The sequence below is a fragment of the Pseudomonas maioricensis genome (assembly GCF_022790535.1).
Lineage (GTDB): Bacteria > Pseudomonadota > Gammaproteobacteria > Pseudomonadales > Pseudomonadaceae > Aquipseudomonas > Aquipseudomonas maioricensis.
Genome location: NZ_LOHG01000004.1, coordinates 338,617 through 383,105 on the forward strand (window position 1 = coordinate 338,617; position 44,489 = coordinate 383,105).

Annotated in this window: 42 protein-coding genes and 1 pseudogene; 20 read left to right on the forward strand and 23 right to left on the reverse strand. The window is 55.8% G+C overall.

Going from position 1 to position 44,489, the window contains the following annotated elements:
• Positions 1-51 precede the first annotated feature (51 nt).
• On the reverse strand, positions 52-2,544 hold the full coding sequence (locus AUC61_RS08895; RefSeq protein WP_243245569.1) for a TonB-dependent siderophore receptor: 2,493 nt from the start codon (positions 2,542-2,544) through the stop codon (positions 52-54).
• A 249-nt stretch (positions 2,545-2,793) separates the two neighbouring features.
• Between AUC61_RS08895 and AUC61_RS08900 the strand changes: the two genes are divergently transcribed.
• Positions 2,794-3,222, forward strand: coding sequence for an HPF/RaiA family ribosome-associated protein (locus AUC61_RS08900; protein WP_122662180.1), 429 nt, complete (start codon positions 2,794-2,796; stop codon positions 3,220-3,222).
• A 100-nt stretch (positions 3,223-3,322) separates the two neighbouring features.
• On the opposite strand, the gene AUC61_RS08905 is transcribed toward AUC61_RS08900, so the two are convergent.
• A complete protein-coding gene (locus tag AUC61_RS08905; protein WP_243245570.1) occupies positions 3,323-4,285 on the reverse strand; it encodes a FecR domain-containing protein in 963 nt (320 codons plus the stop codon).
• Entirely contained in the window at positions 4,282-4,827 is a 546-nt protein-coding gene (locus AUC61_RS08910; RefSeq protein ID WP_122662184.1) for a sigma-70 family RNA polymerase sigma factor, read from the reverse strand. The genes AUC61_RS08905 and AUC61_RS08910 overlap by 4 nt, the downstream gene beginning before the upstream one ends.
• Before the next feature lie 167 nt (positions 4,828-4,994).
• On the opposite strand from AUC61_RS08910, the gene AUC61_RS08915 reads away from it, so the two are divergent.
• Positions 4,995-5,330 (forward strand): DUF3509 domain-containing protein, encoded by a 336-nt coding sequence (locus AUC61_RS08915; protein WP_340163288.1) that lies wholly within the window; start codon positions 4,995-4,997, stop codon positions 5,328-5,330.
• 225 nt (positions 5,331-5,555) lie between these two features.
• Here AUC61_RS08915 and AUC61_RS08920 read toward each other — a convergent pair whose 3' ends face one another.
• A complete protein-coding gene (locus AUC61_RS08920) occupies positions 5,556-6,005 on the reverse strand; it encodes a phosphate-starvation-inducible protein PsiE (RefSeq protein WP_243245571.1) in 450 nt (149 codons plus the stop codon).
• Between the two features lie 341 nt (positions 6,006-6,346).
• Between AUC61_RS08920 and AUC61_RS08925 the strand changes: the two genes are divergently transcribed.
• The 3 genes from AUC61_RS08925 to AUC61_RS08935 all read left to right on the forward strand — a co-directional run bounded on the left by AUC61_RS08925 (position 6,347) and on the right by AUC61_RS08935 (position 8,393).
• Entirely contained in the window at positions 6,347-6,601 is a 255-nt protein-coding gene (locus AUC61_RS08925) for a YebG family protein (protein WP_243245572.1), read from the forward strand.
• 291 nt (positions 6,602-6,892) lie between these two features.
• Positions 6,893-7,468, forward strand: a complete 576-nt coding sequence (locus AUC61_RS08930) for a sigma-70 family RNA polymerase sigma factor (RefSeq protein ID WP_243245573.1) — start codon at positions 6,893-6,895, stop codon at positions 7,466-7,468.
• Complete coding sequence (locus AUC61_RS08935; RefSeq protein WP_243245574.1) at positions 7,461-8,393, forward strand: FecR family protein; 933 nt, start codon at positions 7,461-7,463, stop codon at positions 8,391-8,393. Before AUC61_RS08930 ends, AUC61_RS08935 begins: the two co-directional genes overlap by 8 nt.
• Positions 8,394-8,644: 251 nt before the next feature.
• Here the strand turns inward: AUC61_RS08935 and AUC61_RS08940 are convergent, their stop codons facing one another.
• On the reverse strand, positions 8,645-9,676 hold the full coding sequence (locus AUC61_RS08940; RefSeq protein WP_243245575.1) for a Leu/Phe/Val dehydrogenase: 1,032 nt from the start codon (positions 9,674-9,676) through the stop codon (positions 8,645-8,647).
• A 173-nt stretch (positions 9,677-9,849) separates the two neighbouring features.
• Between AUC61_RS08940 and AUC61_RS08945 the strand changes: the two genes are divergently transcribed.
• Complete coding sequence (locus AUC61_RS08945) at positions 9,850-10,653, forward strand: SirB1 family protein (protein WP_243245576.1); 804 nt, start codon at positions 9,850-9,852, stop codon at positions 10,651-10,653.
• Here the strand turns inward: AUC61_RS08945 and AUC61_RS08950 are convergent.
• The 5 genes from AUC61_RS08950 to AUC61_RS08970 all read right to left on the reverse strand — a co-directional run bounded on the left by AUC61_RS08950 (position 10,650) and on the right by AUC61_RS08970 (position 17,901).
• Positions 10,650-14,096 (reverse strand): dermonecrotic toxin domain-containing protein, encoded by a 3,447-nt coding sequence (locus AUC61_RS08950; RefSeq protein ID WP_243245577.1) that lies wholly within the window; start codon positions 14,094-14,096, stop codon positions 10,650-10,652. The two genes, AUC61_RS08945 and AUC61_RS08950, sit on opposite strands and share 4 nt — an antisense overlap.
• A 352-nt stretch (positions 14,097-14,448) precedes the next feature.
• Complete coding sequence (locus AUC61_RS08955) at positions 14,449-15,006, reverse strand: hypothetical protein (RefSeq protein WP_243245578.1); 558 nt, start codon at positions 15,004-15,006, stop codon at positions 14,449-14,451.
• 654 nt (positions 15,007-15,660) lie between these two features.
• Positions 15,661-16,194, reverse strand: a complete 534-nt coding sequence (locus AUC61_RS08960) for a hypothetical protein (RefSeq protein WP_243245579.1) — start codon at positions 16,192-16,194, stop codon at positions 15,661-15,663.
• A 189-nt stretch (positions 16,195-16,383) separates the two neighbouring features.
• On the reverse strand, positions 16,384-17,295 hold the full coding sequence (locus AUC61_RS08965; RefSeq protein ID WP_243245580.1) for an SDR family oxidoreductase: 912 nt from the start codon (positions 17,293-17,295) through the stop codon (positions 16,384-16,386).
• Between the two features lie 150 nt (positions 17,296-17,445).
• Entirely contained in the window at positions 17,446-17,901 is a 456-nt protein-coding gene (locus tag AUC61_RS08970; protein WP_243245581.1) for a flavodoxin, read from the reverse strand.
• A 99-nt stretch (positions 17,902-18,000) separates the two neighbouring features.
• On the opposite strand from AUC61_RS08970, the gene AUC61_RS08975 reads away from it, so the two are divergent.
• The gene (locus AUC61_RS08975) at positions 18,001-18,447 is read left to right on the forward strand and encodes a PAS domain-containing protein (protein ID WP_243245582.1); all 447 of its coding nucleotides are present in this window, start codon (positions 18,001-18,003) and stop codon (positions 18,445-18,447) included.
• 69 nt (positions 18,448-18,516) lie between these two features.
• Entirely contained in the window at positions 18,517-19,122 is a 606-nt protein-coding gene (locus AUC61_RS08980) for a hypothetical protein (protein ID WP_243245583.1), read from the forward strand.
• Positions 19,123-19,133: 11 nt separating this feature from the next.
• On the opposite strand, the gene AUC61_RS08985 is transcribed toward AUC61_RS08980, so the two are convergent.
• The gene (locus AUC61_RS08985; protein ID WP_243245584.1) at positions 19,134-20,084 is read right to left on the reverse strand and encodes a MerR family transcriptional regulator; all 951 of its coding nucleotides are present in this window, start codon (positions 20,082-20,084) and stop codon (positions 19,134-19,136) included.
• Positions 20,085-20,323: 239 nt separating this feature from the next.
• Between AUC61_RS08985 and AUC61_RS08990 the strand changes: the two genes are divergently transcribed.
• The 4 genes from AUC61_RS08990 to AUC61_RS09005 all read left to right on the forward strand — a co-directional run bounded on the left by AUC61_RS08990 (position 20,324) and on the right by AUC61_RS09005 (position 22,408).
• Positions 20,324-20,893, forward strand: coding sequence for a putative antibiotic biosynthesis monooxygenase (locus AUC61_RS08990; protein WP_243245585.1), 570 nt, complete (start codon positions 20,324-20,326; stop codon positions 20,891-20,893).
• Positions 20,894-21,024: 131 nt separating this feature from the next.
• Positions 21,025-21,714: a dihydromonapterin reductase gene (gene folM, locus AUC61_RS08995; RefSeq protein ID WP_243245586.1), complete on the forward strand. Its 690-nt coding sequence runs from the start codon at positions 21,025-21,027 to the stop codon at positions 21,712-21,714.
• Between the two features lie 63 nt (positions 21,715-21,777).
• A complete protein-coding gene (locus AUC61_RS09000; RefSeq protein ID WP_243245587.1) occupies positions 21,778-22,074 on the forward strand; it encodes a DUF1244 domain-containing protein in 297 nt (98 codons plus the stop codon).
• Entirely contained in the window at positions 22,067-22,408 is a 342-nt protein-coding gene (locus AUC61_RS09005) for a HopJ type III effector protein (protein ID WP_243245588.1), read from the forward strand. The genes AUC61_RS09000 and AUC61_RS09005 overlap by 8 nt, the downstream gene beginning before the upstream one ends.
• A 141-nt stretch (positions 22,409-22,549) precedes the next feature.
• On the opposite strand, the gene trxB is transcribed toward AUC61_RS09005, so the two are convergent.
• Both trxB and AUC61_RS09015 read right to left on the reverse strand, forming a co-directional pair.
• Positions 22,550-23,512: a thioredoxin-disulfide reductase gene (gene trxB / locus AUC61_RS09010; protein WP_243245589.1), complete on the reverse strand. Its 963-nt coding sequence runs from the start codon at positions 23,510-23,512 to the stop codon at positions 22,550-22,552.
• Positions 23,513-23,653: 141 nt separating this feature from the next.
• A complete protein-coding gene (locus AUC61_RS09015; protein WP_243245590.1) occupies positions 23,654-24,253 on the reverse strand; it encodes a peroxiredoxin in 600 nt (199 codons plus the stop codon).
• A 460-nt stretch (positions 24,254-24,713) separates the two neighbouring features.
• Here AUC61_RS09015 and cysZ point away from each other — a divergent pair, with 460 nt between their 5' ends.
• From cysZ to AUC61_RS09030, 3 genes are all read left to right on the forward strand, one after another.
• Positions 24,714-25,469: a sulfate transporter CysZ gene (gene cysZ / locus AUC61_RS09020; protein WP_243245591.1), complete on the forward strand. Its 756-nt coding sequence runs from the start codon at positions 24,714-24,716 to the stop codon at positions 25,467-25,469.
• Positions 25,470-25,816: 347 nt separating this feature from the next.
• Positions 25,817-26,107, forward strand: coding sequence for a hypothetical protein (locus AUC61_RS09025; RefSeq protein WP_243245592.1), 291 nt, complete (start codon positions 25,817-25,819; stop codon positions 26,105-26,107).
• A gap of 11 nt (positions 26,108-26,118) precedes the next feature.
• A complete protein-coding gene (locus tag AUC61_RS09030; RefSeq protein ID WP_243245593.1) occupies positions 26,119-26,634 on the forward strand; it encodes a hypothetical protein in 516 nt (171 codons plus the stop codon).
• A gap of 42 nt (positions 26,635-26,676) precedes the next feature.
• Here the strand turns inward: AUC61_RS09030 and AUC61_RS09035 are convergent, their stop codons facing one another.
• Positions 26,677-27,135 (reverse strand): flagellar protein FlhE, encoded by a 459-nt coding sequence (locus AUC61_RS09035; protein WP_340163289.1) that lies wholly within the window; start codon positions 27,133-27,135, stop codon positions 26,677-26,679.
• A 314-nt stretch (positions 27,136-27,449) separates the two neighbouring features.
• On the opposite strand from AUC61_RS09035, the gene AUC61_RS09040 reads away from it, so the two are divergent.
• Positions 27,450-28,643 (forward strand): glycosyltransferase family 4 protein, encoded by a 1,194-nt coding sequence (locus AUC61_RS09040; protein ID WP_243245594.1) that lies wholly within the window; start codon positions 27,450-27,452, stop codon positions 28,641-28,643.
• Here the strand turns inward: AUC61_RS09040 and AUC61_RS09045 are convergent.
• The 3 genes from AUC61_RS09045 to AUC61_RS09055 form a co-directional block, all read right to left on the reverse strand.
• Entirely contained in the window at positions 28,640-29,743 is a 1,104-nt protein-coding gene (locus AUC61_RS09045) for an NADH:flavin oxidoreductase (protein WP_243245595.1), read from the reverse strand. The genes AUC61_RS09040 and AUC61_RS09045 overlap by 4 nt on opposite strands.
• A gap of 391 nt (positions 29,744-30,134) precedes the next feature.
• Positions 30,135-30,617, reverse strand: a complete 483-nt coding sequence (locus tag AUC61_RS09050; RefSeq protein WP_243245596.1) for a glutathione peroxidase — start codon at positions 30,615-30,617, stop codon at positions 30,135-30,137.
• 119 nt (positions 30,618-30,736) lie between these two features.
• Positions 30,737-31,222 carry an FKBP-type peptidyl-prolyl cis-trans isomerase gene (locus AUC61_RS09055; RefSeq protein ID WP_243245597.1) on the reverse strand — a complete coding sequence of 162 codons (486 nt, stop codon included), beginning with the start codon at positions 31,220-31,222 and terminating at the stop codon, positions 30,737-30,739.
• A gap of 109 nt (positions 31,223-31,331) precedes the next feature.
• Here AUC61_RS09055 and AUC61_RS09060 point away from each other — a divergent pair, with 109 nt between their 5' ends.
• From AUC61_RS09060 to AUC61_RS09070, 3 genes are all read left to right on the forward strand, one after another.
• Positions 31,332-31,541, forward strand: a complete 210-nt coding sequence (locus tag AUC61_RS09060; protein ID WP_243245670.1) for a DUF3565 domain-containing protein — start codon at positions 31,332-31,334, stop codon at positions 31,539-31,541.
• An 89-nt stretch (positions 31,542-31,630) separates the two neighbouring features.
• The gene (gene pta, locus AUC61_RS09065; protein WP_243245598.1) at positions 31,631-33,721 is read left to right on the forward strand and encodes a phosphate acetyltransferase; all 2,091 of its coding nucleotides are present in this window, start codon (positions 31,631-31,633) and stop codon (positions 33,719-33,721) included.
• 78 nt (positions 33,722-33,799) lie between these two features.
• Positions 33,800-34,705 carry an acyltransferase gene (locus tag AUC61_RS09070; RefSeq protein WP_243245599.1) on the forward strand — a complete coding sequence of 302 codons (906 nt, stop codon included), beginning with the start codon at positions 33,800-33,802 and terminating at the stop codon, positions 34,703-34,705.
• 171 nt (positions 34,706-34,876) lie between these two features.
• On the opposite strand, the gene AUC61_RS09075 is transcribed toward AUC61_RS09070, so the two are convergent.
• The 5 genes and pseudogenes from AUC61_RS09075 to AUC61_RS09095 form a co-directional block, all read right to left on the reverse strand.
• Entirely contained in the window at positions 34,877-37,327 is a 2,451-nt protein-coding gene (locus AUC61_RS09075; protein WP_243245600.1) for a TonB-dependent siderophore receptor, read from the reverse strand.
• Between the two features lie 90 nt (positions 37,328-37,417).
• A complete protein-coding gene (locus AUC61_RS09080) occupies positions 37,418-38,341 on the reverse strand; it encodes a FecR family protein (RefSeq protein WP_243245601.1) in 924 nt (307 codons plus the stop codon).
• Positions 38,338-38,850, reverse strand: coding sequence for an RNA polymerase sigma factor (locus tag AUC61_RS09085; RefSeq protein ID WP_243245602.1), 513 nt, complete (start codon positions 38,848-38,850; stop codon positions 38,338-38,340). The genes AUC61_RS09080 and AUC61_RS09085 overlap by 4 nt, the downstream gene beginning before the upstream one ends.
• Positions 38,851-39,007: 157 nt before the next feature.
• Positions 39,008-39,712 (reverse strand): YiaD family glycine zipper/OmpA-like lipoprotein, encoded by a 705-nt coding sequence (locus AUC61_RS09090; protein ID WP_243245603.1) that lies wholly within the window; start codon positions 39,710-39,712, stop codon positions 39,008-39,010.
• Positions 39,713-39,812: 100 nt separating this feature from the next.
• Positions 39,813-39,896: pseudogene (locus AUC61_RS09095) on the reverse strand (MBL fold metallo-hydrolase); the annotation flags it as partial.
• Between the two features lie 296 nt (positions 39,897-40,192).
• Between AUC61_RS09095 and AUC61_RS09100 the strand changes: the two are divergent.
• A complete protein-coding gene (locus AUC61_RS09100) occupies positions 40,193-41,404 on the forward strand; it encodes a cyclic di-GMP phosphodiesterase (RefSeq protein ID WP_243245604.1) in 1,212 nt (403 codons plus the stop codon).
• A gap of 3 nt (positions 41,405-41,407) precedes the next feature.
• Here AUC61_RS09100 and AUC61_RS09105 read toward each other — a convergent pair whose 3' ends face one another.
• A complete protein-coding gene (locus AUC61_RS09105) occupies positions 41,408-44,149 on the reverse strand; it encodes a winged helix-turn-helix domain-containing protein (RefSeq protein WP_243245605.1) in 2,742 nt (913 codons plus the stop codon).
• Between the last annotated feature and the right edge of the window lie 340 nt (positions 44,150-44,489).

Below are 44,489 nucleotides of genomic sequence, written 5' to 3' on the forward strand. Positions count from 1 at the left end.
AAGTCCAATGTTTGCTTCGCGACCGCGGTGTCAGGGCAAAGCATCAGCGCGTTACCAACGATACGTCGCACTCGCCTGTACGGTGCGTTGCGAGCCGTACCAGCACCAGCCGTAACCGCTGCAGGACGCGACGTATTCCTTATCGGCCAGGTTGGTAACGTTCAGCGCCAGACGCAGGTTATCCATCGGGTTGTACAAACTCGGGATGTCATAGTGCGCGGCTGCGTCAAACAGCGTGTAGCCAGGCACTTTCAAGGAGTTGGCATCATCCCCCCACGTCGCCCCGACGTAGCGTGCACCGCCGCCGACACCGAAGCCTTTCATCTGACCATCACGGAAGGTGTAATCAACCCAGGCCGAAGCGGTATGACGCGGAATGGCGATGCTGGTCTTGCCTTCGGCAGACTCGGCAACACCACTGGCGATACCACTGCCGGGCGTCACTGTTACGGTATTGTTCGACTTCGTCGTCTGGTTATCCAGATAGGCATAGGCCGCCGTGATATCCAGGTTGTCACTCAAGCTGGCTTTACCTTCCAGCTCGAAGCCACGCGACTGCACTTCGCCACTCTGTACCTGACAACGGCTGCCGTTACACCGAGGCGTAATGTCCGGATCCAGCGTCAACACATTGGATCTACGAAGATCGAATACAGATGCCGTAATGAAGCTGTTGCTGCCCGGTGGCTGGTACTTGATACCCAGCTCGTATTGCGTGCCTTCGGTTGGGTCAAACGGCTTGTTGCCCAGGCCGGTACCCGATTGTGGCTCGAAAGATTCGGAATAGCTGATGTACGGTGCCAGGCCGTTATCGAATAGATAAACCAGCCCCAGTCGCCCGGTAAACGCCTCGGCTTCAGTTGAGCTTTTGGTTTTAACTTTGGTGGCGATGTTCTGCGAACTGTTGGTGCTGTCAGCCCAGTCATAACGGCCACCGGCCAGGAACACCCACTTGTCCCACTTCATCTGCTCTTGCAGATAGAGGCCCTTTTGCTGGCTGCGGCCTGTGGCGTCGGTGAGATAAGGAGGTGTCGTCACGGCACTGCCGTAGACAGGATCGAAGATATCCAGGGTTGCGGTCGCGGGAAAACCGGATGCCTTGGTATCAGTGCTGGTGTTCTGATAATCAGCACCCAATAACACAGTGTGCTGCAAAGGCCCCGTGGCAAATTTAGCCTGCACCTGGTTATCGATCGTGTAGGAATCAAGATTCACATCAGTCGCGATGACACTGCGATTGAGTGTGCGGAAATCTGCTTGCAGAGCGCTGTTGTAAACGCTGCGATAGAGGCCTTCACTGCGTATGTATCGAGCGTTCTGGCGAATCGTCCAGACATCGTTCAGATGGTGCTCGAACAAGTAACCGACGGAGTGGTAATTGCGGTCGCTTTTCTCGACATCCTTCTCGCCATCATAAAAATCGACATCGATGTCACGACCCGTCGGGCTTCTCAGCACCGAGCCAAACGCCGGCACCGCACCGTAGGATGCCCCCTTCGGATCAGCCTGATAATTGGCCAGCAACGTCAGCGAAGTATCTTCACTCGGACGCCAGGTGAACGCACCGGCGATGGACTGACGACGGGTTTCGGTGTGCTCGACCTGGCCATCAGCATCGTCGTACAAACCGGAAAGACGGTATGAATAAACCCCTTGATCATCGATCGGGCCACCGAAATCGAAGGTCGTACGTTTCTTGTTGAAGGTGCCGTAGGTCAAGCCGATTTCATGAAGCGGTGTTTCGGTCGGCAGCTTGCTGACCATGTTCACCACACCGCTAGGGCTCGCCTGGCCGTACAGCACTGAAGACGGGCCACGCAGAACTTCAACGCGCTCAAGGTCGAAGGCGTCTTTCTGTGGGGAGGCATCGCGGCTGCCCGGCATGCGCAAGCCGTCCAGGTAAGTCGCGGGCGAAAAGCCACGGATACTCAATTGGTCCAGACGTGAAGCAGTCGCACCGCGCGTTTCGGGCACAACCGCTGCCGTGTAGCGCAGGATCTGGTTCAGGCTCTGGGCACCTTGCGCGGTCATCTGGTCCTTGGTCACCACCGAAATCGATTGCGGGGTTTCAATCAACGCCGTGTCGGTCTTGGTCCCGGTACGACCGCGGGTAGCCACGTAACCGGACACCGGTCCCGAGGCCGTTTCGCCCCGCCAGGAACCCTGGATATCTGTAGCGCCCAACTCCATCGCACCCGCAACCGACTCGGGCGCAGCCTCGATACGATAGCGACTGGACGACAACGCAGTGGCCCGCAAACCACTGCCAGCAAGCACACGCGCCAGCGCGACCTGGGTATCGAATTCGCCCTGCAGGCCAGCGCTGTGCTTGCCACGGGTCAGCGCCGGGTCGAAGGCCAGCACCAGACTCGCCTGCTCGGCCAGGCTATTGAGCGCCTGGCTCAAATCGCCGGCCGGTATCGAGAAATTTCGTACTGAGGCCTGCGAGGCCGAAACGGTTTCAGCAGCATGGAGCGGCGCAACGGCAAACGCCATGACGACGGCCAAAGCCAGTGGTTGCAGAGAATGGACAGCGCGTGACATGGACAATCCTTGGCATGGAAGTTAGGTACTCCTAGCCATGACGCACACCGAAGAAAAACAGACAGTGAATGAGATGGATTTTCATTCAAATCCACGAGACTTATTTTTTTGCCGCGAAATATTTCTTTCACGCCGGGGTTGAATTGTTCCTCGATAAGCGCCAACACTGTGATTGAGGCCAGACAAAATGAACCTCCTGAAAAGGAGCTCGTCCGATCTCACAAGAGCAAGCCTTAGAAGGGAACAACTATGCAAATCCAGGTCAATTGCGATAACCACATCGAAAGCAGTATCCGACTGGAGGAGTGGGTCCGTACCACTGTAGAAAGCACGCTCGAACGTTACGAAGAGGATCTGACTCGCATTGAAGTCCACATCCGCGATGAAAACGGTGACAAGCCGGGCCCGCATGACATGCGCTGCCAGATGGAAGCCCGTCCAAAGGGTCACCAGCCTATCTCGGTCACTCACAAGGCAGACACCCTGGATCAGGCAGTGGATGGTGCCGCGGTAAAACTTGATCACGCTCTTGAACACTTATTCGGCAAATTGCGCAAAAAACGCGCAGGTGCCCCAATCGTTGACGACACTACGATTGAATCGGAAAACCCCGACGCTCTGTTGCAGGAAGAGTTTCTGGAAAAGGAACAGGAAAAAAGCGTTGCTCAACTGGGTTGAACCACGCTGACCTCAGTTAATTGACGACGTTGGACAAAGGGCGGGCCTGTTAAACAGGCCCGCCCTTTTTCGTTCCGATAGCCAAAGGCGTATACAACGCTTAATTGGCTGGCTTTACCCTGACGAACAGCGGGGTAAAGTGCTCAACCTTGATCGGCAGGTTGTCGGCCAGTGTGGCAAGGGCCGCGTCGGTGTCGTCCAGACGGAATACGCCGGAAACCCGAATCCCCTGCATGGCCTGCTCATCGAACTGCAAAACGCCACGCCGGTAGGCTCCGAGCGCTTGCAGCACTTCGCCGAGTGGCCGGTCATTCGCCTTGAGCAAGCCTCGAGTCCAGGCAGCCGGGTCGTCGTTACCAATGGCGTTAGGTGCCTGTACAACGCCATCCATGAGCGTGGCCCGCTGGCCCGTGTTAACCCGAACGTCAGTCAACCGATCAGCATTGGCGGCGACTGCCGATTCAAGCACGCTGACCTGAACCGAACCGTCCTGCCCTTTACGCACCACAAAGCGCGTACCCAGCGCCGTTATGGTGCCTTGACTGGTCTTGACCACGAATGGGCGCTGCTGGTCTTTTGCCACCTGCACCCACATTTCGCCGCGATACAGCTCAATGACACGCCGCCGTTCGTCGAATTCCACGTCAAGTGCAGAGCCGCTATTGAGCCGCAACTCGCTACCGTCGGTCAGCAATATGTCTCGCCGTTCTCCGGTATTAGTGCGCTCATCGGCCAGCCACACCGGCGCCTCATTGGCACCTAACCAGCCAAAAAACAGCACGCCCAACAATGCAATGGCTTGCAACGGTCGCGGCGAAATCTTGCCTTTTGCGGGCGGAAAAACCTTGCCCAATGCCTTTCTGGCGGGCTTGGCAGGCAACTGTTCGAAACTGCCCATTACCGCCTGCATGCGGGTAAAGGCCAGTGCGTGCCGTGGATCGGCGTGGCGCCAGGCGTTGAATGCCTGCCGATCAGCACTGCTGACGGCATCATCATGCAGCAACGCCAACCACTGCGCGGCCTGCCCGATCATCGACTCCGACGGTTCGTGCTCCGCATTCATGACAAGTGGCCCGAACCGTGCAGAGTTTTATAGCAATGCACCAGCACGCTGGCCATGTACTGCTTGACCATGCTGGCGGACACACCCAACACCGTGGCGATTTCGTTGTAACTCAAGCCGTCCAGACGGTTGAGCAAAAACGCTTCACGTGGCTTGGCGGGCAGTCCTTCCAGCATCCGGGAGATTTTTTCGAGTATCTGCAATGCGCTGTGAATCGCTTCGGGGCTGGGAATATTGGCTTCGTCAGCACCCAGAGCAAGAGCGTCCAGGTAAGCCTGTTCGATCTTGCGACGTCGGGCGCCATCGATCAGCAGACGCGTGGCAGTAGTCGTCAAAAATGCACGAGGCTCTTTGAGGTTTTGCGGCTCGGCAAGCGTCAACACACGGATGAAAGCGTCATGAGCAAGATCGGCAGCTCGCTGCGAGCAACCCAGTTTTTTACGCAGCCATCCATGCAACCAGGAGTGATGGTCGCTGTAGAGCTCAGTAAATTGCCGATGACGATGGATCAAGTCGTCATCGGATGCAGGAATGTCGCGCATGCGGCAATGCTTCTTAAACACGAAAAATTATCATTAACGCGGAAGATGCCATCATTCTGTAACAACGGCAAGCGCAGGATCTTTTTCCGATTATTCACTTAATTGTCGAGAACTAAAGGGACAAACCCCCAGTCAATTTATGCAGACCCAACTGGCAGGTACCGAAAATGGATAATCCTTTTCAGCAGATTACCGATGCTTTCCATCCTGACTATCGGGTGAACCTGAGCATTCAAGGCCTCGACGGCAGCATCATGCTGACGTTGTCCAACTCGACTGGCGTGGTCGCCAAACGCTTGATCAGCGCAGCCCAGCGCAATGACCCCAAGCGCTTGCAACGACTGATTGAAAGCGTGCAATTCGGCATCGCGATCGAAGAAGGTCACAGCGCAATCAAGATTCTGGCGGCCATGACCGACGGCGACGTGAAACGCCTCGCGCCCCCGCCCTCGAAGCTAGCCAACCTGCTGGCCACCCGCCCGACCGTGTCGGTGGGGATTTGATGCAGAGCCATCGCTGTTTCGATGGCGGCATCCTTCACTTCAACAGCACCTCAGGCCCTACTGTCGATAACCTCCAGCGGGCCTGAGTAATCTCGTACTTCTCCATAGAACCCTGTGGGAGCGAATTGATTCGCGAGGGGGTCTTCTCATACGACACACCTCTTGAGCCTGCTCTGGCCCATTCGCTCCCACCGTAGAGTCATCGATACACACCCCACCGAATGCTCAGCTTTCCGTTTTGTCCTTCACCGACGGAAAGCGTGACGAAGCAAATCGCACCACCAGAATCGCAAACGCCAGCAGCAGAATCCCGCCACACAGGTAGATGATGCCCAGATCCGGCGGAGCATGGTGAGAAACGTCGCTGATCAACAACCGCGTCAGGGCAGTGATTGCCACGTATATCAAGAACCTGATGGGCATGTGGTTGGTCTTGAAATAGATACCCACCATCGCCCCGAGTTCGAGGTAGATAAATAGCAGCAGAATGTCATCAACGCTGACACTGCCTTTACCTATCATTTCTATGAAGGCCAAAATTGCACCGTAAGCAGTGATCGCCCCAATCCCGAAAAGAGCCAGGTAATGGAAAGCCTCTACGCATAGGTTGCCAAGCGAATCCGCTTGGTCGTGAAGGGTTTTGCGTAGCTTTTCAGCCCATTTCAGTTCTGACATCTCTAACTCATCCTGTACAAAAATTGAGCAACACTACCAGGTCAACATAATGCCGCTTTGTGCGTGAAGCGTTGCCGTGCGTGATTCTCAAGCAGGAACGAGGCCATTTGCCAGACTTAAGAGCGCGGCGGGTTGTCGCAAGGCACACAAGAAGAGTAAAAAAGATGCGGGTTAGCCACTATTCAATTCAGAACGGTTGGCTTATGCTTGGCACTGTATAAACAACCAGTATTAGCTTAACCGATTATGCGGCAGAGCAGATCGGCTGGTTCATCTGCTCTGCTTCACACGCACACCGGGGGCGTTCCCCTCCAATACTGCACCTGATTACGAGGCCTGACATGGCTGTTGAAACCCTATATCGCAGTACCCGCGACTTGGAGACTACATTCGTGGATCGTAAACTCGCCGATGCACACGACCAGATGCTCGAACTGGCAGAGTCGCTGACCGAGATTCTGATGAAGAACGTGGCGGGCCTCACCGAAAAACAGGCTGAAGACACCAGTATCTTCATGGCCAAGAACCGTGTCGTCTTTGCCGCTGCGTTCAAGAACAACGCGGGTGCACTGGCTGAACTGGGTCAGGAAGGCTGAACAGCAGTGCAGCGAACACTGGATATGTAGGAGTGAGCTTGCTCGCGATAGCAGTAAAGCTGTTGAAAAATCATCGTCTGACCAAGTGCTATCGCGAGCAAGCTCACTCCTACATAAAGTGCATTTCAATTTAGTGATTTGCATTGTTTGATGACAACTCACTAGTAACGCCAAGTAGCGATAGCGGTTTCTCTGAAAGACTTTGTTCGATCAGATGGCGCGTCAACATCAAAGCAATTGAGAAGCAGTCTCATCCATGTTAGCCTCGCCAGCACATTTTTGGTGGCTGCCATGGGCGGCGAATTTTGCTTTTCAGAGCGTTTTGCCGTGCCCGATCAAGCCGCCAGGCTTAGCCTCTATCTCGCCCATCGCCCCGCGCTGATCAACTACGCCAAAGGTGTGTTGGGTGATCGCGCGAGCGCAGAGGATGTCGTGCAGGATGCCTTCTTGCGTTTCAGCGAGCCGACCAGCACAGCTCTGGAACAGCCTGCAGCTTATCTCTATCGTATTGTGCGCAATCTGGCCCTGGATGCCATGCGCCGACAAAACAGCGAGAGCCGACAGCATCAGAGCCCGCCGCAGTGGATGCAACCCGGTCAGCTGCAGTCCCCAGAACAACAGTTTTTGCACCAGGCTGACATCAGCCGGGTCGCAGCGACGTTCGCTGACCTACCTGAACAAATGCGCATCGCCGTCGAGATGCACCGGCTGGGTGGTTATACTCTGCAGCAAATCGCCAGCTACCTGAACATCTCGCTGTCTATGACCCACCGCCTGGTGCGTGACGCTGTGGTTCAGCTGGCCTCCAGTATCGAAGTTGAACCGTCAGCGCAGACGACTCAACGCAAGGAGCGCCCACGTGCATGAGTTGACGCCTTCCACAGCCAGCCTGGAACAGGCCAGTGATTGGTTACTGGATCTGCAGGCTGAACCCGAGCGCTTCGAGGAGTTCGATCACTGGCTGAACGCCAGCCCGGAGCACCTCACCGCCTGGGCTCAAGTCAATCGCGCCTGGTCAGCTATCGAGCAACCGTCCACTGCAGCACACTGGCCGAAACCAACCGAAGTCGCACGACTCAAACCGTCACGCCGTAACCGGTCAATGCTTGCAGCGGCCTGCGTCTGCGTGATCGCTCTGGGCGCCGCATGGCTGAACCATCCGGACTGGCAGGCGGACTATCACACCGGCACAGGCGAAACCCGTGTCGTGCAATTGGCGGACGGCAGCCAGTTGACGTTGGCCGCGCGCAGTGCAGTGGATGTGAACTACAGTGGTGACACCCGACAGATCACCTTGCGCAGCGGCGAAGCGCTGTTTGATGTGGTGCATGACGCACGACGGCCGTTTCAGGTCGATGCCGATAACGTAGTCATCCGGGTGCTGGGCACCTCTTTCGATGTTGCACGCAGTGATGCCGGCATAAAAGTCGAGGTCCGGGAAGGTGCCGTCGGGGTCAACTCCAGCGGTACGCCATACCGTCTTGGCGCAGGCCAACGACTGTGGCTTGATGCCGCCCAAGGCGGCGCTCAGCAAAGCATGGTCGCACCCGACGACGTGGCCACCTGGGTCAGCGGCCAGCAGTTCTTCGAGAACGCCACGGTGCTCGAAGTCGTTGAGCAATTACGCAAATATCAGCGTGGCTGGATAGTGATCGGTGACGATGCGCTGGGGCAGAAGCGGGTAACCGGGCTTTATGATTTGCGCGATACGCAGCGGGCGCTACAAGCGCTATCAAAACCGGTTGGCGCGCAAGTAAAGCAGTATTCGCCGTTGCTTACGGTGCTGAAGTAGGCCTTACGATCATCCCTCGCACAGTAACGTGGGGCCGGGTTTATCCGTGGAGGCGGTATAGCTGACGATGCAAATTGTTGAATGTACAGTCACCTTACCGGTGTTCACGGCGCCTTGATGTAGCGCTGCAAACACTGAACCTGTAGGAGCTGCCGAAGGCTGCGATGGCGGCGTGTCAGCACTTAATGCTTCGCAGCCTTCGGCAGCTCCTACAGAAATGCGCATGAGGGCCATGGTTCGTGGCATACAAATCACGCGCCCTCCCCCACCTTCAACAACTGTTCAGCCAACATATCTGCCACGCGCGCGGGGGAACGTTTTTCGGCTTGGGCATGCGCATACACTTCGGTCAATCGTTGACCAATGCGCGAAAGATGTCCCGTGATGGTGCCGGGACTTTCCCCTGTGTGCTGCAGGGCAACGTAAATGAGCCCGCCAGAATTGATCACGTAATCGGGAGCATAAAGAATGCCGCGCGCTTCCAGTTGATCAGCCACCTGCAAACTGCTGAGCTGATTGCTGGCCCCGCCAGCCACGGCAGCACAGCGCAGTTGAGCCACCGTCTGACTGTTGAGCACACTGCCAACCCCGCAGGGTGCGAGAATGTCGCACGGTGTGCTGAGCAACGCTTCACACGCAATCGGATGAGCGCCGAACTGCTCCATGGCCAGTTGCACACGCCCTTGATCGAGATCGCTGACCAACAAGTCGGCACCGGCAGCATGCAGTTGCTCAGCCAACGCATAGCCCACATTACCCAAGCCCTGTATCGCCACCCGCAAACCTTCGAGGTTATCGCTCCCCAACCGGGCCATCGCTGTGGTTCGAATCCCGGCATAAACGCCCATAGCCGTGTGCGATGAAGGATCACCTGATTCGCTGGTGCTGGTGACATGCCGGGTATGCAGCGCGATACAGTCCATATCGGCGCTGGAGGTGCCACTGTCCAGGGCCGTGATATAGCGCCCGTTGAGACTTTCGATAAAACGCCCGAACGCTTCAAATAAAGCCGCACGGCTGGGCAAGTGCGCAGGTCGCATGATGACTGCTTTTCCACCCCCTAACGGCAAACCGGCAAGCACTGCTTTGTAGCTCATGGTTCTGGCCAGGCGGATAGCATCCTCGATCGCGCTCTCTTCATCCGGATAGGAGAGATAGCGACAGCCCCCCATCGCCGGCCCCCGACGGCAATTATCAATCGCGATCACTGCCTTGAGGCCGGTTTCACGGTCGACGACCAGATGCAGCGACTCGACACGTGATGTATGCATGAGTGCGAACATCAACGGTGCTCCGGTGTGTTTTTTCTAAAGCGAGTATAGGCGCTGCGAAAAAAAATGATGGACCGCTCGGGACATAGACGGGAAACACCGTGGCAGCCCTATTTGTAACTGGACGAATGGCATCAGGGGGTCTAAAACAGGTCATGACTGCCAAGGTCTGCTCGGAGAGCGACATGACACCACGTCAACACTGCCTGGCCTGCCTGCAACAAGAACCGTGCGATGTTTTCGAAGCCGCGCTGTGGATATCCGCCGAGCATGATCAGCCGTTCACACCCGAACTGATGCAAGGTTTCATGGACGATCTGTTGCGCCAGACAAGGGCAGCTCTACCGGCCTTACCTGTATCCGAACTGGCACAGCCATTACTGCGGCAACTCAATACGCTGGGCTTCGCTCAGGATGACTGGAACCCGCCAAAGCCCCAGTCAGCGCTGCTGCATAAAGTCGTGGAACGTCGTCGAGGTCAGCCGCTTGGCTTGGCGTTAGTCGCCATGGAGTTGGCCAGGCGCCTGGAGATCAAACTTGAAGGCGTGAACTTCCCCGGCCACTTTCTGGTACGCGTCCCGGGTGCTGACCACCTGCTGGACCCCTGTGGCGGGCGCAGGCTTTACCCCAAGGACTGTCGTGAGCTATTGGCCCGGCAATTCGGCCCTGCGATGCAACTGCGCGCCGAACACATGGCGCGAGCAACCGATATCAACATTCTGCAGCGCATGTCGCGTAACCTGCGTCATCTGCATCAAATCAACGATGACTTCCTGGCCGCCCTCAAGGACGCCAACCGAGTCATGGAACTGGGCCCGGCAACCACCGCGGATTACCTGGCCCGCGCAAGCCTGTATCGAAGCCTGGAATGCCCGCAGGCCGAGCGCTACGACCTGGAGCATGCACTGATGCTGAGTGACGACACGGTACAGCGCTTACGACTCACCGAACGGCTGGGTCAGTTACCCCACGGGAAAGCCATTCATTAGGCGAAATCGGGATGTGATTTGCGCACAGCCCAACTCAGTGCCTTCAACCCCATGCCCGTGGTCGATTGTGCGAGGTCTTTTGCACCAGAAGCGCCAAGCACTAACCCAATTACGCCCCACACATAATATGGACTGGCTGCCGCCCGATCTCCATCAAGATAAGCCAGGTATCCCCGGGCAAGATTAATGGAAGTATTGAGTAGCCCCCAGGCCAGCGCAGCAGGCGGAAATGGAAGCAGCAGAATCGTGCCAGTCCACTTCACCAGTGTGTAGAGGTTCTCAGTGAAGGTCTCTGATTTGCTGAGTGACTGCTCATCAACGTCCTCAATCATGCGTTTGATCATGGCGTCATGCAGAACCTGCAAGTCACGGATCCTGTTATTTGTATCAAGGGTCAGCGACTTCAATGCCTGTTGCGGGTTTCTCAGCAGTTCCGAAAAGAGCGTGCCGACAGCGGGTTGGTTCTTGTAACTGACCCGGTTGTAATAATAGGTATCCATCCCCGGCACAGTCAGCGTTGACGTAAAAACCCGGTAATCTCTGAAGCAAATGCCATCGGGCGCGTTAGGCGTATAAATCAGATTGTAATCGGCCTCATCAGTGCCATTGTGTTTGAAAACGTACACCCCTTCGATCAAGCGACCGTTGAGGTATAACTGGTTAAGCGAACTGTTACCCGCACCTCGCTCACGATCCCGTGAACTGTCGGGGTGATCCGGATATACCGTGGCAAGCAGGTTGATAGCCCATTGGTACTGCGCCTCGGTAAAACCATTCTCCAGATAGGTGATCAGTACGTCCCGGCGCATTTCAAAAAAGCTGCGTTGAGCAAATAGCGCCCTCCTCTTCGCATGATCGGGATGCTGACGGTCGCGATATTCCTCCTTGAGTATCCCGATGTATCTTTCTCCCAGCGGCGCGGCGAGCACTTCTTTTATAACCGGCATGGAGAGTTCAGACAGATCCTGCCCCGTGGACGAGTACATGGGAGCTCGCTCATCCAGGTTGTAGATAAAATCATTCATGAGTAACTGCGTGAGAGAGACCAGATCGGTATGAGGACCGAAATCTGGTTGAAGCCTTCGAGTGCGGCTATGCAAATCGAAATACACCGTGTCCGTGTTGACGACCAGATCGACACCCTTTCTTTTCAACACATTCGAGATGTAAATCTCTCCCGAGAGCCGGGCGAAGTGGCGATAAGAGATAAGCTGCATGCTGTTCTTGTAGCTCTTTTGCAAAAACTGAATGCGGGCCTCGCATAACGCCAGTTGTCGGCGATATTTATAGGTAGAGGTGTTCCGCTCGCCTCCGACTACCCTCGGTAAATCGGCCAGTTGATAGTCGATTTTGGTGTTTATCAAGGCGGACATACTGTCCTGAAAGTTTGAATCCTGGCTGGCAACCCTACGCACATGTTCTGGCTTCCAGGAGGTAGGTTTCAGAATGACCGCTTGCATGAACGCGGCAGTGGCCTCTCGAGAAGCCTGCATGGATTGCGCGATGAGGTAATCCCTGCCACTTGGCGTTGCCGACCATAACGCCACTTCATGGTACAGCTGGAGCCAACTGCCAAACTCGAAAATATCGCGTCCGCCAGGCGCACCGGGAGCATAAAGCACGTAGTGCTGATCAGTGTCGGTTTCTTCGCTAAACACAATGACATCGCGCAACTGATTGCCCACCCCACCGACTTCCAGGGCTCCGGTTTTACGTGTAGCGCCGAGCTGTTGGCGATCCGCTCGCAACGCCCAGACCAGATCCACACTTTTTTCCGAAATATGGTGCTGCAGTTTTGCGGCCCAGGTGCTCAGCGCCAATGCACTGTCGCGTTGATGCAACAGCGCCCGCTGGGTATCAGGTTGACGATAACGGGCTTCAAGTTCGTACCGGTACTGATGGCGTAAGTCCAGATCAGCCACCAACTCTTTAACGAACTCAAAGGTGAACCGTGGGTGATTGCTGCCCCGGGGCAGCTCTACGCGAGCGTCCGCTTCGACGGCAATCAACGGCAGGCCATTCAGTGCATATTCAAACAGTGATTTCCGATAGAACGGCATCAGGTCCCCTGCTGGGGAGGACCATCTATCTTTCACAATAATAAATACTTTTCGAGGGTCCACGCGGTAACCCAAATGCTGGCGGATATAGTCATCAATTTTTAATAACGCATAGTCCTCCAGCGACTCCAGGCCGGCCAACAACTGACTTGCAGCTTCAGCACGGTCACGGTATTCCCTGGCGAACACTTCATAGCCAGCCTTTTCATGATCACTGGCGTGCTTCAACCAATGGGGTGTGCTCAGGGCTTGCAGGCGCTGCATGCGCAAGTGAAAACTCTGCCGCCGTGCCTCGTCGAAGGGGGCGAAGATCTGAGACATGTGCACGGCGCTCAGAAAACTCGAAACATCTTTGCCTGCGGCGTTTTTAATCAAGAAGTGGAGATCATCCATTTGCTTGGCGCGCATCGCCTTTACCAGGTTGCGTGTCAGGTCACCGGAAGCCAGGCTGTACTGAATTTCAATGTCCGAGGCCTCCGAAAACAGGTCAACTTGTGACAACAAGAGGTCTGCGAGCAACGCGCTGCGCTCTCCTGAGTCGGAAAGTCGTTTGTGAAGCTTTTCATTGAGCAATGAAAGCGAGCTAAATTTTTCTACGCCGTGCATGGCTGTCAGCAACAACACCGGCCCTGTGCTATTTGCCGGACTCAGTATTTCGCCAGCCTGAGACGCCAGGCTGATAACAAAGGTACTGTGCAACAGGGCAGGCGTACGATCCTGCGCGAGCAACGAAACCCTGTGCAGGCCTCCCTCTACAGGCTGGTCAAGTATCCACTCCAGACGGGCTTTGTCCTGCTCATCCAGATCTCCGTTCAGGTGACTTATTTCCATCTCACTGAAAAAGGCTTTGCCCTGCAGGGAAGCCCAACGCTTCTGACGGGTAATAAGCGGTCCGGTGGAGTCCGGATTTTTTATGTCCTGTGACCAGAACTCATCCAGCAAATCCAGGTAGTGGTCAGACAAACGCTCACTGGTATAAGCGAATATCGCTTTAAGCCCCTCGCCATCGGTCTGCCTTGCCAGAAACGCCTCATTGACAGTGTCATGGCGCGTATAGACCGCAACGAAATCACCGCCCAAGGTATCAACGCCGTCAGTAAGCGTCTGAATCATCGCGTCTGTGAGAGAGACCGAACTCAAGAACTCTCCCTCAGGATTTCGATGATTGAGGAACAGGATATCGGGGTTGTAATCGACTCCGGCCCTGAGCAGAGCCGCGCTTATGAGGCTCCGTGCCGCTTGACGCAGGCTCGGCATGGAAGAAAGTAATTCGGCTGCCTGAGCTGAGGCGTCGCAAAGCCGGGCCAGTGGCCGAGATATTTGCGAGGAGTGAGAAACATAAGCAGGGGACGTGAAGCGCGACGCTACAGAAAGATCATTCATGGTACAGCTCCAATAATGCGGTCACGTCCATAAGGCATCCAGCCAGATGAAAGAACACGTGAGCCGCCGGTTCGTGTCTATAAGACGCGTCCGATGGTTCTGCATTGCGGTATATATTGCCCCCCCTTGGAGACACACAGTGACGGGCAAAACCCGTATCGCTGACAGACGTATTACCGGCGAACGTAGCTCACGCTGGCAAAACGACAATTACGCTTGCTGTAACACTCCATCTCGTAAACCCCTCTTTTTCTGCGATCTGACAGTCACTATCATCCCGGCCACGTTGATTTTGAAGCTCCTGGATCTGCGTATTATTTAGCCGCTGCCGTGCAGCGGCTTTTTTTTGCCATCACATAATGGGCTTCAGCGGTTTTTGTTTGGGGATGTCACCATTCGCTTCCCGACGTTTACGCGCAATGCTGTCGAAACCCTCTCCCGAAGAACCAAAGTGTTGCAGGCACTTGAGAACATGCACCGCTCGTATGTAATCGGGTAGCAACATTTTCGCGTACCGATCGCCCGTATAAGACTTGGTTTTCATCTCATCGATGTGCCTCGCAAAAAACTCCAGCGAGTTCATCTCGTCATCGGGCTTTACGGCCTTGCCATATTTATCAAACTCAACCGCTGCTCTCCCCAGCAAATCGGCAGTCAGGTTATCAATCAATCCGTAGGAATAAAGTGTTTTACCCACTTTAGCGAGGTTCGTCGGGCTGACTTTCTCGGGATCAAAATCCTTGAACAACGGCTTTAACTGACCCAGTTCCATTCTTGTCGTGTTGAGTGCGGTACCGTTCTCACCGATTTCATCCAGCATGCGGGTCACATCAACCGGCCGATCAGCCCCTGGCTTCCGGATAAACACTTCTTTGATGGTAAAGGGCGGGAGATATCCCCAAATACTCATATTCAATGCTCCTGCAATAAGTTCCTGTGCCAATAAAACTATCGGGGCCAGCACAACAAACTTTATGGGCAATAGGAGCGTCCTTAAAAATCAAGACATGTGCTACACAACGAATAGAAAGCGCCTACAAAAATCTCAGACCCTGCCCTACAAAGAAGTGTGTTTAAACGAAATATCTTTAAATCACAGGAGTAACTTATGAAAAACACGCTATTGACGTTGGTAATGTTTGCAAGCCTGCTACCACTGGCTGGCACTTCACTTGCCCAGGAGTGGCAGCCCCCACTGGCCTCTAACCTGTGCTTCAGGAATAGCCAGAATCTCTCGCCCGGCACCGCAATGGCGGGTGAGTACAAGGTGATCCATGGACCGTATACGTCCTCCAGCAACTGCACGGACGCATCGCATGGGTTTGTGCTGAGAACCCAAAGCGGAATGCGCTGGCCGTTGACGGTGGAAAAGCTTGTGGGTGGGGCATGGAGAACCGTTGTCAGGAAAGAATATGATCCCTACCGAAAACTGGGAAACGGTACATTTCGCTTAATCCTGGACAACAGAGAGAGTACGCAAGCGGTGTCGTATAAAGGCAACTACACAATTCCCCTATAATTTTTGCGCTCTGACCTGAACCAGGATATCCGTTCAGGTCAGGCGTCACGCCGTCGTATTAACGAGAAACTGCCCTCGCGCTGCCTGCGCTCGCGCCTCAAGCGCTAACATCACAGTGATGCCAGTATTAAGCTTGATCAACGTTTCATTTGCAAAGTCATGCCCTTCGGCTATATAGCCTTTGAGAAATTTCAGTTGCCCATCAAAATAATCAAATACATCCACTTTTTTATGCGTGTTGATTTGATTGCCCGCGGTATCGAACTCCAGATCAACCATCGAGAGGACGCTGCCGGTGGTGGTGTCAATTAACCCCAGCGCCTCAAGCCCCAGTGATATCTTGCGTAGCTCTATAAACGTCGTATTGCGCGGATCAAATTCAGCCAGGTCCATCTCAAAGCCACGAAGTTTCTCATCGTCGGGTATGGTTTTATCCGCCCAGTACTGACGAATCTTTTGAAAAACAGCCTCTTCCTCCAGGGTAAACCCTGAATCCCCTCTGAACTGTTTATCAGGCTCAGCTTTGTAGTGCTCAATACGGCTTCTGACTATTTCAAGATTGGCGTAAAGGCCTTCCATGCTATTCATCCTCGATGGTCCATTCTCTGAACTATCGGAACGCGAACTATTTTCTTGATTGAAAACCGTCAACACCCACAACTTTTGCGGATAATTAGACGAGGCCTACATATTGAACAGTAACAATCCTACAAGTAAAGCCGGTCACACAAATCTGACCGGCTTCAATTCCCACACAGCGCAATGGCATCACACGGTATATTTTTGCAGATTGGCCATCATTTCCTTGAGCGCTTCGACATTGTCCTTAGGGTGTACTGCGTCAGTGAAATCGTTAATCGCTTGCCACTGACTCGCGACATCTTCAGGGCTGAAGCCTGCGCGTGGGTCAAAGTCTGCGCCGAGGCTTCGCTCCCAACGGACCTTACCAATCCAGCCGCCACCGACTTCAAACAAACCAGCCGTTTCATCACAGTGGTCACTGCCCAGGTACACCACCAAGGGGCTGACGAGTTCTGGCTTGAGTAACTCGAACACCTGCGGTGGCAGCAGCCCTTCGGTCATACGGGTGCCGCCGGTTGGTGCGATGGCATTGACCAGAATATTGTTCTTGCGCCCCTCCAGCGCCAGGGTGCGCGTCAGCCCGTACAGGCCGAGTTTTGCCATCGCATAGTTCGCCTGACCAAAGTTGCCGTAAATACCGGACGTGGAGGATGTGAAAATCACCCTGCCATAGTTTTGCTCCCGCAGATGCGGCCAGGCGGCATGGGTGACTTTATAAGCACCTTCGACATGCACCCGGTAAACCAGATCCCAATCGGCGTCGTCCATTTTGGCGAAGGACTTGTCGCGCAGGATCCCGGCGTTATTCACCAGAACATCGACGCGCCCGAAAACATCCAGAGCATGCTGGACGATCTTGTCGCCATCGGTCACCGAATCGTGGTTAGCGATCGCAGTGCCACCCGCTTCACGAATTTCAGCCACGACGCGGTCAGCTGCCGAGGCATTGGCACCCTCGCCATGGGCAGAACCGCCGAGGTCGTTAACCACAACCCGCGCACCATGGCGGGCAAACAGCAGCGCGTGAGCACGTCCAAGGCCGCCACCGGCCCCCGTGACGATGACTACCTTGTCCTCAAAACGTATGGCATGACTCATGATCGACTCCGGCAAAAGGTTGCGGGCCGTCAGTGTCGTCCTCCCTTGCACCCGCCACAATCAACACAACCGATGCTGAATAATGCGCAATAACGCAGGGGGATGATTTGCCGCAAGGTGGCCAGTTGTGTCTCGGCAATGCTTATGAGATCAGGCGCGCAAAAGCTCAATAAACGCTGCAAGCCAGGGCTCCGCGTCGGTTTCCGGAGTGACGCTCTCACTGCCATCCAGACGCAGCATCTCCTGAACTTCGGTCACGCCCAACTCGGCAAACAATTCGCGGATCAACTCGCCGCCACCGCAGAAAGTGTCCCCGTAGCTGGCATCTCCCAAGGCAATAACACCACCCGGCAAACCACGCCAGGCAGCGGGCAATACATCGCGAATCTGCGAATAGAGCGCCTGAATGTTATCGGGCAATTCGCCCATGCCGGTAGTCGATGTCACGCCCAGCAGGGCTTGCGGCTCAAATGCCTGCAACTCGGCAAGGCTCACACGAGGATTGTGCAGGACCTCAAAACCGGCATCACGCAGGATCTTCCCGGCATGGCGGGCGACTTCTTCAGCCGATCCATAGACTGAACCGGAAATAATGGCGACTTTCATGAATCATCCTGTAGCAACGTAAAAAACGTTTGGCATTATGCCCCAAGTGGCCGCATGACCTAGAATGCTGGCTTTGCTTCTTTGCTCCGGATACCTTTCATGATCAACGCAAAACTGCTGCAACTGGTAGTTGATGCCTCCAATGACGGCATTGTCGTCGCCGAGCAGGAAGGCGAGGACAATATCCTCATTTATGCCAACAAGGCATTCGAGACGCTGACGGGTTACGCAGTGGACGATATCCTGTATCAGGATTGCCGTTTCATGCAGGGCGATGATCGCCAGCAAGCCGCACTGGACCTGATCCGCGAAGCGCTGATCAACAAACAGCCGTGCCGCCAGATCCTGCGCAACTATCGCAAGGACGGCAGCCTGTTCTGGAATGAGTTATCGATCACTCCCGTTTTCAACGAAGCTGATCAACTGACTTATTTCATTGGTATCCAGAAGAACGTCACGCAACAGATCGAAGCTGAACAGCGCGTAGTGGAGCTGGAAGCAGAACTGAAACAGGCCCGTGAAGAAATAGCGTCATTGAAAAAATGACAGACGGGCGAAACAAATTGTTGAATTTATGGTCTGCTTTTTCAATAACGGGTTCCTTCGAGCTCCATCATGTCCCATGAATCTTTACTGACTCAGGCTGAGCTGGATTTCATCCAGAACATGCAACACAACCCCAAGCTGAACGTGCGAGATGCGACACGTAGCTTGACTGTGAACGGCGGAAGGCAAATCCAGGATTTGTTGACACGGCTTGCGGCACACGAGCAGGTGACGATTCAGGCTCAATTCGATAACCAGCAGATGACCTTTCCGCTGCATCTGGTGGAGGACGAATTCCACGCGCTCCATCTGGAACTGGGCGCGCCGTCCATTTTCGAGGAAGGACCGCGGATTCGCCCTTGGCGGCTGACATTGCCCGAGCCGGTCCCCCTGGAAACAGAGAAAGGTGCGATGACTGCACTGTGGGTGCATGAAATTTCATTCAAGGGCGTGCTGCTGGAACATCGCAAGACCACCCGCCCGCCGAAATTATTCACCGCCTGGTTCGCACCAGTAGGGCATGCGCCGATCGCCATGCGGGGCACGTTCGAGCGCCTTACCGAGTCAGGATTGGCGGCCTACCGTCTGAACGACCAGAACAAGGAAGACACCGAGCGGCTGCGTCAGTACATCCTCCAGCAGCATCGCAAGATCTACCCGACAATGCATCGCTGAGTTCGAAAGGCTCAGCTGTCCAGACGCCCCTTCAGAAACAGCTGCAGCCCGCGCCGCATGGAACGCCCTTCGCTACCAATACACGCAACCGGCGACCCCTCGAGCAGTTCACGGGCAAGATCAGCACCTTCACCGGCAAGCAACAGCGGGCAATCCAGCGCCAGAGCAAGACGCTTTAGACGGTGGGAAAAGTCGACGGCAGGCGGATGGTTGCTGTAGAGCACCACTGCCAATGGCTCGACTTTGCCGCACACCAGTGTCAGTTCTTCCAGCGGCTGGCCCAGGGCGAGCACCTGAATATCCAGATCCGGGCTGCCGATCAATAAGCCAGCGACCCACAATTCCAGCTCCCGGCAATGGCCAGGTACCGCAGCAACGAGAACCTTGTGCTCAGCCGAGCTGCGGCTGAAGTGCAGACGCTGTAAGGCTCGCGCTCGCAGGAAGCTGTCCAGAAACAGCCATTCGCTGAGCTGACCGAACTGATCATGATGAAGCAGTAATTCACGCCAGACAGGCAGAAAAATCTCTTCAAACACCACCGTCATCGGGTAGCTGGAAAACACTCGTCCATAAAGCTGCTCCAGCCGAGACTCGTCGAACATCCCTACCGCATGCTTTATCTGCTGCTGAAGTTGCGCCCAGTCGCCCGGCAGAACATCGCTGTCGAGCGCCGATGCCTGCAGCCGAACGTCGTTGGTCTTTGCCAGAATCTTGCCGACCTTGCTGACTGCAACGCCACGCTCGATCCAGCCAAGAATGCTGCGCACATCATCAATGTCAGCTTGCGAATACAGGCGATGACCGCTTTCGGTGCGGGTGGGCTGAATCAAGCCGTAGCGGCGCTCCCAGGCACGCAACGTGACTGGGTTGATACCCGTGATGCGCGCCACTTCACGAATGGGGAAGAGCTCTTCTTGCTTGAGGCCGGTAGACGACTCCAGGCTGATAGGGGATTCAGTCATGACAAGGATCGCGTGGAAACAATCGGCGCATTGTACGCCTGCAAAATGGGTATTTCGTCAAAAACCACGACCAAAATCGGCTATTCATCAGTGATTTGCAGATGGCCTATGGCTTATTTACCGATTTCAGGAATAATCCTTGCTTGCTTTAACAACGAAGCTGACGCCGCCCAACACCCCGGTGCTGCGTCATGTGACTTCCTTACCCGGGAATCTCACTCGTTTATCGGAGATACATAATGTCTACCACCCCTGTCACCTTGCTGGTTGCGCGTCGCGTCGCCCATGGTCGCTATCAGGAACTGATCGCCTGGCTGCATGAAGGCGAACGACTGGCCACCGACTTCCCCGGTTATCTGGGTTCAGGCGTGCTTGCTCCGCCTCCCGGAGACGATGAATTCCAGATTATTTTCCGTTTCGCCAACGCTGAAACCATGCACGCCTGGGAGCATTCCGAGTCACGAAGCTCTTGGTTGGTGCGTGGCAGCGGCTTATTCGCACAACCTTCGGAACACCGCGTCAGTGGTATCGATGGCTGGTTCGGCTCTGTCGGCCAACGTCCGCCGCGCTGGAAACAGGCGGTTGCGATCTGGCTCGCGTTCTTCCCGGTCTCGCTCCTGTTCAACTTCGTGCTCGGCCCGCTGCTCAACGATCTGCAACTGGTTCCACGCATCATGATCAGCACGCTGATACTCACGCCGCTGATGGTTTTCTGGTTTATCCCGTTGTCGACCCACTTGTTGGCAGGCTGGCTAAACCCGGCACCGACGCCAGAACAGCCACAACCCGAGTCTGTACGCAGCAACTGACCAGGCAGCGACCGGGCCGCTACAGGCTGCCTGGTCCGCAATGCCCCTGCCGCGACAAACTTCGGTATGCTATGCGCTCTCGTGGGGACATCCCCGAACGCATGCATCCAGCAAAGCTGAACAGTCGCTAAATGAATAATCCAATCCTGATTACCGGGGCCAGTCAGCGGGTAGGGCTTGAGCTGGCGATCGAGCTGGCCAAAGCGGGCCATTTCGTTGTCAACGCCAGCCGCAGCATTGCGCACACCGCCGAGCACCCGAATATTGTCTCCTTTCAGACAGATCTGCTGCGCTCAGAAGACCGCATGGCGCTTGTCGAGTACCTGAAAACCAATTATTCAGGGCTTAGAGCCGTCATCCATAACGCCTCGCTGTGGCTTGATGACAGCGTCGACAATTTGAACACCATGTTCAAACTCCATGTAGAAGCGCCTTATCACTTGAACCACGAGTTGGCGGCGCTTCTGGCCAAGAGCAAAAAGTCGGACATCATCCATATCTGCGATGAAACCTCATCGCGCGGCAGCAAGAGCCACATTGCCTATGCGGCCACAAAAGTTGCGCTGCAGAACATGGTGCTGTCCTTCGCTGAAAAGTTCGCGCCGGACATTCGGGTAAACGCCATCCTGCCTGGCTTGCTGATCCTCAAGGAAAACAGCGACGAGGCTTATCGGAATCAGGCACTCAAGAAGGCCCTGCTGGAATTCGAGCCGGGCTCACAGCCGTTGATCGATGCGGTGTTCTATCTGCTGAATACGCAGTACAGCACGGGAAGCAGCGTGGTCGTTAACGGCGGCCGACACCTTAAAAAAGGGATTTGAAGATCACTCGGGTAGCCGCAGCTACCCTGCATCGCTCCCCTCATTCAACGTGGCAGGAATACCATGACTGACCAAGAACGCCTTGAACTCGAAGCCGCTGCTTTTCGCAGACTGGTCGCCCATCTGGACAGCCGCAAGGATGTGCAGAATATCGATTTGATGAACCTGTCCGGCTTCTGCCGTAACTGCCTGTCCAAATGGTACAAGGCAGCCGCAGACGAAAAACACATTGAGATCAGCCTCGATGACGCTCGCGAAGTCGTTTACGGCATGCCTTACAGCGAGTGGAAAGCCCAATACCAGAAAGAAGCCAGCGTCGAGCAACAAGCGACGTTTGCCAAGGAAACCAAGCATGACTGATCTGAACACCCTGCGCGCCAGCCTCGACAGCGGCGAACATCTCTTCGCTGACACCCTGGCATTCATTGCCGCTGGCTATGAATACCAGCCCCAGGCGTTCACCAACGGTGGTGTGGAAAATGCTGCTGGCCAGAACGAGGGTTCCTGCAAGACGCTGGGTCTGGCGTTGCTGGAAGGCCTTAGTGACAAACATGCGCTGCTGGCTTTCGGCGAGCACTACCGTTCGGTAGTCGCCACACCTGAAGCCAGCGACCACGGTAATATCCGCGCGCTGATCGCCCATGGGCTGGCGGGTGTGAAGTTTGCCGGTGAGCCGCTGAAGCGCAAGGCCTGACCGACACACATTTTGTAGGAGCTGCCGAAGGCTGCGAATGACGGAGATCGTCTCGCAGCCTTCGGCAGCTCCTACAGATAGATACACAGCACCCATAAAAAAACCGGCCTGAGCCGGTTTTTTATCGCCATACAAACGCTATCAGAACGATGCGTTCGCCAGGCCATCCAGATAGCGCTCTGCATCCAGTGCAGCCATGCAGCCTGCGCCAGCAGAAGTGATCGCCTGACGATAAACGTGGTCAGCCACGTCGCCTGCAGCAAATACACCTTCAACGCTGGTAGCCGTTGCATTACCTTCGCGGCCACCCTGCACCACCATGTAGCCGTCTTTCAGTGCCAGCTGGCCTTCGAACAGCGAAGTGTTCGGTGTGTGGCCGATCGCGATGAACACGCCATCCACTGTCAGCTCTGAAGTGCTGCCGTCGTTGTTTTTCAACCGTGCACCCGTCACGCCCATGTTGTCGCCCAGGACTTCGTCCAACGTGGCGTTCAGCTTGAGTTCGATCTTGCCTTCGGCAACCCGCGCATGCAGCTTGTCGATCAGGATCTTTTCGGCGCGGAACGTCTCGCGACGGTGAACCAGAGTCACCTTGCTGGCGATGTTCGCCAGGTACAGAGCCTCTTCAACGGCAGTGTTACCACCGCCAACTACGGCGACTGGCTTGTTGCGATAGAAGAACCCGTCGCAGGTAGCGCATGCCGACACGCCTTTGCCCATGAATGCTTCTTCAGATGGCAGGCCCAGATAACGAGCGCTGGCACCGGTCGCGATGATCAACGCGTCACAGGTGTAAGTGCCGCTGTCGCCTTTGAGGCTGAACGGCTTGCCAGCGAGGTCTACAGCATTGATGTGATCGAAGACGATTTCGGTTTCGAAACGCTCGGCGTGTTCGCGCATACGCTCCATCAACACCGGGCCGGTCAGGCCGTGCACATCACCGGGCCAGTTATCGACCTCGGTAGTGGTGGTCAACTGACCGCCAGCCTGCATGCCGGTGATCAGCAAAGGCTTGAGGTTGGCACGTGCGGCATATACCGCAGCGCTATAACCGGCAGGGCCGGAGCCGAGAATGATTACTCGGGAATGACGTACATCAGACATGACAGACTCCTATCGACCGACCATTGACGCCGTGGTCGCACCGGCTGGAATAAAAAGGATCGTCGATAAGCACTTGGGGAAGGCTCAGAAACACGACAATCCTGAAAAATGTGAAGCTGCGGCCGAAACCGCAGCAACGTGTTACAGACTGGTAGCGTTTTCGGCCAGGTAATCAGCAACGCCTTTAGCGTCAGCTTTCATGCCTTTCTGACCTGGACGCCAGCCGGCTGGGCAAACTTCGCCGTTTTCTTCGGTGAACTGCAGCGCTTCAACCAGACGGATCATGTCTTCAACATCACGGCCCAGCGGCAGGTTGTTAACGACCTGATGCTGAACAACACCTTCACGGTCGATCAGGAACGATGCACGCAGTGCAACACCTGCATCGTGCTCGATGCCGTAAGCGCGGGTGATTTCGTGCTTCACGTCAGCGACCATGGTGAACTCGACTTCGCCGATGCCACCCTTCTCTACCGGGGTGCTGCGCCATGCGTAGTGAGTGAACTGCGAATCGATGGAAACGCCAACCACTTCAACACCCAGCTCGCGGAATTTAGCGATGCGGTTGTTGTGGGCGATGATTTCCGAAGGGCATACGAAGGTGAAATCCAGAGGCCAGAAAAACAGCACAACGTATTTACCGCGCAGCGAGGACAGTTTGAAGCTGTCGACAATAGAGCCGTCGCCCAGCACTGCAGCTGAATCGAAATCCGGAGCCTGTTTGTTTACCAGTACGCTCATGATGTCTCCCTGAAAGATAAAAAATGAAAAGGATAGGTTGAGAAATTGGTGGCCAGCCTATCGGGGCTGCAAAGATTAAGGAAATATCGTTTCACAATCCACCTCATAGGTAATCCCTATTCCCATGAGCCCCGTATTTCAGCCTGTCCGCAGACTTTACGCCTATGGGATTGTTACTGCGAATGTCCGCTGTCACAGAGGCGCAGCGTTAATCGAACAAACCGCAATCTTCCAGGTTGAACCCTATTCTGTAGGAGCTCACCGAGGTTACGAGGCCAGCGATGACGGTGTATCAGACAGGTCGCCATCGCGGCCTCGCGTTGCTCGTGCGCTCCTACAGGTCCAATGTTTGCCATGGGAAAGCGCCGTGTCGCAGGTCATACATTCGCTTCCAACACCGCTTTCACCCGCCAGGCAAAGCCGGTAAGGTCGGCGGGTTTTCCATCATTCGGAGGCTGCCATGCCTGCTCCCGCTCTCTCGGGCCCGCAATACCTGCGTGAAGGCCTGAAACTGGTGCTCAGCCCAGGCCTGCGTCTATTTGTACTGCTGCCGCTGACTATTAATCTGCTGCTGTTTGCAGGCCTGATTTATCTGGCTATGCATCAGTTCGGCATGTGGGTTGATACGTTCATGCCTGAATTGCCAAGCTGGTTGAGTTTCCTTAGCTATATCCTCTGGCCGCTGTTCGTCGCGCTGGTGATTTTCATGGTGTTTTTCACGTTCACCATGCTCGCCAACATCATCGCTGCCCCCTTCAACGGCTTTCTGGCAGAAAAAGTCGAAGTGGTAGTACGTGGAACTGATGACTTTCCGCCGTTCAGTTGGGGTGAATTGATCGCCATGGTGCCACGCACCTTCGGCCGGGAGATGCGCAAGCTTGGCTATTTTCTGCCTCGTGCACTAGCCCTGTTCATCCTGTCGTTCATCCCCGTCGTCAACCTGATTGCTGCGCCGCTATGGCTGCTATTCGGGGTCTGGATGATGGCCATCCAGTACATCGACTATCCGGCGGACAACCACAAGCTTGGCTGGAACGAAATGCTCGCCTGGCTACGCGCCAAACGCTGGCAGAGCCTGAGCTTCGGCGGCATTGTTTATGTGGCGTTGCTAATCCCGGTGGTCAACATCCTGATGATGCCGGCCGCTGTCGCCGGGGCAACTTTATTCTGGGTGAGGGAGCGGGGTGAGGAAGCGTTACGGATACAGAAACCCTGAGAATAATAAAAAGGCCCTTGATTGGGCCTTTTTATTTCCACCCCCATAAGTAGAGCCATGCCAGCTAAATTGATAAAAGTATAAAAAGAAAAGACTTACATAACTTTGAAACTATTCCCACACAAATAAAAAACAAGCTTGAAACTTACCTGGCAAACTATTGCCTTTCATTGGCAACTGCCTGCCGCAGTCCTACAAAACGCTTTCCGTAGGACGTTTATGTAGGAGCATAATTCCGTTTTCTATCTCGTCCTATTTCATTGACGCTAAAACAAGGCCAGTTCCTACACGGAAGATTCTGGCACTCCTGTTGCTATTACAGCCATACAACAAGGAGTGAGCAAAACATGGAAATCAAGCCAACTACCATTCACCCGAATACTAAGACCGGGCAGAAAAAAACCTCAACAGCAGACTCCGGAGGGTTCGCGCAGATCCTGAACGGTGTAACCAAATCGACGTCTGCTCAAAAGATCGAAGCGCAGCCCGCCGCGTTGTGTCGCCTGACGAAACCACGATCACACTTGCAACTCACCAGCCTCAATCCAGTCAGCGGCCCGCCCAAGCCCAAGCCCGCGGCATTGGAAACAATTGGCGAGTCGCGGATTTTGCCGTTTGTTTTATCTACTACGCGGTGAAGGCAGCAGACATGACGATGCAGATTGATAAAGACGTCAAGGGTGCGACCTCTATAACCGGGTCGAGCACTTCCATAAACAAAAGCTCCGCTAACCCAGGCAATGCTGGATCTACCTCTTCGTTTGGCAAAGTCTTTGAGGAGAAGATGAACTGCTACAGACCGGATAGGCAGCCGGTCGGCCGAATACTATCAAACGAGCAGATCAGGGAAGACATCATGATGGAGGCGCGGACATCGCCCGAAGACGCGTACCGGCTGGCGCACAGCTATGCTTTCAACTCACTGACAATGCCACTTATTGATGTCACCGACAGGGACAACATTCGCTATTCGGGAAACGGCGAACTGATCACGGCCGAGTCGTCCGCTTACTACACGAATACCATGCTCACCATGCAAAGAGAACGCATCAACCTTTATCGAGCAGAGATGAAAAAAGGCACACCGCCTATAGAAATTCTTGAGAAAGTCCTGAGATTCAACGACTCATTGCCACCTCGCTTTCTGGACATGAGTAGTTGGTGATATTGGTCGTACCCGCGCTTCGGGCGGGTACGAAACTCTTGGTTACCAGCTGACAGTTACCTGACCCAATTGCCCAGCGACCGGCGAAGGTCCACCCGCCGCAAGTTTCAGCTCAAAATAAAGCGGTTGCCTGGCAAGAAAACCGTGGAACCGGGCTGTAGATCCCCTTCGCACTCTGGAGACGTCTATGCATCGGTCCGAGGCTTGGCAAAGATAGACCTGCAATCCCCGAGGCCAGCCTTGAACATTCCAGTTCCAGTTAACATTCCTGATGGTTTGCCCCTCTCTCACTGTGTTGGGTACGGGGACTTGGGCAACGTACACGTAACCTCTGGAATGCAACGCAGGCAAATTTACCGATGAACTATAACTACCGGCCATGGCACTGTGAGAGCCCAATAAAGCCGCAGCGACAATTACGACAGACGCAAAAATACCGTTCAACTTTTTAACGTTTTTCATTTTTCTTCCTGAAATAAAGTAACGAGAACGCCGCTTCATCGAGATGAAGACAACACGCCCCGAGAGATTCAAACCATCCAACTAACCAGTCAGTGACTCGATAAACCCGACGTTACCCAGAAAGAAAACTGCATTAACACTACATATATACTGAATGAAAGACCTACAAAGAAAACTTGCGGCCTCGCCGGACGACAATCTTTCTCTTGCAGTCCATCCAACTAAATATCTTTACCGTTTATTCAACTTACTATTAACTTGCATTGCGCCCACCTCAATCATATCCACACCCGTCACAAATCCATCACCCCACCGCCACATAAACGAAATCATTGCGGTCGACACTGGCTGTCATGAGCCAAATTCTTCACATCACCTTAATTACCGAAACCTTCGCTCCCGAGATCAATGGCGTTGCCAATACCCTGGGCCGTTTGTGCGACGGGCTGCGGCTGCGCGGGCATCGGGTGGAACTGGTGCGGCCACGTCAGGCTGGCGATGCAGCGCTGGCCGCCGATGATCTGATGCTCTGCCGAGGCTGGCCGATCCCGGGTTATCCGGGCCTGCAATGGGGGCAGTCGTCGATGCATAAGCTGCTGCGCCGTTGGCAGCGGCAGCGACCGGACGTGCTGTACATCGCCACTGAAGGTCCGCTGGGGCTCTCGGCGTTGCGGGCGGCGCGCCGGTTGGGGATTACGGTGATCAGCGGCTTCCACACCAACTTTGCGCAGTACACACAGCAATACGGCATGGGTTTCATGAACCGTTTGCTGACTCATTACCTGCGCTGGTTCCACAACCGCTCGAAGGTGACGCTGGTCCCCAGCATCAGCCAGAAGATCGCCCTTGAGAGGAAAGGCTTCGAACGTATCGAACTGCTTTCACGAGGCGTAGACAGTGGGTTATTTCATCCGTCGAAACGCTCGCAGACGCTACGCGAAGGTTGGGGGCTGGGCGCTGGCGACATCGCCGTGCTACACGTCGGCAGACTCGCGCCGGAAAAAAACCTGAGTCTGCTCAAGTCGGGTTTTGAAGCTTTACGCATCAAGTATCCGCAGCGCCAGTTGAAACTGGTGATTGTGGGCGACGGTCCGCAACGCGCAGCGCTCCAACAACAACTTCCGGACGCTATCTTCTGTGGCACTCAGCGCGGTGAAGCGCTGGCCGAACACTACGCATCAGGGGATGTATTTCTGTTCCCAAGCCTGACCGAGACCTTTGGCAATGTCGTGTTGGAAGCACTGGCATCGGGGCTGGGTGTGGTGGCTTATGACGAGGCTGCGGCAGGGCAGCATATTCGCCACGGGCATAATGGCGCGCTGGCCATGCCAGGCGACGAGGCGGCCTTTATTGATGCGGCCTGCTGGTTGCTGGAAGACAGCGAAACCTTGAGACGTGTGCGTCTCAATGCCCGGCAGCACGCGAGCCGTCAGGGCTGGGGGGCGATCATTGATCTGTTCGAACGAAAAATGCTCAGTGCCTGCCCGCTGCCAGAACCCGTCACTTCTCGACAGGTCCATGGCACCGAGTTGAAGCTCAAACGCTAGACCAGCGTGGTCAGTGCATCGCGACTGAACGGCAGAATGTCTTGCTCACGTCCTTCGCGAACTTTTACAGCCCAATCCGGATCCACCAGCAACGCACGTCCCACGGCCACCAGATCAAACTCATCAGCGTCCAGACGCTTGAGCAGATTCTCCAGGCTGGCGGGCTGAGCGACCTTGTCGGTGTTGACCATGAACTGCAGGAACTCACCATCCAGCCCGACACTGCCTACGGTAATGGTCGGTTTGCCGGTCAGCTTGCGCGTCCAGCCTGCCAGGTTGAGATCGGAGCCTTCGAACTCAGGCTCCCAGAAACGCCGCGTCGAGCAGTGGAAAATGTCTACTCCGGCGTCCGACAGTGGCTTGAGAAACTCGCCAAGCGCTTCTGGGGTCTGCACCAGCCGAGCGCTGTAATCCTGCTGCTTCCACTGCGAGAAACGGAAAATAATCGGGTAGTCCGGACCCACCGCAGCCCGCACCGCTTTGACCAGCTCGATAGCAAACCGCGACCTGTTGGCCAGGCTGCCACCGTACTCATCTTCGCGCTGATTGCTGCCCTCCCAGAAGAACTGATCAACCAGATAGCCATGAGCACCATGGATTTCTACCCCGTCCATGCCAATGGCCTGTGCGTCTTTGGCGGCCTGGGCAAACGCGGCGATAACATCATCGATGTCTTGTTTGCTCATGCCATGCACAACGACCTGGCCCTCCTTGAGTTTTTCCATAGGCCCGTAGGCAGGGACGCTGGCATCCGGCTCCGTGCCCAGACGACGCACTGCACCGACATGCCACAACTGCGGAACGATCTTGCCGCCCTCGGCATGCACCGCATCGACGACTTTCTTCCAGCCAGCCAAGGGCGCGTCACCGAAGAACTGGGGGACGTTGGGGTAGCCGTTGGAGGCTTGGTGATTAACAGTCGTGCCTTCAGTGATGATCAGACCAACACCGGCTGCAGCGCGGCGACGGTAATACTCGATCACTTTCGAATTAGGAACATGACCGGGGGAGAACGAGCGCGTCATAGGTGCCATGACAACACGCGACGACAGTTCAAGACTGCCCAGACGGAAGGGTTTGAACAGGGCTTTAACCGGCATGCGAGGCTCCTTGGGATTATTACGAATCATCAAGGATAGGGCGGCGCCCAAGAGGGGTGACAGCACTATTGATTTGGGTGATTTGGATTAAGAAGCGGCTCAGCGATGCACTGTCCCTTTCAGGAGCTCGTTGTCTTGCGGCAAACACAGACCTCGCGCCAAGCCGGTAGGAGCGAACTTGTTCGCGAAAGGGCCGTTAACTTCGCTGCATCTGCTTGGTCAGGAATTCCGCCTTCCCGGATGAATCCGGTCCTACAGGGTCTTTGTGAGTTCAGATAATCAGGTGATGTTTGACAGGAGGTCACGACGGCCTTGAAGCGGGGTTTAATGCAGACCGCTATCGTTGCCTCGCGCTGCTCGTGAGCTCCTACAGGTCGCGTGTTCGCAGAAATCAGCTCAGCGCTTTCTCAATGGCCTGAATGACAGCCGGATCATCGGGCGTTGTGCGCGGCGAGAATCGTGCGAGTACCGCACCATTTTTACCGACCAGAAACTTTTCGAAATTCCAGGTGATATCCCCGGGAAACTCGGCACCCTCGCCCGCCAGCAAACGGTAAAGCTGGTGACGATGGGGATCATTCACCTCAAGCTTCTCGCCCAACGGGAAGGTCACGCCATAGTTGAGACTGCAGAACTCCTGGATTTCCTGCGCAGAACCTGGCTCCTGCCCGGCAAACTGGTTGCACGGCAGACCCAGCACACTGAAGCCCTGGTCCTTGTATTGCTGATAGAGATTCTCGAGCGCCGCGTATTGAGGCGTCAGCCCGCACTTTGAAGCGACATTGACGACCAGAACCACTCGTCCCTTGAAGGTCGCCAGAGAAAGCTCCTGACCATCCAGATCCTTCAATTTAATGTCGTGAAACGCACTCATGACCCACTCCCCCTCAAATCCAGCGGACAAAAAAGGCGCCTACCAGGCTGCGTGAACCAAGTCGTTCGCGCAGAACCTGCCTGGGCGCCTTTTCAGCTACCTGAGCTTAGCAGCTCAAATCAATGGTGGTGACCACCTTCGCCATGCACGTGACCGTGGGCGATTTCTTCCTGGCTGGCGTCACGAATATCAACGATCTTGACTTCGAAGTTCAAGCGCTGACCGGCCAGTGGGTGGTTGCCGTCAACAGTGACGTCGTCGCCGTCCAGGTCGCGGATGGTGACGATCTGCATGCTGCCGTCAGGACCGGAAGCGTGGAACTGCATACCCACTTCCAGTTCGTCGACACCTTCGAACATGCTGCGGCTCAGAGTGCTGACCAGTTCTGCGGAGTATTCGCCGTAGGCGTCTTCCGGCTCGATAGCGACTTTCACTTCGTCACCAACGTTCTTGCCGTCCAGGGCCTTTTCCAGGCCCGGGATGATATTGCCTGCGCCTTGCAGGTAAACCAGCGGCGCGCCGCCAGCGGAACTGTCGATGACCTCACCAGCGTCATTGGTCAGGGTATAGTCAATAGAGACAGCCTTATTGGCGGCGATCGGCATGGGGCAAAACCTTTGCTTAAGATTGAAGAACGATCAAGTTTAACCAAGCCATCGCTCGAAAGCGAACGCAACTCTGACGGACGGAGACAGACGGGCCATATTGAATAACGTGACAGTCACTGATTTCCGGCAGGACGAAGAGGGCCATTGGGTGGCGGTGTTGTCGTGCGGGCATACTCAACACCTGCGCCATCAACCGCCCTGGCAATCACGTGCCTGGGTGCTCGATCCCGTACAGCGCCTGCAAAAAATAGGTCAGGGCTTTCACTGTGGCTGGTGTGCGCAGGCCTCGGATAACGATAACCTTAGCCACCGTTGAGACGCTGCGGATCGACAGCGCCCTGTTTCCCGGTCAATGGTGTGTTCACGTCCACCATGGCCCTTGTACTGCTCAAGCGAGAACCCTGAATGCAGACTTTCTTTATTGCCCCCACAGACTTTGGTGTGGGTCTGACATCCATCAGCCTGGGTCTGGTGCGTACTCTTGAGCGCGCCGGGTTGAAAGTCGGCTTTTTCAAACCTATCGCTCAACCGCACCCTGGTGATCTTGGCCCGGAGCGATCCACGGAACTGGTTGCCCGTACGCACGGCCTTAATCCGCCACGACCGCTGGCCCTTTCTCATGTGGAGCGGATGCTCGGTGACGGCCAACTGGATGAACTGCTCGAAGAAATCATCAGCCTCTATCAGCAGGCAGCCGTTGGCAAAGACGTCTTGATTGTCGAAGGCATGGTACCGACCCGTCACGCCAGTTATGCAGCCCGGGTCAATCTGCACCTGGCCAAGAGCCTGGATGCGGATGTGATTCTGGTCTCGGCACCGGAAAACGAAGTGCTGGCTGAACTCTCGGGCCGCGTCGAACTGCAGGCTCAGCTGTTTGGCGGCCCCAAGGACCCGAAAGTCCTGGGGGTGATTCTCAATAAAGTCCGCTCTGAAGAAAGCATGGAAGCGTTCGCCGCACGGCTCAAAGAGCATTCGCCACTGTTGCGCAGCGGCGACTTCCGTTTGCTGGGGTGCATTCCCTATCAGGCCGAGCTGAACGCCCCACGTACCCGCGATGTAGCAGAGCTGCTCGGCGCACAGGTGATCAACGCCGGTGACTACGATCAGCGGCGCATGTCGAAAATCATTATCTGCGCCCGTACCGTGCTCAATACCGTGCAGTTACTCAAACCCGGCGTACTGGTCGTGACGCCTGGCGATCGCGACGACATCATTCTTGCCGTCAGTCTTGCGGCCATGAACGGCGTGCCTCTGGCAGGCTTGCTGCTGACCAGCGACACCGTGCCTGACCCGCGCATCATGGAATTGTGTCGCGGGGCCTTGCAGGCAGGCCTGCCAGTTCTGTCGGTGAGCACCGGTTCCTATGACACGGCCACTCAGCTCAATCAGTTGAACAAAGAAATCCCCATTGATGACCGCGAGCGAGCCGAGATCATCACTGATTTCGTCGCCAGTCATCTGGACGCCAACTGGCTGCACCAACGATGTGGCACCCCGAGAGAATTACGCCTGTCCCCGGCGGTGTTCCGTTATCAATTGATCCAGCGGGCTCAGGCCGCCAACAAACGTATTGTGCTGCCCGAAGGCAGCGAGCCGCTGACCATTCAGGCCGCCGCGATCTGTCATGCACGCGGGATCGCCCGTTGCGTGCTGCTCGCCAAGCCCGAAGAAGTCCATTCGGTAGCCAAGGCGCAAGGCATCGAACTGCCGCCCGGCCTAGAGATTCTTGATCCGGATGTGATTCGCGAGCGTTACATCGCACCAATGGTCGAGTTGCGTAAAAGCAAAAGCCTCAATGCGCCGATGGCTGAGCAGCAACTGGAAGATACGGTGGTGATCGGCACCATGATGCTGGCGCTGGACGAGGTCGACGGGCTGGTTTCCGGTGTCATTCACTCCACCGCCAACACCATTCGCCCGGCCCTGCAACTGATCAAGACCGCACCGGGCTGCACGCTGGTGTCTTCGGTGTTTTTCATGCTGTTTCCGGATCAGGTACTGGTCTATGGCGACTGCATCATGAACCCACACCCAAGCGCCGCCGAGCTGGCGGAAATCGCCTTGCAAAGCGCCAACTCGGCAGTGGCCTTCGGTATTACGCCACGGGTCGCTATGATCAGCTATTCCAGCGGCAACTCGGCCAGCGGCGAAGAAGTTGAAAAGGTCCGTGAGGCAACGCAACTCGCCAAGGAGACTCAGCGCGATCTGCTGATCGACGGCCCGCTGCAATACGATGCTGCCGCCAACGAGAACGTCGCCCGACAATTAGCACCCGACAGCGCCGTAGCCGGTCGCGCCAATGTGTTCGTGTTCCCCGACCTGAACACCGGCAATACCACCTACAAAGCCGTACAACGCAGCGCCGACTGCGTCAGTATCGGGCCGATGCTGCAAGGCCTACGCAAACCGGTGAACGATCTGCCCCGCGGCGCACAGGTGGATGACATCGTCTACACCATCGCATTGACGGCGATTCAGGCTGACACCCTTTCCTGACACACTGCTGCATCACACTCACGGTGCTGTCGCCTGCCGGGCGACAGCACTCGAATAATCTTCTGGAGCCCTTCCGGTATGGATTTCCTGCCTGCCCCATTGCGCGGCTTCATCGCCTCGCTGCTGTTGGCGCTCAACACCATTGTTTGTTGTACGCCGCTGTTCGTGGTCGCCATCTTCAAACTTTGCCTGCCCTTCCCCGCCGCTCAGCGCGTGACGGACTGGCTGATGAGCCACATTCATGAAGCGTGGATCGCCAACAACAATCACTGGATGAACCTGATCGGGCACACCCGCTGGCATTTGAGTGGTCTGGAAAGACTGGATTACGAGCACTCGTATCTGGTGACCAGCAATCACCAGAGTTGGGTCGACATCATGGTGTTGCAGTATGTATTGAACCGCCGGATTCGCCCGTTGAAGTTCTTCCTCAAGCAGGAGTTGATCTGGGTACCGGTGATCGGTCTGGCGTGGTGGGCGCTGGGTTTCCCGTTCATGAAGCGCTACTCCAAAGCCTACCTGGCAAAACACCCGGAGAAGCAAGGCAAGGACCTGGCAACCACTCGCCGGACCTGCGCCAAATTCCGCAATAATCCGGTGGGCATTTTCAACTTCGCTGAAGGCACCCGTTTCACCAGCGGCAAACATGCCGTGCAGTCATCACCGTTCCGCTATCTGCTCAAACCCAAGGCAGGCGGCATCGCGTTTGTTCTGGATGCGATGGGTGAACAGCTGGAGTCGATCATCAACGTCACGATTCATTACCCACAGGGTCGGCCAGGTTACTGGGATCTGCTATGCGGTAATGTTCGGGAAGTGGTCGCGCATTTCGAAGAGATCAAGATTCCGCCGCACTTCATTGGCAAGAATTACGATCAGGACGGCGAGTACCGCCTGGAATTCCAGCAGTGGATCAATAAGCTGTGGGAAGAGAAGGATCAGCTGTTGGCGCGGTTGCACAGCGAGTATCCCGCAAAGGTGTGAAGCGCTTATCAAACCAACCGCAATCTTTCAGGGTGAACCCTCTCCTGTAGGAGCTCACCGAGGTTACGAGGCCAGCGATGGCGGTGTATCAGACAAGCCGCTATCGCTGGCCTCGTAACCTCGGTGAGCTCCTACAGGGCTAATGTTTGCTGCGCGACAGCGCGTGGCTCGTTACCAGAACGTACCGCGCAACGTCAGCATGTGGTTGCGCGGTTCGCCGTACCAGTTGGTGGCAAAGGTCGAGCCCACAGTGGCGTAGTAGTTTTTGTCGAAGATGTTGTTGGCGTTATAGGTGACCGTCCAGTGATCATCGACCCGATATTCAGCAAGCGCGTTCCACACCGCATAGCCTGCCTGATCAAATTCGTAGTCACTGGTAACACCTTGGTAAGTAATGGTTCCGCTGTAATAGTTAGCGCTCTGAAGATTAACACCGCCGCCCACTTTCAAATCAGACAGGACGCCCGGCAGCCGATAGGTCGAAAACAGTTTGAACAAGTGCTTGGGTGTCACTGAGCTCAACGGCGCACTCGAATCCTTGTTGCGGTTCATGTTGTACGTGTAACCCGCCATCAGCATCCAGTCGGGAAGGATTTCACCCGACGCTTCGAGATCGATACCTTTGCTGACGACCTCGCCCTGATTGACGTAACAGCAACTGCCCGCAAACAGAGAAGATGTGGTTGGGTAACTCGGGTCACGCACCCCCTGGTTTTCCCGCTTGGTGTAGTAAAGGGCGAAGTTGGTGTTGACCGCGCCGCCAAACAGTTCCCCCTTCAGACCGGTTTCATACGTCTTGCCTTCCATCGCCTCCATGGGCGTACCCGGCGGAGGGCCCTCCAGCAAGTTGACCTGAGGCTTGTGGATCTCTGAGTAGCTGCCATACACCGACCACTCATCACTCAGGTCATAGACCAGACCGCCATAAGGAGTGACTTTGGTCGGTTCGCGCATGGAGATTTCCGACTGGGTCGTCCAGGTTGTTCCGACACGAGTCTTGTAGGTCTGATCAAACTTGTAGCGCTGTGCACGGGCGCCCACGATCAAGTGCAGCGGTTCCATCAACTGCAAACGCACGCTACCGTAGACACCGTACTGCTTCTGGTTGTTGGGGTTGTAGTCGCGACTGTATTCGGTAGTGTCGGCTGGCTCGGCAAAAGGCGTACTGGCCGGGTCGAAAACGTTGACCGCTCCAGTCGCCTCCGCAAACCTGGCTGTACCCAACCATCGGCTGGTGATCTCTTGATAGTCAGCGCCCACCACAAGCGAATGCTGCAAGCCGAACATCTCGAAATTGCCGGACACGTTGGTGTCCCACATTCGCTGCTGGTTTTCCTGCTTGACCGCCGTGCCATACCAGGTCAGCCCGCCTCCGGTTGTCGGGTTAACGCCTGCGCCATTGCTGGTCGCGCTTTTGAAATAGCCCACGTCCCATAAATCGGTGTAGGAAATATTGAGCTTCCAGTCATCCGAGAGCTGGTGGTCAATCTTGGCGAACACTTCGCGCCCCGTCGCGTCGGTGTAGGCCCAGTTCTGGGTTAGACCGGTGTGCCGTGGGAGTTTGAGGTCCGAGCCATCCAGATAGCGTGGCACCGAGCTTTGCGTGCCGTTTTCATGGGCTTTGTTGTATCGAACACCGAACGTCAGCATGGTGTCATCGGTGACGTCCGCTTCCAGTACGCCATAGAAAAAAGGTTTTTCCGTACTGCGGTTATCAACGAAATACTGCCGATCGGTATTGGCTAACACCATCCGTCCACGTAGCTTGCCGTCGAATGCTATCGGGCCAGTGACGTCCAGTTCCTGGCGGTAGTTGTCCCAGCTGCCCGCCGAGGCCGTGAGTTTCAGTTGAAAGGCATCCATGGGCCGTTTGCGCACCATATTGACGAGGCCGCCTGGATCACCGGTCCCGCCAAACAGCGCAGCAGAACCGCGCAACACTTCGAGGTGGTCGAACTCCGCCAGGTCGAACACGTTGGACGAATAGAAACTGCCCAGCGAACTGCCCTGCGCCATAGGGGCCGCACCATCGAGCTGAAAGTTCTGAATGGTGAAGCCCCTGGACAGAATGTCGGCCGTTCTGAAGGTGTTGTTCTGCACGGTGATACCCGGTGTCGCCCGCATCGCATCGTTGATATCCGTCATCTGCTGATCGGCCATCAACTGCTGGCTGACAATCGAAATCGACTGCGGTGTCTGACGCAGACTGGTCGGCGTCTTGGAGCCAACGCTGGTCAGCCCGGTAGTGTAGGAACCCGAGTTCTCGGTTGCCTCCCCCATGCCCTGCCCCTGAATACTGGTCGCGCCCAGCTCAATGGCGGCGTCGTTGCGCCGGGAAATCACCAACGTCGAGCCTTGCTGCTGATAAGTCAGGCCACTGCCATCAAGCAAGCGCTGTAGTGCATCCAGCGGTTCAAGGTTGCCCTTGATAGCAGGTGCATTGCGCTGGGCAACAATACTGTCATCGACCGCAATGGTCAGGCCCGCGGTTTCTCCCAACTGCCTGAGCGATGTCGCCAGTGGTTGCGAGGGCAAATCAAGGGAAACAGGTGCAGCCATTGCGTGGCCCGCCAAGGCCAGAGACATGGCAACCGCAAGATTCTTCAGGGGATGACAAAACATGAGGTTTCTCGTTATAGGCAGCAGATACCTAATGACGCGGTAACGGATAAAAATCCTGATGTGCAAACGAGAATTATTTTCGGCCGTCCCTTAACGTGCACGTAGTTGGGTAATGGCGTCACTCTGCTCAACCTCGACGGCCGCGATTTTCGGCAACGCCGACAGGAAGCTGTCGATGTCGGAAAGCTGCACCACTGCCGTGATCAAGGGTGATTTCTTGCCTGCGATGCTGCGTACTGGCTGCTCGTGATAGCGAGAGATGCTTTCAGCGATCTCGGCCAGATCCGCCTGCGTGAAGATCAATCGACCACGCTCGAATGCGAACGCATTGGCCGCGGGAATGACCAGGCGCTGCAATGGCTGGTCGCGACGGATTTCGGCTACTTGATCCTGAGTGAGCTGCAGACTCGCCGCGTCACCGTCGACCTGAACCTTGCCCCGCTCGACGCTGACCCGCAGACGGTCATCAAGCCTGTTGACCACAAAGCGCGTGCCCAGCACCGTTACCCGCGCAAGCCCTGCGTCTACGATAAACGGCCGGTCGGCAGCATGGGCCACATCAAAAATGACTTCGCCCTGCATCAGAAAAACCTGCCGCTGCAACCCTTCGTAGCGCACCTGCACACGCGTGTTGGCCCCCAGAACAATCTCGCTGCCATCGGGTAAACGCTGCTTGAGTTGCTCGCCACGACGGGTAAAAAACTGTTGTTCGTAAGCCCCGCTGCGACTGCCGTACCGCCACGCCAGACCGGCAACGAGTAACCCGCTCAGCCCCAGCAGGCCGGTGCGCATGAAGGTGCGGCGACTGCTGCGCTTTTCCATGGAGTGGGCCAGCGCCTGGGTTTTACGGGTTGAGGTGAAATCGCCCCACAACTCGCAGAAGGCCTGATATTCCACCCGATGCTGGGAATCGGCACGCAGCCACACCTCAAATCGGGCGCGATCAGGATGATCTTCAGGGACGTCGAGCAAACGGGTAAACCAGCGCGCCGCCTGCTCCCGGGGCGAACTCACGGGCAAAGAGTCTCGCGAGCGGCGCGCAGGTCGAGCAAGGCACGCATCAGGTGCCGCTCAACCATGCTCAGGCTGATATTGAGCAGGCTGGCGATATGCGCCTGGCGGTGCCCCTCGATACGGGCCAGCCAGAAGACTTCACGGCAACGTGGCGGCAGGCAATCCAGAATGCGTTCCAAGGCTTCAAGACGCTGCTGCAAATCAGCGAGGTGCTCGGCTGATGGCGCGAACTCTTCGTTCACGTTGTCATGCGTCAGGCATGCACCTTCATCATCGTAAAGGGGCAGGTAACGAGAGGCGTCGCGGTAATGATCGATCAGTACGGTATGCGCAACACGGCGCAAGTAGGCGTTGGGTTGCTCGATGGTGATTCGCTGGCTCGCCAGCATGTAGCGAATGAAAGCGTCGTGAAGGATATCGTAGGCGCTGTGAACGCAACGCGTCTGCCTGCTCAGGCTGAGCAACAGATCGGTGTAAGCCCACCGCAAGTTGATACCGTTCCAGTTCATCCGTTTCATCCATGCTGCTGGCGGCTGGACCTACCTGTCAGTGACAAGGCGTCAGCCGCTCGGAGCGCAAGGATAAAAGCTTTAATGAAATATCGCAAATAGGAAGCATTACTATTTGCGATATTAGGGTCAAACGGTCATCCACACCCGCTTTGAATTACTGCTGGTACTGCTCATATTGCTGACCCGGAATCGGCTTGAGGTTAACCTCAACCCGACGGTTCTGGGCACGGCCATTGACGTCGGCGTTGCTGGCAATCGGCTGATCAGGGCCTGCGCCACGTACTGAGAGACGAGCAGGATCAACGCCCTGCGACGTCAGGTAGGTACTCACGCTTTGAGCGCGCTGCTGGGACAAGTCCATGTTGTGCTGACGCGAACCGGTACTGTCGGTGTAACCGACAATCTCGATGTTGTTCTGGTTGAACTGCTTCAGTGACCCGGCCAGATTGTTCAGCGGCGAATAGAAGCTGCTGGCGATGGCCGAAGAGTCGGTTGCGAACGTGATGTTGCCAGGCATGATCAACTTGATTTGATCACCTTGACGCTGAACCTCGACACCCGTGTTGGCCATGCTCTCGCGCAGTGCCTTTTCCTGCTTGTCAGCGTAGTAACCGTAACCGGCAGACGCGGCGCCCACTACGGCGGCACCGATCAAGGCACCCTTGCCGCGATTGTTGTGATCAATAGCCGCGCCCGCTACTGCGCCCGCCAACGCACCCAGCCCGCCATATTTCGCAGTCTTGCTCACACCGCCAGAGTTCTGCGCCTGGCCTTGGTTGTCATAGGGATTCTGCGACGCACACCCGGAAAGCAGGGCCACGGCAGTAGCGACAATAATCAAACGACGCGAGGTAAACATTGGAATGCTCCTGAATTCTATAAACAGCAGGTCCTGGGACTTGTGATCGAATTAGAGCATGGCAGCCCGTAAAGATTCCTTAACCATGCCTGAACGATGCTCAAGCCCTAACGAATGGGTTCTCACGCATTTCATCACCCAGTCGCGTATCCGGACCATGCCCGGTCACTGTTTGATCTTCATTGGCGCGTTGATTTTCAGATTTGTTTTTGACGCTAAAAGTTAAATAAAAATAACCTACTGATTAATAAAAGATAAATGACAATTAAGGCTTTTGTAAAAGGAGCCGTTTCCCCCCCTGTTTTTTTTAAAACCTCACCATATACTGGCATTAGGCAATCAAGTGAGCAGTCTCGTGAATCGAGGTGTAATCATGTCGGTCCGCAGGTCAAAAATCGGTTGTCCTGAATTGCCACTCAGCTCATATACCAATTCCATGCCGTGCAAGGCAGCGTATCGACGCCGAGAAGGTACGCGGCCATGTTGAAAAAGATCCCCGTCGCCGAGTTGAAACTCGGTATGCACATACACGAGTTCTGTCGGCCCCGAAGCAATGAGCCGTCGTGGGCGAGCGATGTTGAAGTCAAACTCAATGATCCTGATTTCTTCAAGCAAATAAAGGAATCGGCCGTCACTGAGGTGTGGATTGACACCAATCTGGGCCTGAACACCAAAGGTATGGGCTCAGTTACGCCCATCCATCAACAGGCTGAAGACAACAGTGATACAACGCCTTCGAGCATGGCCGAGGAATTGGCGCGTGCCAAACTGATCTGCGGTCGCGCCAAAAACGCAGTGATGACCATGTTCAGCGAAGCCAAGATGGGCAAAGCCATGAACGTGGCGGACGTGGGGCTGCTGGTTGAAGAAATCTCCAATTCGATACTGCGCCATCCCCATGCATTGATCAGCCTGTCACGCCTGAAAACCTCCGACGAATACACATACATGCACTCTGTAGCGGTGTGTGCGCTGATGGTAGCGCTTGCCCGGCGCATGAATCTGGATGAAGAACAGGTGCGTGAAGCGGGTGCCGCCGGGCTGATGCATGACGTGGGCAAAATGATGATTGACCCGCTGATTCTCAACAAGCCGGGGCGGTTGACCCCTGAAGAATATGCGGTGATGAAGCACCACCCTGAGGCAGGCCTGAAGATTCTGCAGGACAGCAATCAGGTCAACGCCACCGTGCTCGATGTGTGCCTGCACCACCATGAAAAGTTCGACGGCTCTGGCTACCCACACGGTCTGGCCGGAGAACACATCAGCCTGTTTGCCAGAATGGGCGCAGTGTGTGATGTGTACGACGCCGTCACTTCCGACCGGCCTTATAAAAAAGGCTGGGGTGCCGCCAATTCAATTCGGGAAATGGCCAACTGGAAAGGTCACTTCGACGAAAAAATCTTCCAGACTTTCGTCAAGACGCTGGGGATTTATCCGGTTGGCACACTGGTGTCTCTGGCCAGCGGCCGCCTGGCAGTCGTTACCGAACAGAGCGAAAAATCGTTGCTGATGCCAAGCGTCAAAGTCTTCATGTCCGCCCGGACGCGACGCCCTCTCACACCGACAGTGATCAACCTGGGCAATTCACAGGAACATGACACCATCCTGAAGATTGAAACGCCGGAAGACTGGGGCATCACCGACATCGATGAGTTGTGGATGGGGGCCAAAGCAGGAGCGGCCAACTGAGGCTCAGCTCAGCAAGCCCAACTCCTGCGCCCGGGCCACAGCCTGGGTACGACGCTCGACACCTAACTTGCCATTGATATGGCTGGCGTGAGTTTTGACGGTGTGCAGCGAGATGAAAAGCTGGTCGCTGATTTCCTGGTTCGAACACCCTTGGGCAATCAAATGCAGGACGCTGAGTTCTCTCACGCTGAGGGTATCAGTAGCGTGCAGCACATCAGCGTTCTCACGCGATGGCGGGCAGGTCGCCAGCGGAATTTTTTCCAACAGGGCATCACGTGCGGCACAGGGAGCCTCTTGCAGGAGTTGCTCGCGCAACCAGCCAGGATGATGCTCAATCAAATCATGAAACGGCAGCAGTGCTCCGCCAGTCGCTGCACGTAGACTCTGATCAAGCAGGCTGCGAGCCTTTGCCTCCTCGCCACACCCCATCAGCAACACCATCTGCTGAACCAGCGCTGTCAGATTGAGAAGCTGACCGTCGACGTTGCGGGCATGATTTCCCAGCCGTTCAAGGCGCTGGGTGCTGGCCCCGACTTGACCCTGGATGCGCTCAAGCACGGCGCACTGCAGCTCCACATAATGAGGCAGTTGGGGATGGCACTCAGGTGAGGGCGCTGGAGTTTCACCGCTATAGGTTTGAGTCAGTCGCAGCAACCAGGCTTCAGCCAGATCAAACCGGCCTTGCGCCAGCCAAAGCTCGCACTTGACCAGCGTAATCATCGCCAGATAGTAAATCGCTGGCACATCCCAGATATGCATCAGCCTTTCGGCTTCAGACAACTCCGCGAATGCCTCGGCGAAACGCCCCTCACGGCCGAGCAAACCGGCGAGCACGCAGTGGCCGATCAGCACGCTGATATCCCGGCACGCCCGCGCTTCAGCGAGCCCCGCGATCAGTTGCGCACGGCCAGCATCATTCTGCATACGCAGCGTCAGCAGAAAACCTTCATAAAGCGTCAGCCGCGCGCGTATCGCATATAGCCTTTGCGCGGGCAAACCCTTCAGCCGTTGCAACCCGTGGCGCACTTCGTCCAGCGCTCGCAAGATTTCGCCTCGTGCCTGCAATGCACGAGCCCGATCGTAATGCGCAAGGGCTTCAAACAGCGGGTTGGCGACCCGTTGCGCGAGCTCAAGCGCCTCACGGTTGAGCGCCCGCGCACGCCACAGATCGCCCTCGGCAATGGCCAGATTGGCGAGGGTCGAAAGGCACATCAGGCGCTGGCCGTAACGCTTTCGCGGCAGGCTGAGCAATGCTTCGCTGCAACAGCGCTGAGTCTTTTCGGTATCCCCTCGCCCTCGGGCAATAATCCCGCTCAGCGCAAGCCACTGCGCGAGCATGGACTTCTGCGCCGTAGCAGAAGGCGCCGGAAGAAAGCGGCTAAGGTGCTCGGCCAGTTCTTCTGCAGCGTCGAGCTGACACGCCAGCCCGAGTGCCCAGGCATACAAGACAATCAGCCGTGGCGTGCTGATCAGCAGGCTGTCTGGCAGGTCCATTTTCCAGCGTAACAACATGCCGACGTTTTGCTCAGCGAGTAATTGTTCTTCAGAAAGGTTCTGCACCAGGTTGGCTGCAACGTCCAGATGCCCTGCCCGCAACGCCTGCTCGACCGCCTCATCCAGCAACCCCTGCTCGCTGAACCAGCGGCAGGCATTCAGGTGCAAACGATTTTGTGGCGGCCCGGCCTGCGTCCTGGCGCGCAGCAGATCGGAGAATAAATGGTGGTAACGGTACCAACGTCCATGCTCATCCAGCGGGACGAGAAACACTTGATGCGCCTGCAGATAGCGCAGCATTTGCGCGCTGTCATGGCTGTCCCTGACGGCGTCGCACAATTCAAAACAAAAGCGTTCAAGGCACGCGGTGTCATATACGAACGCCTGCACATCACCGGGCAGGCAATCGATGACTTCTTCCAGCAAGTAATCGCGAATCAACCCTTCACCGCCGTGCAGCGCCTGAGGCAACTCACTGTCAGTGCCGACTTCGGAAGCTGCCAGTAACCAGAAACGCAACCCGGCAACCCAGCCTTCGCTGCGCTCAATGAGGCTTTGCAGCGCATCGGCGTCCAGTGAGCTGCTGCGTGGCCCTAAAAGCGCCAGGGATTCGCCATGGGTCAGGCGCAAATCCTGTTCGTTGAGCTCCACGAGTTGCCGCGAGAGTCGCAAGCGCGCCAGATGCCATTCAGGACGCTGGCGGCTGGTGACCATGACGATCAGCCCGGCGGGTAAATGATTGAGGAAGAATTGCAGGCAGCGATCCAGTACCGGTCCCTGTGCCAGGTGGTAGTCGTCGAGGACCAGCAGAACAGGCTTACCGAGCATCAGGTGCATCGACAGCTCATCAAGCAAGCCATCCAGCCACTCTTCAAAAGCGAAGGGCTGCTGACGCTGACGCATTTTCAACAAGCCCAGCGCCTGCGCGCCCAATTGCGGGAAGAACTGTTGCAGGGCAGCGAGCAGACGCTCCAGAAAACGCCCCGGGTCGCTGTCTCGCGGGCTCAGCCCCAGCCAGACGCTTTGCCATTGCTCAGGCAGGTTCTGGCAAAACTCCACCGCCAGCGAACTCTTGCCGAAACCTGCTGGCGCACTGACCAGCAATAACCGCCCCGATAACCCGGCGGTCAGGCGTGCGCACAAACGTTCACGGGTCACGTAGCCGTCAGGCAAGGGAGGTCGAAAGAATCGCCCCTCCAGCGCGGGAACCGCGTTGCCTGCGAATACTTGCAAACGGGACAAGTCAGTCATGGCCGGCTCTTGTTGAAGTCTTATCGGCTTGGCGAATGCTCTGGAGACTAGCCGGTAAGTCTGCCGTTTTGAAGGCACCGCGGGAAAAGACTGTAACAATTTGCCTACAATCATCGAACCGAATACATACCCATAAAAAAGCCCCTGTTACGGGGCCTCGGGTCACAACATTTTTTGAATCATCATTTACCGGCCAGCAAATACAGTACCTGTGGGAGCGAGTTTATTCGCGAAGGGGCCGGCGCGTTCAGAACATGTCTGTCGTCTGATGCACTGCCTTCGCGAATCAATCCGCCCTCATCAAGCACACTGCAACCTGCGGGATTGAAATGCATTTTCT

Bases quoted from the DNA above. Each gene is read 5' to 3' on its own strand.
- AUC61_RS08940 (WP_243245575.1), bottom strand. From the start codon at position 9,676: ATGTTCGCACTCATGCATACATCACGTGTCGAGTCGCTGCATCTGGTC.
- AUC61_RS09005 (WP_243245588.1), top strand. From the start codon at position 22,067: ATGACTGATCTGAACACCCTGCGCGCCAGCCTCGACAGCGGCGAACAT.
- AUC61_RS09050 (WP_243245596.1), bottom strand. From the start codon at position 30,617: ATGAGTGCGTTTCACGACATTAAATTGAAGGATCTGGATGGTCAGGAG.
- AUC61_RS09035 (WP_340163289.1), bottom strand. From the start codon at position 27,135: ATGAAGCGGCGTTCTCGTTACTTTATTTCAGGAAGAAAAATGAAAAAC.
- AUC61_RS08990 (WP_243245585.1), top strand. From the start codon at position 20,324: ATGTCTACCACCCCTGTCACCTTGCTGGTTGCGCGTCGCGTCGCCCAT.
- AUC61_RS08970 (WP_243245581.1), bottom strand. From the start codon at position 17,901: ATGAAAGTCGCCATTATTTCCGGTTCAGTCTATGGATCGGCTGAAGAA.
- AUC61_RS09100 (WP_243245604.1), top strand. From the start codon at position 40,193: ATGTTGAAAAAGATCCCCGTCGCCGAGTTGAAACTCGGTATGCACATA.
- AUC61_RS08900 (WP_122662180.1), top strand. From the start codon at position 2,794: ATGCAAATCCAGGTCAATTGCGATAACCACATCGAAAGCAGTATCCGA.
- AUC61_RS08910 (WP_122662184.1), bottom strand. From the start codon at position 4,827: ATGCGCGACATTCCTGCATCCGATGACGACTTGATCCATCGTCATCGG.
- AUC61_RS08975 (WP_243245582.1), top strand. From the start codon at position 18,001: ATGATCAACGCAAAACTGCTGCAACTGGTAGTTGATGCCTCCAATGAC.
- cysZ (WP_243245591.1), top strand. From the start codon at position 24,714: ATGCCTGCTCCCGCTCTCTCGGGCCCGCAATACCTGCGTGAAGGCCTG.
- AUC61_RS08930 (WP_243245573.1), top strand. From the start codon at position 6,893: ATGGGCGGCGAATTTTGCTTTTCAGAGCGTTTTGCCGTGCCCGATCAA.
- AUC61_RS09070 (WP_243245599.1), top strand. From the start codon at position 33,800: ATGGATTTCCTGCCTGCCCCATTGCGCGGCTTCATCGCCTCGCTGCTG.
- AUC61_RS09085 (WP_243245602.1), bottom strand. From the start codon at position 38,850: ATGAACTGGAACGGTATCAACTTGCGGTGGGCTTACACCGATCTGTTG.
- trxB (WP_243245589.1), bottom strand. From the start codon at position 23,512: ATGTCTGATGTACGTCATTCCCGAGTAATCATTCTCGGCTCCGGCCCT.
- AUC61_RS09015 (WP_243245590.1), bottom strand. From the start codon at position 24,253: ATGAGCGTACTGGTAAACAAACAGGCTCCGGATTTCGATTCAGCTGCA.
- AUC61_RS09075 (WP_243245600.1), bottom strand. From the start codon at position 37,327: ATGTTTTGTCATCCCCTGAAGAATCTTGCGGTTGCCATGTCTCTGGCC.
- folM (WP_243245586.1), top strand. From the start codon at position 21,025: ATGAATAATCCAATCCTGATTACCGGGGCCAGTCAGCGGGTAGGGCTT.
- AUC61_RS08955 (WP_243245578.1), bottom strand. From the start codon at position 15,006: ATGAGTATTTGGGGATATCTCCCGCCCTTTACCATCAAAGAAGTGTTT.
- AUC61_RS09000 (WP_243245587.1), top strand. From the start codon at position 21,778: ATGACTGACCAAGAACGCCTTGAACTCGAAGCCGCTGCTTTTCGCAGA.
- AUC61_RS08950 (WP_243245577.1), bottom strand. From the start codon at position 14,096: ATGAATGATCTTTCTGTAGCGTCGCGCTTCACGTCCCCTGCTTATGTT.
- AUC61_RS09055 (WP_243245597.1), bottom strand. From the start codon at position 31,222: ATGCCGATCGCCGCCAATAAGGCTGTCTCTATTGACTATACCCTGACC.
- AUC61_RS08965 (WP_243245580.1), bottom strand. From the start codon at position 17,295: ATGAGTCATGCCATACGTTTTGAGGACAAGGTAGTCATCGTCACGGGG.
- AUC61_RS08905 (WP_243245570.1), bottom strand. From the start codon at position 4,285: ATGAATGCGGAGCACGAACCGTCGGAGTCGATGATCGGGCAGGCCGCG.
- pta (WP_243245598.1), top strand. From the start codon at position 31,631: ATGCAGACTTTCTTTATTGCCCCCACAGACTTTGGTGTGGGTCTGACA.
- AUC61_RS09040 (WP_243245594.1), top strand. From the start codon at position 27,450: ATGAGCCAAATTCTTCACATCACCTTAATTACCGAAACCTTCGCTCCC.
- AUC61_RS09105 (WP_243245605.1), bottom strand. From the start codon at position 44,149: ATGACTGACTTGTCCCGTTTGCAAGTATTCGCAGGCAACGCGGTTCCC.
- AUC61_RS08960 (WP_243245579.1), bottom strand. From the start codon at position 16,194: ATGGAAGGCCTTTACGCCAATCTTGAAATAGTCAGAAGCCGTATTGAG.
- AUC61_RS08980 (WP_243245583.1), top strand. From the start codon at position 18,517: ATGTCCCATGAATCTTTACTGACTCAGGCTGAGCTGGATTTCATCCAG.
- AUC61_RS09030 (WP_243245593.1), top strand. From the start codon at position 26,119: ATGACGATGCAGATTGATAAAGACGTCAAGGGTGCGACCTCTATAACC.
- AUC61_RS08985 (WP_243245584.1), bottom strand. From the start codon at position 20,084: ATGACTGAATCCCCTATCAGCCTGGAGTCGTCTACCGGCCTCAAGCAA.
- AUC61_RS08920 (WP_243245571.1), bottom strand. From the start codon at position 6,005: ATGTCAGAACTGAAATGGGCTGAAAAGCTACGCAAAACCCTTCACGAC.
- AUC61_RS08915 (WP_340163288.1), top strand. From the start codon at position 4,995: ATGGATAATCCTTTTCAGCAGATTACCGATGCTTTCCATCCTGACTAT.
- AUC61_RS08895 (WP_243245569.1), bottom strand. From the start codon at position 2,544: ATGTCACGCGCTGTCCATTCTCTGCAACCACTGGCTTTGGCCGTCGTC.
- AUC61_RS09090 (WP_243245603.1), bottom strand. From the start codon at position 39,712: ATGTTTACCTCGCGTCGTTTGATTATTGTCGCTACTGCCGTGGCCCTG.
- AUC61_RS09025 (WP_243245592.1), top strand. From the start codon at position 25,817: ATGGAAATCAAGCCAACTACCATTCACCCGAATACTAAGACCGGGCAG.
- AUC61_RS08925 (WP_243245572.1), top strand. From the start codon at position 6,347: ATGGCTGTTGAAACCCTATATCGCAGTACCCGCGACTTGGAGACTACA.
- AUC61_RS08945 (WP_243245576.1), top strand. From the start codon at position 9,850: ATGACACCACGTCAACACTGCCTGGCCTGCCTGCAACAAGAACCGTGC.
- AUC61_RS09045 (WP_243245595.1), bottom strand. From the start codon at position 29,743: ATGCCGGTTAAAGCCCTGTTCAAACCCTTCCGTCTGGGCAGTCTTGAA.